Raw genomic sequence first — 56,348 nt, forward strand, 5'->3', positions numbered from 1 at the left:
CAAGGGCCCGATGGGGACCGCTCAGGACATGCTCGACCTCCTCGACGGCGATGCGGCCAAGCTCGAGCAGCTCGAAGCGAAGGTTGCGGAGCACCTCGGATTCGCTCACGTGTTGACCAGCGTCGGCCAGGTGTACCCGCGTTCCCTCGACCACGACGTCATCTCCGCGCTCGTCCAGGTCGGCGCGGGCCCGTCGTCGTTTGCACACACGATCCGCCTGATGGCCGGCCACGAGTTGGTCACCGAAGGCTTCCAGCCCGGCCAGGTCGGCAGCTCGGCGATGCCGCACAAGATGAACACCCGCTCGTGCGAGCGAGTCAACGGACTTCAGGTGATCCTGCGCGGATACGGCTCCATGGCAGCCGAGCTTGCGGGTGCGCAGTGGAACGAGGGCGACGTCTTCTGCTCCGTCGTGCGCCGCGTCGCGCTCCCGGACGCGTTCTTTGCGATCGACGGCATGTTCGAGACCTTCCTGACCGTGCTGATCGAGATGGGCGCGTACCCGGCCGTCATCGAGAAGGAACTGACCAGGTATCTGCCGTTCCTCGCCACGACGCGCGTGCTCATGGCCGCCGTCCGCGCCGGCGTCGGACGCGAGACCGCACACGAGGCGATCAAGGAGAATGCCGTCGCAGTTGCGCTGGCGATGCGTGAAGAGGGCAAGGAGCCCGACTTGCTCGATCGCCTTGCCGCCGACGACCGTTTGCCGCTCGACCGCGTTGCACTCGACGAGGCCCTGGCCGACAAGGCTGCTTTTGTCGGTGCCGCTTCGGCTCAGGTCGATGCCGTTGTCGCCGAGGTGCAGAAACTTGTCGACGCCAACCCCGAAGCTGCGGCGTACGCGCCGTCGCCGATTCTGTAAGGGCTACGCCCCGTGCGCCTTTTCGGTGGTCACCACTACCGAAAAGGCGCACAGGGTCGGAGACCATGGACTGCATCTTCTGTTCCATCATCGCCGGTGAGGCCGAGGCCAGCGTCGTCTACGACGACGCGAATGTCCTTGCCTTCATGGATATTCGGCCGTTCACATCCGGCCATCTCCTGGTCGTGCCGAAGCGCCACGCCAGTGGATTGTCCACGCTCGATCCCGACGACGGTGCCAGGATCTTCGCCGTCGCGCAGAAGATCGCCGCGGCGATGCGTACCGGATCTCTCCCCGTCGACGGAGTGAATCTGCACCTCTCCGACGGAGCTGTTGCGGGGCAGGAAGTCTTCCATGTTCATCTGCATGTCATTCCGCGAAATCGCGGCGACGGCTTCGGCCTGCGCGCCCTACCTCGCACGCCCAATCGGACAATCCTCGACAGCACGGCTGCCGTCATTCGAGGCGCACTGAACTAGAGGTTCACCCGGTGTGGGTGATTCGCGCCGAGGTTTCTCCCAGCACCATCTGGGTATGGCCGACATCGAACTGACGTATTCCTCCGGACTTGTCCCGAGGGACGGAGAGCTTCCCGCTCGCGAAACCATCGCAACGGTCTTCGACGAGCTCGACTTCCAAACAGCAGTGCAGGCGTACTTGTGGGCCATACCCATCGTGTCCTGGGCTCAGTGGATGGACGTGCATACCAACATCTTCGGAGCAACTGCCTCCGATATCGTCGTCTACCGCTCATATCGTGACCGACTAGGCCTGATCACCGCCAACGCGACGACTCCGTACATCTTGAACTTTTTCGATCTCGGTGCAACGGGGCCGTTGGTGATCGAATTGCCGCCAGGGCCGACCGCCGGGGGCATCGCAGATTTCTGGCAACGAGAATTCGCGGTGCTCGGTGAGATGGGCCCCGATGCAGGCAAGGGTGGCAAGACCCTGGTAGTCGGCCCAGGTCAGAGTGTCGAGGACACAGGTGATTACACCGTTGTCCACTCCCCGATGATGCACATCATGTTCGGCTTCCGCACGCTCGATCCCGACCCGGCGCGCTCGGACGCGTTGGTCGACGCCGTCCGGGTGTACCCGTACTCCGATCGTGAGAATCCGACTCCGACGCGTCTGGTCTCACCGGACGGCAAGCCCTGGAGCGGAATTCAGCCGCGAGACCTTCGATACTGGGAACTCCTGCACGACATCGTGCAGGACGAACCTGTCGAAGAGCGCGACCGCTTCCCGATGGCGTGGCTTCGGCAGCTGGGGATTGAGAAGGGCAAGCCCTTCGCCCCGGATGATCGAGTGAGAAAGATCTTGCGACGGGCCGTCGAAGTGGGGGAGGTGTTCGCCCAGGCGAATGCGTTCGTCAAACGCTTCCCCGGTTCGCGCTACTGGCCGGATCGCCAGTGGGACTTGGCGATTGTCCTGGACAACTCAGCTCAGCGAGGGGACAACTACGACGAGTTCTACGAACGCGCGTCGTGGTTCTACGAGGCGGTCACCTTCTCCGAGGCGATGAAGAGTACGACGCCCGGACTCGGGCAGGCATATCTGGGTAGCTACGCCGACGCCGAGGGGCACTGGTTGGACGGAGGAAAGAGTTACACACTCCACGTACCCGCCGATGTCCCGGCAAAGTTGTTCTGGTCCGCGACGGTCTACTCGGTCGACACACGCTGCCTTGTCGACAACCAGCAGGGCCGAGGCGACCGTGGCTCGCGAGATCCCGATCTTGTTGTCAACGAGGACGGTTCGGTGGATCTCTACTACGGACCTACAACTCCGGTAGGGAAGGAACCCAATTGGGTTCAGACCATTGCGGGTCAGCACTGGTTCTCGTACTTCCGCTTCTACGGACCGCTCGAACCATATTTCGATCGGACTTGGAAGCTTGGTGACATCGAGCCGGCCTAGAGCGTGGTCTGTCTCACGGACTGCCGATCAGTTCGACAACGGAGTCCAGAAGGACACTGCGCCAGCACAACCAGTCGTGGCCGCCGTCGAAGATCCGACACGACACTTGCGCTCCTGCGGCCTCCAGCGCCTGTGCGACCGCTGCGCTGTGCCCGACCATGTCGGACTCGTGCTTACCTACTTCGAGGACAACGCGTAAACCGTCCGGTACGCCGTCGCGCTCGATCCGTGCGGCTATGTCTCCACCCGGCGGGCCGTCTTCCCCGCGCTTCAAGCCGGTTGGCCACCAGAACGAACCGGACCCGCTGGCGACCAGCGCGAAGTGTTCGGGGAATTCGAGTGCTGCGAACATCGAAGCCAGGCCGCCGAAGCTCTGCCCCGAGACCACCGTTCGCGTTCGATCAGACGAGAAAGGTGTGACGGCGCGCACCTGCGGAAGCAGTTCGTCGACGACTGCACTCCAGTAGTCGCGGTTGCACGGCAATTCCTGCGAACGGCGTTGATTGTCAACGGAATCGATGGCAAGCAGAACGCAGGATTTCAGTTTGCCGGTCTGGACCGCACGATCGAAGGCGGCGCCTGCCGGCATGACCTCGGCCCAGTGGCGCCCGTCGAGAAGTATCACGAGCGGCCGTTCTTCGAGCGGTGTCAATCCGTCGTCCACGGTCTCGTAGATCCACACCGGCCGCTCGACGTCCAAAGTCGAACTAGCCCAGGTGAGCTGTACCGACTTCCTGAAAACTGGAGCATCCCAACCGAACTGGACCGGCGCCAAGGGCATCTCGGCGACGGAACGCCTTGTGTCCACACCTGCGGAAAGCGGATTGAGTGGGTCGGCAATTCGGTGCTCGAGCAACCCCAACCAGCGTGTGCGGCGGGTCGAGTCTTCCTTGCCTGCTCCCGGATAGTCGAACTCGTCGACTACGGACTTCGGTACCGGGATGATGCTGTAACTGCTACGCCAGGTGTTCGAGACTTCGGCGGTGTAGAACCACACCGGACTGTCGCCGAGTCGCTGCATCACGCTGAGTTGTTCTGCGTGATGGTCGGTCAGCGAATTTGCATCCAGGTAAACGCGCTCGACCTCGGTCTCCTCGGGCTGACGCCAGAGGAACGTAACTCGAACAGTCTGTGTATCAACGCTTTCGATGATCGGCGTTCCTTGTTGCACTATCCGATTCCAGGACGTCTCGATGTCGGGCGAGGCCGCGAGGGTAGCGGACAATTCGGTCACCGCCTGAGTTAGCATGAGCACAGCCTAACCTAATTTGATGGGCTTTTGAATTCGAGGAGTGGTCCGCCAGTGGGCGTCACAATGAAAAAATCACGCACCCTGAAGGTGCTCTCCGCAGTCTTGGTAGCAGGGTTCGCCCTCGCCGGTTGTAGTTCTGCGGATGCCGATTCCGATGCTGACTCAGCTGCATCGCAGGGTAATTGGCCGCGTATCGTGGAAACGCCGAAGGGGCCGGTGGAGATCACGTCGAAGCCGGAGAGGATCGTCTCGACCAGTGTGACGCTGACGGGCACGCTGTTGTCGATCGACGCTCCGGTGGTGGCTACCGCATCGACGGGACCGAACACCGACGTCTCGGATGCGCAGGGGTTGTTCACACAGTGGGGCGACATAGCAGAAGAACGCGGACTTGCAGTGTTGCCGATGGGCGGTGCGAACGCGGAATCCGTTCTGGCGCAGAACCCGGACCTGATCGTCGTCTCGGCAACTGGAGGTGACTCCGTCGTCGATCTGTACGAACAGTTCACGGCCATCGCGCCGACAATCGTGGTGGACTACGGCGGAAGTAGTTGGCAGGAAGTCGCCGCTGTGCTGGGTAAGGCGACAGGTCTCGAAGACAACGCGGCGGCCACGGTCGCGAAGTTCGACAGCGCAGTAGAGGCCGCGAAGGCCAAGATCACACTTCCCCCGCAGCCGACCACTGCGCTGGTCTACTACGAGGACGGCAGCGGCGCCAATATCTGGACGCACGAGTCGGGGCAGGCGAAGTTGCTCACGGCGATGGGTTTCACGGTCGCCGACATTCCCGAGTCCGCGAAGAGCAGTGAATCCATGGGTAAGCGCAAGGACATCATTCAGGTCTCGGCGGAGAACCTCTACGACGGTATCGCGGGCAACACCCTGATCTTGGTCAGTGCCGACGACGGTGCGGTGAAGGCGGTCGAGGCACTTCCACTGTTGGCCCAGCATCCGGCAATTCGTGATCACCACGTCTATGCCGTGGGTCTGGACACCTTCCGTCTCGACTACTACAGCGCAACCAACATGGTGAACCGGTTGGTCGAGCAGTTCAGCTGAGCCATAAGTACTAGGCCTTTCACCTTCAACTAGTGCTTTGGTAGGAGCCGGGAATCGAACATTCCCTTCACGTTCGCCGAATGTGGGACCAAGTGGTGCGCGCATGCCACCATGAACGTCAATCATCGGATGCGGAATGGGGAGTGGATGTTCGACTCGGCTGGTCAGAATGCCCCGGGGCAAGCCCTGGCATCGCGAGGGTGGGGACGTTTCAACCTGAACAACCCGGCCACGGCGGCCGTGATCGTCGGCCTGCTGAGTGTGCCGTGGGTGTTCGGTCTCGCCAGTCTCAAGACTGAACCCGAGACGAGCAATCGAGTGCTGAGCGATCCGGGAACCGTCGTCGGCATCATGGGTTTCCTGACGGTGTTGACCGTTGTGGCGTGTGCGCGCCGGCGGTACCCGATCGCGTACTACCTCCTGACGTTGGCAGGATCCGGCGGATTGATGCTCTTCCTCGGCAGTCGATCGCTGGGGGCCACGCCGCTTTTCTGGTTCGCGATCATGGCAGTGTCCATCCGAGTGACAGGCATGCGCCTGGTCGGACTGCTGGTCCTCGGAATGGCGATGGACGTGATCTTGGCGATGTATCTCACCGAACGGGACGGGCTGACGGTCGCCGAGGTTCAGGTGGGGGAGTTGCCTCACTTGTTCCTCGAACCGGCGGCAAACACCGTCACGAGTTTTCTGGTCGTCGCAGCCATGGGAAAGATCGTCGCGCGCCTGCGAAAACAAGCAGTGGAGAACAGTCAGGCAGTAGCGGATCTGCACCGGGACCGCGAACGCAAGATCGCGAATGCCGTTGTCGCCGAACGGCAGGACATGGCACGTGAACTGCACGATGTCGCTGCCCACCACATGACCGGCATGATCATCCAGGCTCGTGCCGCCGACAAGTTCTTCTCGAGCAATCCCGAACAAGCACAAGCCCTTCTGGGGGGCGTCATCGAGCAGGGTCAGCGGGCCCTCAACAGCTTGCGGCAGATCGTGGGGATACTTCGCCTGGGTGAGGAAGACCCCGATTTCCCGACGCCCATGGTCTCCGACATCGACGAGTTGGTGGACGACTGCAAGCGCACCATCTCGTCGATCTCGTTGGAGAAGGTCGGCCGCTTCGACGACCTGGACAGCGGAGTCCAGTTGACGTGTTACCGCATCGTGCAGGAGGCGTTGTCGAACGTCCTTCGCCATGCGCCGGGTAGCGAGTCCAAGGTGTGTCTGAGTCGAGAAGCCGGTGCGGTGAGGGTACGGGTGGTCAATACTCTCGGGAATGCTCGCCCGGCCTCCGACGGGCAAAACCTCGGAATTGTGGGAATGCGCGAACGCGCGACGCTCATGGGTGGTCAACTGGACGCCGGACCGAATTCGGAAGGTGAGTGGGCTGTGCAGGCACTGGTGCCGGTGAACGGGAGGATCAACGCATGATCGATGTCCTTATTGCAGACGACCAGCAGGTGGTACGGCAGGGGTTCGAGCTGTTTCTCTCCGGTCACCCCGAGATTCGCGTCGTCGGGCATGCCAAGACGGGAGTCGAGGCGTACGAGCAGGTGCGTGCACTGCGTCCGGACGTCGTGCTGATGGATATCCGAATGCCGCACGGCGACGGGTTGACTGCGACTCGGGAGGTCCTTGCCGAGTTTCCCGGGACCCGCGTCATCGTGATCACCACGTTCGATCTCGACGAGTACGTTTTCGAGGCGCTCGACAGCGGTGCCGCAGGGTTCTTGCTCAAAGACGCCGATCCCGAAGAGCTCTCGTCGGCAGTGTTGACCGTGGCCGAAGGTGGTTCGGTGCTCTCGCCGAGATTGACGTCGAGACTGATCGTGGAGTTCGCGAGGCGCAAGCCGGCACCGATGTCCACGGCGCGCTCCGGATCGGATCACGGTCTCAGTGCGCGTGAGATGGATGTGGTGCAGTTGCTGTCACAAGGCTTGGGAAACAACGACATCGCAGATTCCCTCAGCCTCGAACAGAGCACGGTGAAGTCGCACATCAGCAACATCTGCAAGAAGCTGCAGGTGCGTACCCGTGTGCAGATCGTCATCTGGGCGTACCGAAACAACGTGATCGCCGTATCGCGCTGACGCACGGGACGCTGCGGCGCATCCGCCGCGGCACGGGCAGAGAAGTACACGTGCCCCGGGTCCGATCCCTCGTCGAACCCGGGGCATCCGTGCCACTCAGCCCAGCAGTTTGGCTTTGAGCGTCATGACAGTCGCCGGGCTCAGACCCAGGCCCTCGGTCAGGTACCGATCGACCGACCCGTAGGTCTGGTCCAACTGGGCGAGACCGGCATCGAGATAGCTTGCCTCGACACCCAACAGGGGCTCCATGTTGACGGCCATCTGTTCGCCCAGGCTCGCCGCGATGCCCGCGCGCGTGGCCTTCATGCCTTCGGCTGTGTACTCGTTGGTCAGCAAGTAGTCGTTCATGATCACCGAGCGGTCGACACCGGCGATACTCAGCAGCAGAAACGACGTCCAGCCGGTGCGGTCTTTGCCTGCGGTGCAGTGGAAGACCTGTGCACCTTCGGTTTCCGCGAGACCCGTGAGCAACTGCGCGAACCCGGCTCGCTCCGTCGCTCCGGTGACGAAGGCGCGGTTCATGTCCTGCATCATCGATCGTGAGTCCTCGGGGGACTTGATCTTCGCGATCATCTCGGCGATGTTCCCGGACAGGATCGGAATGTTCTCGTACGCAACCCCGTCGGGCAAGACATCGGGCTTACTGGCGATCTCGGGTTCAGTGCGCAGATCGTAAACCTTTGTCAGTCCCAGCTTTTCGAGATTGCTCATGTCATCGCCCTTGGGCGTGATCGCGTTCGCGCGGTAGAAGACTCCCTTGTTCACGGGCAGGCCGAAAGTTCCCGAGTATCCGGCGCCGGTGCCTGCGACGTCGCGGAAATTGTCGATCCCGGTCAGCCGCGGCGCATCTGGGGTCTGCTCGGAACTGCCGAGGTTGCTGGATCCGAAATCCAGCGAGCCGAACAGCGGAGCCGAGGGGCCAGGTTCGGCCTGCGCGATCGAGGCGCCGAAACCGGTGATGAGAAAGCTACTGGTCAACGCAATGGCCGCGGCAGACCGTAGTGAGCAGGTACGGGTGGATCGGGACATGTGTGAGCCCTTCGTCGAGCGGAGAGAGTGGCGAGTCGATGAGGTATCGCGAAGGCAAGGTAGCGAGTTCGCGTGTCCGATTCGAGAGGAATCTTGCTTTGCTCCCTCTCAGTGGGAGGCGTGCTGCTGTGAGCGTGGGCGGCTCGGGAGGCGCAGTTCATTCCTCGGGACCTGTGTTTGTGTAAAGGTCCGGTGCCCTGATATTGGTTAGCCTCACCAAATCAATTCCGGAGCGGTCCGGTGCGTTCAGATGGAGTTCAACATGCGGGTTCAAGGTCTGTCGCGGTTTCGCCGCGCAGTGGTGATCGGCGCAGCAGCTGCGCTGGCGGTCGGCGTCGCCGGCTGCAGCAACTCCGAGGAGGCGTCGTCGTCCGAATCGTCGACGACAGCCGCGAGCTCGCAGACCCGTGTCTTCGAGGCACAGAACGGATCCATCGAGATCCCGAGCGACCCGCAACGGATCGTGGCCTGCGGATACGCAGTTCTGCCGCTGATTCAGGCGGGAGCGAACCTGGCAGCAGTATGCGAGTGGACCCGTGAACTCGGCAACATGGACGACAAGACCAAGGCCGCTTACGAAGCTCTGCCGAAGGTCGCGCCCGACGGCAACGTCTCCCAGCTCAACTACGAGGGAATCGTCGCTGCCGAGCCCGATCTGATCATCATGGGTGTTCCCGCTCGAGTCGAAAGCCAGCTGGACATGGCGCAGCTCGAGGCGGCCGCTCCCGTCGTCTTCCTGGGACCGACGGTTCCTGCTGATTGGCGAGTGCTGGGCGAGCAGTTCGCCGATGCCGCGAATGTCTCCGACACCTACGGCGAGTTCAAGGACGACTACGACGCCAAAACCGCCGAACTGGCCGCGAAGTACAAGGACAAGCTCGGCTCGTTGACCTTCGGCGGCGTGTGCAACGTCTGCAAGCCGGAGGCCGGCACCTTCTCACGCGAGTACGCGTCTTCGTACACGACCAATCTCTTCGACGGACTCGGACTGCAGTTCCCCGGCACCCCCGCAGACCCCGCCGACATCCACGTCGAACAGGTATCCATCGAGAAGATCGGCGAAAATCTCGGAAATGTCGACGTGATCGTCTACGGCCTCAACGCCGACGGCTCGATGTCTCCGCAGTTGCAGGAGCTGGTCAATTCCGAGCTGTGGAAGGAATTGCCCGCAGTGAAGGCCGGCAACGTCGTCCAGGTCCAGCATTCGCTGGCCGCGACCTATCAGACGGCTCTTCTGACGCTGGATTCGATCGACGAGGGCCTGTCGAAGCTGCCCGCAAACCAGTAGTTCATCGACTGTGACGGTGGCCTCTCGCCTGCTGGCGAGGGGCCACCTGCATATCCGGATGAGCAGGGCGGACAGCTCTCCGATCGGCGAGGACGCTTACCTGTCCCGGCTACCGGGGTTCTGTACGAACTGCGAACGCCCGATAGGGTGACCGGGTGCGTCCTACACTTGATTCCTACACTCATCTGGCCGGTGGCAAGGTCCGTGACCTTTACACGATCGACGACGAGCATCTGCTGCTTGTCGCGAGTGATCGGATCTCGGCCTACGACCACGTGCTCAGCACGCCGATCCCGGACAAGGGTCGCGTGCTCACCGCGATGAGCGTGTTCTTCTTCAACGTCCTCGGTGGCACCAACCACCTGGCCGGCGAGCCCGACGACGATCGCATCCCGGAAGAGGTACTCGGCCGCGCTCTCGTCGTGCGCTCCCTCGACATGGTTCCCGTCGAATGCGTCGTTCGTGGCTTCCTCACCGGCTCCGGCTTGGTCGACTACAACAACACCGGCGCAGTGTGCGGCGTCGCGTTGCCCGAGGGCCTCGTCGAGGCGTCGCGTCTGCCCGACCCGATCTTCACCCCGGCGTCCAAGGCGGCTCTCGGGGATCACGACGAGAACATCAGCTTCGATCAGGTAGTGGAGAAGGTCGGCCAGAAGCTGGCAGTGCAGCTTCGCGAGGACACGCTCGACGTCTATGCCCGCGCCTCCAACTTCGCAGCCGATCGCGGAATCATCCTTGCCGACACCAAGCTCGAATTCGGTCTCGACTCCGCTGGAAACCTCGTGCTCGCCGACGAGGTGCTCACCCCCGACTCGTCGCGCTACTGGCCTCTCGAAGGCTACGAAGCGGGCAAGGTGCAGCCCAGTTTCGACAAGCAGTTCGTGCGCGACTGGCTCACGAGCCCCGAATCCGGCTGGGACCGTAGCTCGGACACGACACCGCCGCCGTTGCCGCAGGAGATCGTCGACGCGACCCGGGCACGCTACATCGAGGCGTACGAGCGCATTTCCGGTCTGTCCTTCGACGATTGGGTCGGTCCCAGCGCATGAGCCTGATCCCGCCGGTCGCAAAGAAGGTCCCCACCGAACGTACCCATCACGGACACACGTTCGTCGATGACTACGAGTGGCTGCGGGACAAGGACAACGCCGAGGTAGTCGCATACCTCGAAGCCGAAAACGCGTACACCGACGAGCAGACGGCCGCGCTCGAGCCATTGCGCGAGAAGATCTTCCAGGAGATCAAGTCGCGGACGCAGGAAACCGACATGTCGGTGCCCACTCGCATGGGTAAGTGGTGGTACTACTCGCGCAGCGTGGAAGGCAAGTCGTACACCGTCCAGTGCCGGTGCCCCATCGCCGGTGAAGACGACTGGACTCCGCCCGACCTGACGCCCGGCGTCGAGCTGGCCGACGAGCAGATCCTCATGGACGGCAACGTCGAAGCCGAAGGGCACGAGTTCTTTTCGCTCGGCGCGTTCTCCATCAGCGAGGACGGCACGTTGCTCGCGTACTCGGTGGACATCGTCGGCGACGAGCGGTACACCTTGCGGTTCAAGAACCTCGAGACCGGTGAGATGCTCGCCGACGAGATTCCCGATACCGCGCCTGGCGCCACCTGGGCGATCGACCACAGTCACGTCTTCTACATGACGGTCGACGACTCCTGGCGTCCGGACACGGTGTGGCGTCACAAGCTGGGAACGCCGCAGAGTAAAGATGTTTCGGTGTTCCACGAGCCCGACGAACGGTACTGGGTTTCGGTGGGGTCCACCCGCAGTGAGAAGTACCTGATGATCTGGGTCGGTTCCAAGGTGACCAGCGAAGGCTGGATGCTGGAATCGGCGAACCCGGAAGGCGAATTCCGCGTCATCATCCCACGTCGCGAGGGCGTCGAGTACGGGGCCGAGCACGCCGTGATCGGGGGAGAGGACCGTTTCCTCATTCTCCACAACGACGTCGTCGACGGCATCAAGGCCGAGAACTTCGTGTTGGTGGAAGCTCCCGTGTCGGATCCGACGAACATGACGACGCTGATCGAGCACAGCGCCGACGTTCGGCTGGAAGAAGCCGAAGCCTTTGCCGGACACCTCGTCCTGAGCTACCGACGCGAGGCGCTCACTCGGGTTGCCGTGTGGCCGTTGACGGATGACGGCTACGGCGAACGCCACGAGATCGACTTCGACGAAGAACTCTTCAGCATCGGCATGGGGTCCAACCCGGAATGGGCGCAGCCCACCATCCGGCTCGGCTTCACGTCGTTCATCACTCCCGGGCAGGTGTACGACTACTACGTCGCCAGTGGTGAACTGGCACTGCGCAAGTCGCAGCCTGTTCTCGGTGACTTCGATGCGAGTAACTACGAGCAGCGTCGCGACTGGGCAGTAGCCGACGACGGAACCCGCATTCCGCTCTCGATCGTGAGGCGCGTAGGTGCGCCGGAAGGTCCCGCGCCGCTGCTGTTGTACGGCTACGGTTCCTACGAGGCGAGCATCGACCCGTCGTTCTCGGTTGCCCGCTTGTCGTTGCTCGATCGCGGTGTCGTCTTCGTCGTCGCACACGTGCGCGGCGGCGGCGAGATGGGCCGTCACTGGTACGAAAACGGCAAGACGCTCACCAAGAAGAACACCTTCACCGATTTTGTCTCTTGCGCAAAGCATTTGATCGACACCGGTGTCACGTCGGCCGACCGGATGGTTGCCGACGGCGGTAGTGCAGGTGGATTGCTGATGGGCGCTGTCGCCAACATCGCTCCGGAACTGTTTGCCGGCATTCTCGCCAATGTTCCGTTTGTCGACCCGTTGACGTCGATTCTCGATCCGTCGCTGCCGTTGACGGTCATCGAGTGGGACGAATGGGGAGATCCGCTGCACAACAAGGACGTCTACGACTACATGCGCTCGTACAGCCCGTACGAGAACGTGGAAGCCAAGGACTATCCCGCCATTCTTGCGATCACGAGCATCAACGACACCCGTGTTCTGTACGTGGAGCCGGCCAAGTGGGTCGCAAAACTGCGCGCCACCAAGACCGGTGATGCTCCGCTACTTCTCAAGACCGAGATGAGCGCCGGGCACGGCGGTGTCAGCGGTCGGTACGAGAAGTGGAAAGAGGTCGCGTTCGAGTTCGCCTGGGTTCTCGACACGGTTGGCGCAAACTAGCTTCGGTGTCAATCAGGTTCCGCGTCAATCAGGTTCCGCGTCAATCAGGTTCTGCGGTAACGAACCTGAGGGCGCCCAGCGCGCCCGTACTCGGTCTCCCGGGTGAGCATGCCGTCGTCTGCCAGCTTTTCCAGGTAGCGCCAGGCTGTCACCCGGGACACGCCGACCGATGCTGCCACCTCGGCGGCGGTCACAGGACCTTCCGAATCCCGGACGGACGCTGCGACGAGTCCGAGTGTTTGAGACGCAAAGCCTTTCGGTGCCGCTGCTCGATCGTCGGACGTTCGTAGCGCGGACATCGCGCGGTCGATGTCGTGTTGACTGACCGCAGACTCTCCAGCGGGAAGCGCTGCACGATATTCGAGGTAGCGCTCGAGCTTGTCGCGGAATGCTGCGAAAGTGAACGGCTTGAGAAGATAGAGGACGATCCCGCGAGCCACGGCGCTTCGGACCACCTCCAGATCGCGCGCCGAGGTAACCGCGATGATGTCCGGACTGGGCCGCAAACCGCCCAGGGCGGAAGCCACGTCGAGACCGCTGGCGTCGGGCAACCCGATGTCGAGCAGGACCAGGTCGATGGGCTGGTCGGTGGCGTTGGCCGCCGTAACTGCACGCACGGCGGCGTTCCCGGAATGAACCACGCCGTGGACCACGAATTCCGGCACACGCTCGACGTACGAACGGTGCGCCTGGGCGATCAACGGTTCGTCGTCGACTATCAGCACACGGATCATCGCGGTGCTTCCACCTCGCGCAGCGGGATACGGACAACCAGCATGGAGCCCATCGCCGGCTCGCTGGTGAGCGTGCCGCCGTGCCGTTTCACAACTTGAGAGACCAGTGCGAGACCGAGTCCGCGAGAGCCGGATTTTGTGGAGTAGCCACGGCCCTTGGCCTTTTCGAGTGCTTCGGGTGTCATTCCCGGGCCGCTGTCGGCGACGGCAACAACCATCATCGAATCCTCTTCCATTACCGTCACTTCCACCCACGGAGACTCGCTCGCGCGCGATGCGTCAATAGCATTGTCCACGAGATTGCCGACCAGCGTGACCAACTCGCGTGCATTGAGCGAAGGAACCGGACCGAGCGCGGTGTCTTCGGTGATGGTCAGGTCGACCCCGCGTTCGGCCGCTTCACTCATTTTCCCGAGCAGCAGTGCGGCGAGCGCCGGCTCGTGGACCGCATTCATCAGACGATCTATCAACTGTTGGGACACTCGCAATTCATTGGTGGCGAAGGCCACTGCGTCGTCGTTCCGGCCCAACTCGACCATCGTGATGATCGTGTGAAGACGATTTGCACTCTCGTGGGCTTGCGATCGAAGCGACTCGGCAAAACTGCGTACCGAATCCAATTCCCCGAGTACGTTCTGCAATTCGGTGTGATCGCGAATTGTCAGCACGGTGCCAATTCTGTTGCCCTCCCACTCAACCGGGTGTTGGTTGACCACCAGCACACGCTTGTCGGTGAGGTGCACTTGATCCTTCGCGGGAGAGGCGTCGTCGACTCGCATGGTCTCGGGGATGGACGAAAGTGGCACGGGCCCGTCCGGTAGATCGAGGAGGCGACGCGCTTCGTCGTTGACGATATCCACTCGCGCATCTCTGCTTCGGCCTCGCCCGATCACCACCAGACCCTCACCGATGCTGTGCAGGACGGCGTCGTGGTGTTCGTACATGGTGCGCAGTTCATCCGGCGCCATCCCCAGGGTCTGTCGCCGGATACGCCGACTCACCAGAAGTGAACTCAGGAGGGCGGCAAGAAGACCGCCGCCGGCAACGAACAGGATGACCGGAACACTTTGGGCGAACTGCTTGCTGATCTGCTCGCGGGTGACACCGGCAGAAACCAGACCGACCAGGGTTCCGCCGGAATCGTAAACAGGAGTGACTGCGCGGATCGACGGCCCCAGCGACCCGGCGTACGTCTCTGTGAAGGTCACGCCGGCAAGTGCGCGGTCGATGTTCCCGGTGAAGAGTTGACCGATCAGCTCCGGGCTCGTGTGGGTGAACCGAGTGCGATCAGGCGCCATCACCACGATGAAATCGACGCCGGTTGCCTGTCGGATCTTCTCGGTCTGTGGTTGCAGAATCGCGGTCGGGTCCGGACTCGTCAGGGCTGCCGCCGTCGAATCCGACAGGGCGAGAGTCTGCGCTATCGAGCTCACCTGCCTGCGGATCGCGTCGTCGCTGTCTCGGCGTTCGTCGACAACTGCGAGCGCGGCCCCCACACCGATGACCAGCGCCAACAACGCCAATTGCAGGAGCAGGATCTGCCTGGCGACGCTCATACGTCGGCCGGTCTTTCGTTCGACCATCGAGCGCCTCCTGAACGTAATGAACACAAACTTCCGGGCCCACCTGTTTGCAACAAGAATTCTCCACGACTCGAAGTGATCCCGATCACTTCACAGATATCCGATCCAAAGGACACCCCATGAGCAGCACGGCAACAGGGACAGTAGACGGTTCCCCACAGCCCGAGGGCACCAAGGCAAAGCGCGACAAGACGCATTGGCTCTACATGAGCGTCATCGTCGCGGTCATCGGAGGCATCCTCGTCGGTTGGCTCGCACCCGAGTTCGGTAAGTCCGTCGGTGTACTCGGCACGTTGTTCGTCAGCCTGATCAAGATGATGATCAGCCCGGTCATCTTCTGCACCATCGTGCTCGGCATCGGCTCGGTTCGAGCGGCGGCCAAGGTCGGCAAGGTCGGCGGCCTCGCACTCGCCTACTTCATCGGGATGTCCACCATCGCACTCGCGATCGGCCTGGGCGTCGGCAACCTGCTCAACCCGGGCAGTGGCCTGAACATCACGCCCAATGCGGCCTCCGTGGCCAAGCTTGCAGATCAGGCCCACAGCGCGGGCGGTACCTGGGACTTCATCGCGTCCATCATTCCGACGTCGATGCTGTCCTCCCTCACAGCCGGCAGCGTGCTGCAGACTCTGTTCGTCGCCCTTCTGGTCGGCTTCGCGATCCAGTCGCTCGGCAAGTCGGGTGAACCGATCCTCAAGGCCGTCGGATACATCCAGAAGCTCGTGTTCAAGATCCTGACGATGATCCTCTGGCTCGCCCCGATCGGTGCTTTCGGTGCCATCGCCAGCGTCGTCGGCCAGACCGGTTTGAACGCCGTCGTCCAGCTCGGCACGCTGATGATCGGCTTCTACCTGACCTGCCTGATCTTCGTCTTCGGTGTTCTCGGAACGCTGCTGCGCGCGGTCACCGGATTCAACATCTTCAAGCTGGTCAAGTACTTGGCCCGTGAGTACCTGCTCATCTTCGCCACGTCGTCCTCCGAATCGGCACTGCCGCGTCTGATCGCCAAGATGGAGCACGTAGGCGTCGAGCGCACCACGGTGGGCATCGTCGTTCCCACGGGCTACTCGTTCAATCTCGACGGCACCGCGATCTACCTGACGATGGCCTCGATCTTCATCGCCGACGCCATGGGACAGCCACTCGGTTTCGGTGAACAGCTCTCGCTGCTGGTGTTCATGATCATCGCCTCCAAGGGCGCTGCCGGAGTCAGCGGCGCCGGTCTGGCCACGCTGGCAGGCGGACTGCAGAGCCATCGCCCCGAGCTTCTCGACGGCGTCGGACTCATCGTCGGAATCGACCGCTTCATGTCGGAAGCGCGAGCGATCACCAACTTCTCGGGCAATGCGGTTGCGACTCTCCTGGTCGGCGCCTGGACCAAGACGATCGACAAGGAACGCGTCGTCGAGGTACTCGACGGGAAGATTCCGTTCAACGAAGCCACGATGCTCGACGACGAGGACGAAGAAGAGCAGCACAAGCTCGAAACGGCTCCGACCGGCACCAAACAGTCGTTCGTGAGCCATCACTAGAAACGTCCGCTCTGCTGAACGTTTGACTGCGCTGCAGGCGCGGAACCCGATCTACGATCAGTGATCCTGGTCGTAACGATGAAAGAGACCGCCGCACCAACCGTGCGACGGTCTCTTTCTGTTCGTGGCTAGGTGTACCAGGTCGGTTCGGGAATCTCGCCGGTCAGAAAACGACTACCGACTTCACGGCGCTTGTACGCGAGCGGATCGTGAAGGGTATGCGTCCGGATGTTGCGCCAGTAGATGTCCAGGCCGACGTCGTTGGACGTGGCTCGGGCACCGGTCAGTTCGAAGATCTTGTTGCTGATCTCCAAGGAGACGTCGGCGGCGCGAAGTTTTGCGGCCGCGATGCGTACGGCGAGGTCGCCGCGAGCCTGCTCGGTGAGGTTTTCGCGAGCGTCGTGGAGCACTGCGTCGGCCTCACGGCTGACCTGATCCACGAAGGCCTCCGCTGCCCACAGCTTGGATTGCAAGTCGCCGTAGCCCTCACGGAGGTACCACTCGTCGGTTGCGATTTCGCGGTTGTCACCGCCGTACGGCCATGGACGCGTACGGGTTCGGGTGTACTCGGCGGCAGTGTCCAGTGCGCCACGAGCGATCCCGAGGTAGAAGTTGGCGAACACGATCTCGATCGCCGGGAAGTTCAGGGTGTTGTAGACCAGAGGTTGGAATTCCTTGTCGACAAAGCCTGCCGCACTTGCCCAGTCGACCTCGACGTCGTTGATCTCGACGCTGCCGGAATCGGTGAGGCGCTGCCCGAGATTGTCCCAATCACCGCGGAAGACTATGCCGTCCTGAGCAGTCGGCACGATTGCGAACACATGCGTCGCAGTTCCGTCGATGATTCCTTCGAGCACCGTGAGGTCGGTGACTCGGCCGCCGGTGGAAAACGACTTCACACCGTTGAACACCAGGGTGTCTCCGCGGTCCGCGACGGTGAGGTCGGTGTCTCGAGGGTTGACCGCGCCGCCGAAGAAGAATCGGTTGCTCGTGTACAGCTCCTCGACAGCGGAGATCTGCGGATCGGTTCCGACCAATCTGGCTGCCCATGCCCACAGATAGTGGTATCCGAGCAGTTGTCCGATGGAGCCGTCGGCGCGGGCGATCTCCCGAACCACCTTGTAGGCGGTCTCCCATCGCTGCCCGCCGCCGCCGAACTCGACCGGGCCCAGGAGCGTCACAAGACCACTGTCCTTGAGCAGCTGAACTTCTCGGAACGGTGGTTCGCTGGCTCGGTCGCGGGCGAGTGCGTCGGCGGCAAGGATGTTGCTCACCTCGCGAGCCCGGTCGATCCAGCCCTCGGATGTGTCGGGAACGCCGACGAAGACTTCGGTTTCACTGGTCACGGTCATGCCTGTTCATCCTTTTCGGTCGGTGCGGTCCCGATGGCCCACACGTAAATCGGTTCGGTTCCGTTGATTTCGTAGTCGCCGACAACTTTGGATTTGAAGACGACCGGATTGTGGCTGGCGACGGTGCGGGCGTTGCGCCAGAATCGATCGAGATCGAGGTCGCGGCTGACTCCGGAAGCACCGAGTGCGTCGAAGATCTTGGCCGTGGCCGGCACGACGAGTCCGATCGAGGCGACTTGCCCTCGCCCCGAATCGATTTCGGCTGCGATGTTGGCGGCCTTCTCTTCCTCCGGCGAGCCGGAGAATGCGGCTTCGTAAGCCCATTGGGACGACTGCGCTGCGTGCAGTGCAACGGCCTCGGCTGCAAAGGCAGCAGAGGACACCTCGCCGACAACTTGCTGGATCTGCGAATCCTGCGCGTATCTCGGAGCGTTGCCGTGACTGAAGGTTCGAGTACGAGAGGCAACTCGACGAGAGATCTCGATCGTAGCAGCCTTGGCGATGCCGGCGAGAGTGGCGAGGTGGAACAATTGGTAGAACGCGGTCTGGTATTTGAATCGTGTCGAGAAGTCGAAGATGTTCTCCGGCTGTACAATTGCGTCCTCGTAGACGGACGAACCGGAGCCAGTCGTCTGCTGACCGAACCCGTTCCAATCGTCACTGTGTGTGACACCGGGTTGTCTCGCCTCGACCGCCGCGATCACGAATGCGCCGGTGTCGGTGCGCTGCGAGTACAGGTCGATCCAGTCGGCGAAGATGGAACCCGTGCTGTAGAACTTTGCCCCGTTCGCCAGGAAATGGTCGGCATCGGGTGCGGGCGAGACCTTGGTATTGGCTTCGCCCAATGCAACGTCGCCGATTTCGGTCCATGCGTTGCCGACCAACTGTCCCTCCGCGAAGCGTCGGAGCCAGATGTCACGCTCCGGGTCGGGGTCGGCGACCAGTCGGTCTTCGACAAACGCGAAATGTCCGCGCAGGGCCTGGGTGATATTGGAATCGGCGCTCGACAGCTCGACTAGTAAGCGGATCAATTGCGGGATGCTCGCACCCGATCCACCGTGTGTTGTCGGCACCCGAACGGCGCCGAAGCCTGCATTCTTGAGCGCGTCGATCTGTTGGAAGGGAAGCACGTGATCGCGTTCGCGTTCGACGACGCCTTGTGCGATGTCCGCGAAGATCGGACGGAATTTCTCTGCCAGTGTTTCGTAGTCGACCTCACTTTTGATCGGATCAGCAGACCGGGGTACGGCATTCGGCGTCAGTGCGGTGGTCATGGGAAGAATGCAAGCTGTAAACACCAGGGGCGTCGATCCTTCATCGCGACCTGATTCGAAGTGTTGTCAGTCAGCGCAAATCTCGGTTCGATGGCCTGCCGGGCACTCTTGTCGAAATCGAGTGGTCAGTGGGGTTGCTCGCGAACGTGCTCGACGGTCCATCCGCTCCATTCGACGGTCCCTCCGGCACCACAATCATGTCGGAACGGTAGCCCTGGAGGACCGGAGCGAACGACGACGCGAAAGTCTCTCCCCTCCAACCGAAGATCGACAGTCGTGTGTTCTCCGTCGACACTCTCGCTGATGCTCTCGAGTGCGTCCGTGGCGACGATGTCGGTGGCGCGTCGGACTGCGTGTTCGGCTGCCTGAGCGGCCTGTGACAGTGCCGCCCGGCCGCGCAGGTGCAGCAGCTGCAATTCTCCGGCTTGGTATTTTTCGGCTGCATCGATTGCGGAGTTGCCGTCCAGTCGGCTGAAATAGACTGCGGCAGGCCACGCAATCATGTTGGCCGCGAAACGATCTCCGCCGATGTGACTGCATTCCCACACATCTGCGATCTGTGCCGCGTTCAGTGCCGACACGACCGGGCGGCCGAGTTCCGCGCAGCACGCATCCTTCTTTCCATGTGTGCAGACTGCGAAGAGCGGTTCCGTGCGGGAGCGGCCGAAGTCGGGTTCCGCTCCGGTGGCCATCGATTCGAACGGCAGTACCGACAGGTCCTCGTATCGGTCGACCGCCCCTTCCCGCATCCATTGGCGTGTGCCGTCCGTCCAGGCGAGTACACACGTCGGGGTGAGCACCCGGCGGTTGCGGGTCCGCCGGATCACCACGACACGGATACGGCCCTGCGCTGCGTAGATCTTTTCGGTGAGCGCGACGGGGAGAACGTCGTCAGGGGCGGACGCCGGCCAGGGGCCGGGGTGCTCGATCAATACCCACAGATGTGTCATTCCGGCGCGACCGACCATAGGTTCGCCGGCGGTCGACGACTGCCGTGTACAGGCGTGAGGGCGTCGACTGGTTTGCGGATTGGCGACAAATTCCGGAAAGCACTGCATAGATGCCTTCCCCAGGACACCGTCGCTGTGGCAGGGGAGGGAAGACATGATGAGGCTCCAGTCTCGTAGGTTAGGCTCACCAGACTATTGGATGGTGAATCCTTTGCTCAGCCGTGGTGAATGCGCGTGGCTGTGACGGTCGAAAGCAGTCGGTAACAGGAGTTTGTGAATGAAACGCAGTAACTCGCGGGCGAAGTACGTGCTGGGTGGTTTCGTCCTCGCCGCCATCGTGGCAACGACAACGGCGTGTGGCAGTGACGACAAGAACGATTCCGGCAGTCAGTCTGCCGACACCGTGCACGCGGTCACCCACGCCCGCGGAACTACCGACGTACCGACGGATCCGCAGCGAGTTGTCGTGCTCGAGCCGGTTCAGCTCGACACGTCGGTAGCGCTCGGCGTGATTCCCGTGGGCACCGCGGTACTCAGCGAGACGACCGGCGTTCCGGCGTACCTCGGTGAGAAAGCGGCGGAGATCGAGATGGTCGGAACCGTCGCGGCACCGAACCTCGAGAAGATCGTCGCACTGAGCCCGGACCTGATCATCGGAACGGAATCGCGGCACGGTGATATGTACGAGCAGCTCGCTGCCATCGCGCCGACCGTCTACATGGCAACTCAGACCGATCCGTGGCAGGACAACGTCCAGTTCGTCGCAGAGGCGTTGAACAAGACCGATCAGGCAGGTGAACTGCTCGGTGACTACACGGCACGCTGCGAGGAAGTGGCGAGCAAGCACAGCACCGAGGGCAAGACCGCTCAGCTGATCCGCCCACGCGACGACGTTCTGACGCTGTACGGACCCACGTCGTTTGCCGGAAGCACTCTCGAATGTGCTGGACTCACGATTCCCGCACGCGACTGGGAGAACTCGATCTCCGTCGACCTCTCCCCGGAATTCGTCTCCGGAGCCAACGCCGACCTCATCCTGGTCACCTCCGCGAAACCGGCCGATGCCGGCACGATGCCGAAGGCCGTCGCAGACAACGCCGGATTCTTCCCGAACCCGCATCTGGTGGACATGTCCTACTGGATCACCGGCGTCGGACCGCTCGGCGGCCTCACCGTTCTGGACGACCTCGATCGCATTCTCGGAGCGTCGAATTAGCAGTGCGCGAAGGAGCAGTGCGCGAGAGAGTCGCTAAGTTGGAGCCTATGACAACTCCAGTACAGAACATCGCGATCAACACCCTCGGTGGCGTGCCCACCTCTTTGGGTGAATACGACGGCCGCGCCGTCCTCGTGGTCAACGTCGCGTCCAAGTGTGGACTGACCCCGCAGTACTCGGCGCTCGAGAAGCTGGCCAGCGAGTACGCCGATCGCGGTCTGACCGTGATCGGTATCCCGTGCAACCAGTTCATGGGGCAAGAACCGGGTACCGCCGAAGAGATCGAGACGTTCTGCTCCACTACCTACGGCGTCACGTTCCCGCTTCTCGAGAAGATCGAGGTGAACGGCGAAAACCAGCATCCGCTGTACGCCGAGCTCACCAAGGCGGCCGACGCCGAAGGCGCTGCGGGAGACATTCAGTGGAACTTCGAGAAGTTCCTGATCGGACCGGACGGCACCGTCGTCAACCGCTTCCGTCCGCGGACCGAGCCTGACGCACCCGAGGTTGTCGCCGCGATCGAAGCTGCGCTTCCCAAGAACTAGAGGTTTCCAAGAACCAGTAGGTGCGCTGAAAACTGCCGCCGGATGATCATCCGGCGGCAGTGTGCTGTTCACCCACAGCTGCCACTATCGGAGTATGTCCGCAGAACTGATCGTGTCGGTATCCGGAATCAGAGACGAGACATGTTATCTCGCTGCCGGATTCGCAGACGAGATGGACACTCGAGGTGTCCGCTTGTCGCTCCTGGTGGCGCCGCGACTGAAGGACAAATACCGACTGGCCGACGACGCGGTGACGACGGCTTGGCTGCGTGAGCGTCGCGAGCACGGCGATGCCATCGTTCTGCACGGCTACGACCAGGCCGCGACCAAGCGTCGCCGAGCCGAGTTCGCCACTCTGTCGAAGCACGAAGCGAAACTGCGACTACTCGCTGCGGACCGCGTTCTCGAGCATGCAGGCCTTCGGACCCGGGTGTTCGCACCGCCGCGCTGGGTGGCATCGCCCGGTGCCATGTCGGTGTTGCCGGAGACGGGCTTTCGCACGATGGCAGGCCTCGGGGCAGTACATGATCTGACCCGCGGAACCTTGCAACGGGGAAGGGTTTTCGGGATCGGCGAAGGCTTCAAGGCCGAGCCGTGGTGGTGTCGCGCATTGGTTCTCGGAGCCGGGCGTGCCGCCAAACGTGGGGGACTGGTCAGATTGTCGATCACGGCCAAGCAGTTGGGAAACGAGGGCCCACGTCAGGCCGTCCTCGACGCCGTCGACCTTGCCCTCTTCCACGAAGCCGACTCGCAGGTGTATCGGTGGAACTCCCCGTCTCAGGAGCTCGGCGCTGCCTGAATTCGGCAGTTGGCAACTATTTGATAGCTACGAGAACATGTCGTCTGTCCGGGTTGTCCGAGCGGGCAGACTCTTCGCGTTTCTCTACTTCCTTGCTGGTAGTAGTGCAGAGTGGGTCAAAATCGCATAAAACGGACGATCAATTAGAGCGCTGGGTCAGCCAACTCTCCCACTGCTAGAGTGCGTGCAGTTAATCTGCCGCTAGTAGATGGGATTGGGATCTCGCCATGCGCACGAGAGTGTTCTCCAAGTCGGCCGAGGGTCTTGTCGCCGTGGCTGTGGGCGCAGTCGTCTGTGCTGCGTTCGTTCCGGCGCTCGCGTCTGCCGCTCCGACCGGCGCGGTTCACATGCTGCCGACGGGCAGTGTCGACGGCGGGTCGAGCGGATCGAGCGGATCGAGCGATGGCGTCCGCACCGCAACCGTCGACGATGAAGGTGAGCAACTCACACTGCGCCTTCACAAGATGAACCTGCGGGGATCCGAGTTCTCGATGGCTGTGCAAGACAGCGACGGAGAGCTGACCGACGCGGTGATCCCGGCGCCCCGTTCGTACATCGGCAGCGTGGAAGGGCGTCCGGACGCAATCGTCTCGGCCATCGTCGACTCCGCCGGAACACTGCGCGGGCAGGTGATTTTCGATCGTGGTGTTTCGATAGAGTTCGTCGGATCCGAGGTGGTCGGTCGCAGCACGGCGCCGATCGACGCAAAACCCAAGTGGCCGACCGCCTCTATCGCGTCGGCCTCGGCCGCAAGCGTCGGCAAGACGGTGAAGCAGTTCGTGGTGGGATTGGATCTCAGTGGCGAGTGGTACTCCGCGCACGGCGCAGGCAGTCCCGCCGTCGCTCTGGATCGGGCCGAGGAATCAATGGCCCGAACCGCTGCCATCTGGATCAGAGACGTCGGAATTCGACCGATCCTGGGTCGGGTTGTCCTTCGCGCCGATGCCGCGAGTGACCCGTATTCGAGCAGTTGTGAAAACCTCGACCAGTTGGAAGGTCTGTGGTCCGATCAGGTCGGCACGAGCGTCGACCAGGCGACTGTCGTCTGCGCTTCCGGTGGCGGAAATGCCTACTACTCGAGGTTCGAACTCGATCACAGCTACGCGCAGGTCGGTGCCGAGCCCGATGGCAACTTCAGCCGCGTCCTCCGCCACGAGTTGGGCCACAACTTCTACGCCGACGACTATCACGGCGGCGGCGCCGAGGGATCGACCATCATGAACGGCAACGACCTCTCGCGCTTCGACGGCACCGAATTTGCTGCCATCGTCGATGCCGCCGACGTGGCCTCGGATCGACTCGACGACGTCGGTCGGTACACGGCAAGCCCGATCCCGCCGTACGCCGCACTCGACACCGCGCAGGTCCGCTCAGGTGGCACAGTCACCGTCGACGCCGTCGCGAATGATCATGACAGCAACGGAGATTCGATCAAGGTAACCGGGGTCGAGGCGACGTCACTTCTCGGTGGCACCGTAAAGCTCGAAAACGGCGAAGTGGTGTTCGAGGCCGGAACGAAGACAGGCACCGACAGGATTCTCTACACACTCACCGACGCAGCCGGTGGGACGAGCACCGGCTGGATCATCGTCGATGTGAGTGCGTGAGGACTGAATCAGGCGACTTCGACGCTCGACTCCTCACCGAGAACTCGGAACTCGGTACCGTCGGCAGCCATTTCCGAGTAGCGACCGTAGAAGATGCCTGTGGCTTCGTCGCGGATGATCGCTTGATGGATGGGAACCGCGACGCGCGGCGCTACCGCGCGGAGGTAGTCGATGGCCTCCGAGATCTTGAGCCACGGTGCGGCGGCGGGAAGGGCAAGAACGTCGACCTTCTGTTCGGGGACGTAGAGGGAATCGCCGGGATGCATGAACTGCGCCGGGTTGGTGGCGTCGCCGAGGAGGAACGCGGTGTTGTCGATCATCGGTAGGTCCGGATGGATGATCGCGTGCTCTCCGCCGGTCCCGGTCACCTCGACGTCGCCGATGCTGAACCGGTCGCCCGGCCGGACTCCCGTCCAGCGGCCACCGAGCTTCTCAGCCGTCTGCGGATCGCTGTACAGCACCGCGTCGGGGTTTGCTTCGGCCAGTTCGGGCAGCCGCGCCGGGTCGGCGTGATCGGGGTGTTGATGTGTCACGAGGATGGCGTCGAGGCCGGTGATGCCTTCGAATCCGTGCGAGAAGTTGCCGGGATCGAAGAGGATTTTCGATCCGTTCAACTCCACGAGCACACAGGAATGGCCAAAATGTGTCAGTCGCATGATTTCGAGTATGCGCCGCCCTGGAGTGACTCGCAGGCGGGTTTCGCGGGTGTTGGCCGTCACGCCCCGATCACTCGATGCGAACCATCTCGGGTGCGCCCGGTAAACTGGCCATCACCCGAGCGTTTCACTCCGGGTTCGCGCACTAGTACCGAGGAGCAGCACGTGGCCCGTGTCGTCGTCGAAGTCATGCCCAAGGCCGAGATTCTCGACCCCCAGGGACAGGCAATTGTCGGGGCACTGTCTCGCCTGGGCTTTGCAGGAGTATCCGATGTCCGTCAGGGCAAGCGGTTCGAGTTGGAGATCGACGGCAGTGTCGAAGACGCCGAACTCGAGAAGATCGCCGAAGGCCTGCTGGCCAACACGGTGATCGAGGATTGGACCGTCAGGCGAGTCGAGGCATGAGCGCACGTATCGGGGTTATCACGTTCCCGGGCACGCTCGACGACATCGATGCTGCTCGGGCCATCAACCTGGCCGGCGGTGAAGCTGTCGAACTCTGGCACGGCGACGCAGACCTCAAGGGTGTCGACGCGGTTGTCGTTCCCGGCGGATTCTCCTACGGCGACTACCTTCGTTGCGGCGCGATCGCACGTTTTGCTCCCGCGATGGGCAAGGTTGTCGAAGCAGCCAAGGGCGGCATGCCGGTCCTGGGCATCTGCAACGGTTTCCAGATCCTCTGCGAAGCGGGTTTGCTCCCCGGTGCCCTGACCCGTAACCAGGGTCTGCACTTCATCTGCCGCGACGAGTGGTTGACGGTCGAAGCCAACAACACGGCTTGGTCCTCGCGTTACGAGGCCGGCGCCCAGATCCTCATCCCGCTCAAGTCGGGTGAAGGTCGCTTCCAGGCTTCCGAAAATGTTCTCGACGAACTCGAGGGTGAAGGCCGCGTCGTCTTCCGCTACTCGGAGGAGAACCCCAACGGTTCGCAGCGTCGTATCGCCGGTATCTCTTCGGGCAACGGCCGCGTCGTCGGTTTGATGCCGCACCCCGAGCACGCCACCGAGGCTCTCACCGGACCGAGTGACGACGGACTCGGCTTGTTTTACTCGGCACTCGACGCGATCGTCACTGCCTGATCGCCTGCTGATTTTCACCACTGAACGCCGACCGGAAATCCGGTCGGCGTTCAGTCGTTTGTGGGGGCGTCCGGGTTCTCGGGTTACTGGTTGTAGGAACTGAGGAAGTTGCCGAGACGCTCGAGGGCGGTCGCGAGGTCGTCGGTGTTCGGCAGAGTCACCAGTCGGAAGTGGTCGGGTTCGATCCAGTTGAACGCGCGGCCGTGACTGACCAGAATCTTTTCCGATTCCAGTAGATCGAGAACGAACCTCTCGTCGTCGACGATGCCGAACTTGTCGACGTCGAGCTTCGGGAACAGGTACAGCGCGCCGTCGGCCTGCTGACAGCTGATCCCGTCGATGCTGTTGAGCGTGCTGTGCGCGAGATCGCGCTGTGCTGTCAGTCTGCCCTGCGGGAGCAGGAGGTCCTCGATGGACTGGCGTCCGCCGAGTGCGGTCTGGATCGCGTGCTGCGCCGGCACATTGGCACACATTCGCATGTTGGCCAGCAGTTTGATGCCTTCGATGAAACTCGACGCCCGCTCGAGTGGTCCGGTGATGGCCAGCCATCCGGCTCGGAACCCGCAGACGCGGTAGGCCTTGGACAGCCCCGAGTACGTCAGACACAAAACGTCTCGCCCGGTCATCGACGCAAGGTTTGTCATGGATCGGCCGTCGTAGACGATCTTCTCGTAGATCTCGTCGGCGAAGAGCATCAGGTCATGCTTGCGGGCAATGTCGACGAAGCGTTGCAGCACCTCCGTCGAGTAGACGGCGCCCGTCGGATTGTTGGGATTGATGACGACAATCCCTCGGGTGCGCGGAGAGATTCGGGCTTCCAGATCGTCGAAGTCCGGTGCCCAGCCCTGGCTTTCATCGGTGAGGTAGTGAACCGGCGTGCCGCCGGCAAGTGAAACCGAAGCCGTCCACAAGGGGTAGTCGGGAGCGGGAATCAGGATCTCGTCCTCGGGATTGCAGAGCGCCTGCATCGTCAGCGTGATCAGTTCGGAGACGCCGTTTCCGAGATAGATCTCGTCGACGGTGACGTCGGTGATACCCCGCGTCTGGTAGTACTGGACCACCGCGGTGCGCGCCGAATACAGTCCGCGAGAATCGCAATATCCCTGGGCGGTAGGGAGATTGCGGATCATGGCCATCATGATTTCGTCCGGTGCTTCGAATCCGAAGGGGGCCGGATTACCGACGTTGAGTCGCAGGATCGTGTGTCCCTGATCCTCGAGTTCTTCGGTCTTGTCGAGAATTCGCCCTCTGATGTCGTACCTGACATTCTCGAGCTTGCGGGCCTGATCGATGGGTGTGTTCACGCGGTTACGTACCTCTCCGGTTCGGGTGGGCGAGTTGTGTTTCAGATGAGAAGGGCGCCTCAGGGTTCGGTCTGGAAACGGACATTGATTCGCGATAGCGCTAGCGGCGAGAGGAGAGTAGCGCTACTATGATTCGACATGTCCAATGATAGCAGTTCAAGGATTGTCGCAGCCTTGCGCGAATGGATCGCGACGGCACCTCCAGGCGCGAAGCTTCCGTCCACTCGGTCGCTCGTGAGCCTGCACGGGGCGAGCCCGGTCACCGTGCAGAAGGCGCTGCGAACGCTGGTATCTCAGGGGGTTGTGGAGGCTCGTCCCGGTGTGGGGACCTTCGTACGCGCCGCACGCGTCGTGCGACCCAACGACTACGGGTGGCAGACAGCGGCGCTCGGATCGCCGAACTATCGTCTGCAGCTGCCTATTGCGCTGCAGTCCACCTCCAACGACGTGATCGCGCTGCATTCCGGCTATCCGGCCCGAGAGCTGTTGCCCGAAGGTCTGGTTCGTGCAGCCTTCACCAGGGCGACGCGAACCGACGCCGTGTTCAATCGGCCCCTCGCCGCCGGGCTTCCGGAACTGCAGTCCTGGTTTGCCTCCGAATTGGGTTCCGCAACTCCCGCCGGGATCACTCCGCCGGGGCCGAACGACGTGGTTGTACTTCCCGGCAGTCAGGGTGGGCTTGCGACGTCCTTCCGCGCGTTGGTGGGGGAGGGGCGTCCGTTGCTCATGGAATCGCCGACCTACTGGGGTGCGATCCTGGCTGCCGCCCAGGCCGGAGTCACGGTCATTCCGATCTCCAGTGGTGCCAACGGTCCTGATCCCGACGAGCTTTCGCGTGCATTCGAACAGACCGGTGCCCGGGCGTTCTACGCACAACCGAGCTTCGCGAGCCCGACGGGAGCGCTGTGGTCGCCGTCGTTGGCTGACAAGGTTCTCGACACCGTCCGTCGGCACGGCGCATTCCTCATCGAGGACAGTTCGGCGCTCGACTTCGGAATCACCGCAGATCCCAGCCCCATCGCTGCACGAGACGACAGCGGTCACGTCGTCTACCTTCGTGCGCTGACCAAGAGCGTGTCCCCATCGGTGCGAGTTGCCGGATTGATCGCTCGGGGTCCGGCGTACGAGCGGATTTTGGCTGATACACAGGCAGATTCGATGTACGTCAGCGGGATGCTGCAAGCGGTAGCGCTCGACGTCGTGACCCAACCGGCCTGGCGAACGCACTTGCGCAGGCTTCGTCACCAACTCGAGGCCAGACGCGACCTCCTCGTCTCGAGTCTGCGCGAGCACGCGCCGGACGCTCACCTCGATGCCGTACCGAAAGGCGGACTCAACCTCTGGCTTCGGCTCCCGGACACCACGAACGTCGAACGCGTGGTGCAGGACTGCCGGTCGGCCAACGTCATCGTCGGGGCCGGTGACGATTGGTTCCCGGCAGAACCGACTGGAAAGTTCTTGCGGCTCAACTACGCCGGACCGAACCCGGGTGAGTTCCCCGACGCCGCCCGCATTATCGGCAGAGCAATCACGCAACATATGTAGAACTTCACCTCGCTGATGGTTGACCTGAACTTCCGTTGAGGTTTTATCGTCGTGTGCATGAACAAACAAGCGATGCAGCCACCGGCCAACCAGCCGATCGGATTCTGGACCGCGCGAGCCGGTGAAGCGATTCGCACGCGCACGCGCGGAGCACTCGAAGCGATCGGCGTCACCCAGCCGGGGTGGTGGGTCCTGCACCAACTTTCGCTGCACCCTGAAGGGGTGGAGCGTGCTGTCCTCTTGCGGACGATCGGTCCGAACGAATCCACCGACGTGATCGATGACGCCGTCGACTCTGCCCTCGAACTGGGGTGGGCGCGCGAAGACGGGTCTGTCCTTCGCCCGACTGATGCGGGCTCCGAGCAGTTCGATCGCGCCGCGCGGGTACAGCAGATGCTGCAGGAAGAGCGGATGCAGGGAATCACCGAAGAGGAGTTTGTCACCACCATCACTGTGCTGCAGCGAACCATCAAGAACGTGGGCGGCGACGCCTGGCACTGGTAGCAGACATTATCTGGGCCCGCTGCCGGGTAGAGCGGCTTCGATCAATTCGACGGCACGGGACACACCGCCCGCCGCTGCGAGTTCTTCTGCCAACTCCGCGCTGCGTCGGCGGAACTCGTCGGCGCTCACCAGAGTCAGCGCCTCACGAAGCTCTACTGCCGTGACGGTAGCGCTGTCGACGCGTACTGCGACACCGGCGTCGACGAGCGAGTCGGCGTTGCCGAACTGATCGACGGCTTGCGGCACTGCGATCATGGGTGTCCCGGTCACCAGTCCCTCGCTGGATCCGCCCATACCCGCGTGGGTCACGAACGCGTCGGCCTGCTGCAGAATCGCGAACTGCGGTACCCAACGGTGTATTTCGACGTTGTCGGGCAATGGTCCGAGATCTGAGATCTGCACCTGCTTTCCGATCTGAAGGACGACGTGCCAGCCGTCCATCTGGCCGAAAGCCTCGACGCAGGTGCGGTAGAAATCCGGATGATCGGTGAATGCTGAACCCAGCGAGATCAACAAGAGCTTGCGTTCGGGATCCGGGTTCACCCAAGGTTGACTGCTCGGTTCGAGTGCGGGGCCGACGAACGTGTAGACGTCGCAGTTCACGCGATCGGCGTTGGGCTGCATCGATTCTGCGATCAGCACGATTGCACGGGGTGGGCGTCCGGTGAACTCACGTGGATCGACCTCGACGCCTTCGGCGCGGAAGAACCGGGTCTCCCGATCGAGCAGGTCGACGCCTCTCGGATCGGAACGAATTTCGTCGTACATCGGTGCGGCGTCGGCTTCGTAACCGTCCCAGGCAACGTACGTCGGCGACAACTGGATGATGGGAACGCCCCACTGCTGAGCCAGTATTCGTGCCGGAATGCCGGCGATGTCGTAGAGAAAGAGGTCAGGGCGATCGTCTTCGTAGATTCGGCGTAGCTGCGGCAGCATCGACTCGTAATCGTCCTGGAAAATCGTCAACTGATCGATCAGATCCCCGTCCCAGCTCTTCTCGGGTTCGGCGCCGTCGGGAGAAGGGACGAGGCTGGGCAGCGTGGAGACGTACGGTGCGAATTCGGCCCCGGTCGCCTCGATGATCTCACGCATCGACTCGTCGTTGGCATAGGTGACGCGGTGACCGGCGGCGACGAGACGCGCGATGATCGCCAGGCTCGGATTGACGTGGCCCGGTGCCGGAATGCTCACCATGGCGATATGTCTGCGGGTCATCGATCACTCCTGCCGTCTGACTGTTCTGGAACAACTCCGGATACCGGACCGAGACTATCCACCAGGATGGGTAACGGCATCTGATTTTTGCCGGGGAAGTACCGTGCGCACTCGAGTAGGACTACGCATCCGAGTGCCGGGATGGGCGAGCAGACTTCGAAGCATGAGCACACCGACAACACCCTCGAAGACCACTGCAGCCTTCTATCTTCAGGCCGGAATAGCCTTTGCCGTCAGTTTTGTCGGCACCCTCCTCGGAATTGCGTATCTTCCGATCGATGCGTGGCAACGCGGATTTCTCGGAATGTCCTTGCTGTTCTTGGTCACCAGTACGTTCACGTTGGCCAAGGTGATTCGTGATCAGCAGGAGGCATCCACAGTCAGGGTTCGAGTGGACGAGGCTCGACTCGAGAAGCTGATCGCCGAGCACGATCCGTTCAAAGCGGCAGCCTGAAACCTGTCGGCAAGGTGAGGATCAGCGTGCTGCCGAGAGGTTGCTCGTTTCGGAGCGCCGACAGATCGCCGCCGTGTGCGAGCGCGAGGCTGCGCGCAATCGTGAGCCCCAAACCGGAACCGTCGGATCGATCACCGCGATGGAAACGGTCGAAGACTGATTCGAGTTGGTCTGCGGGAATTCCGTCACCGGTGTCGGTGACGGACACCGAGAGGTGGTCACCTTCCCGTGCGAGTGTCACCGTCACCGAACCTCCGCTCGGAGTGTGCCGCAACGCGTTTTCGAGCAGATTGGCGAGGATCTGTTCGATTCGTTGGCGATCGACCTCGGCCGTGATCGGTTGAGGAGACAGAGCGGTCGTCAATTCGACTCCACGCTCGGCGAAACGTGGCGCCGCTGCTGCCGTTGCGCTGCAAACGATGTCGTCGATCTTCTCGTCTCGGCGATCGAGTTCGAGAGCGTGTTCGTCGGCCGCGGAGACGTCCGCCAGATCGCAAGAGAGCCGACGCAGTCTTTCGAGTTGATCGCGCATGACCAACCATGAAGAGTTGTCCGTGGGGAGGACGCCATCCTCGATGCCGTCGACGTACGCAGCCAAAGTCGATACCGGAGTGCGTAATTCGTGGGCAAGATCGGCAAGCAGGCGTTTGCGGACCCGATCCGAATGATCAAGGCGTGCCGCCATGTCGGCAAAGGCAGTTTCGAGACGCGTGAAATCGGCATCTACGTCGGACCTGCCGATAGTCACGTCGAAGTTCCCGTCTGCGACGCTTTGAGCCGCCTCCGCCAGCGTTGAGATCGGGGCCGTGATGCGTCGGACGATGTAGACCGCGGCGATGCTTGCGCCCACCAGTGCGACCGCGATCCCGCACAACAGTGCAATGGTCATGGTCTGAGCGAATGCCTCTTCGGTGTGGGTACGGACATTCGAGTCTTCGATGCCGGCCATCATGAGGTGGTTGTGAAAGAGCGGGGCAGCGACGGCAATGGCGACTGCGGCGATGGCGAGGCAGGAGACGAACAGGACGACAAGCTGCGCCAGCAGCAGTTTTCCGCGTAGCCCGAGTTTCTTCATGACGACCTCGTTCATGACGACCTCAGGGAGTATCCGACGCCCCTGACGGTTCTGATGAACCGAGGATCGGTCGCGTCGTCGCCGAGTTTGCGGCGTAATGCACGCACATGGACGTCGACGATGTGCTGGTCCCCGAACCAGGACGAGCCCCACACCGAGGTGATGATCTCGGCCCGACTCCAGGCAGCGTCGGGTCGGGATGCAAGCGCGGACAACAGGGTGAACTCGGTGGGAGTGAGATCGACAGGGTGGTTGTCGACATGCACGGTGCGGGCGAGGACGTCGATGTCGAGACCGGGAGGCGTCGGCAGCACTTTTGGCAGCAAACTCGACGCGCGTGGCCGTCTGAGCAGTGCTTTCACTCGCGCAACCAGTTCGCGGGGGCCGAAGGGTTTGACCACGTAGTCGTCTGCGCCGGCCGCCAGACCCGTCACCTTGTCCGACTCGTCACCGCGGGCGGACAGCATCAGGATGTACGCATCAGAGAAGGTACGGATTCGTCGGCAGACTTCCATGCCGTCGAAGCCCGGGAGCATTAGATCGAGCACTATCAGCGCGGGCTCGAATTCGCGCACCGAACGTACTGCGCTCGGCCCGTCGTGGGCGAGGCGCACGGTGAATCCTTCGCGTGTCAGATAGTTGGCGACAACCTTGGCGAGGGCAGTCTCGTCGTCGACGACAAGAACGCGCCCCGGTTCCTCGCCAGGTCGTAGTTCGGCGCTCATCAGACCGAGGTTAGTCGACTGCGTGTCTGCATTGCTGGCGCGTGGTGGTTTCCACTCGACTGTGAAGATTCGATGAAGGAAGCCTGTTCGAGCCGGTTATCGGGCTTCGCGGTGGATTTTCGCCGGTAACGTGGCAACTGTGCATGTGCAGCACTCTTGTCAAATCAATTGTGGTGCAGTGCATATCGAACAGAATCAATTCTCGGGAGTGAAAACATGTCTTTGACGGTCAGGAAGAGCGCCGCGCGGTTCGTTCCGGTTGTGGCAGCGGCAGCACTGTTGATTGCCGGATGCTCGGACAACTCCGGGGAGAGCAACAACCATTCTTCCGAAACAACCAGTGTTGCAGCACAGTCGGAGATTCCTTCGGGTGTCAATGCTGCCGACATCGAGTTTCTCGAAGGGATGTACCCGCATCACGCGCAGGCATTGGACATGGCCAGAATGGTCGACGGTCGAACCGACAATGCCGAACTTCTCTCTCTTGCAGCGCAGATAGAGGCAGCGCAAGGCCCGGAGATGGCTCAGATGACCGAATTGTTGACGGAGTGGGGACGCCCCGAGCCTTCGTCGAGTTCGATGGAGGGCATGGATGAGTCGGCGCACGCGGGACACGGCGTCGGGATGGCCGAGATGCCGGGAATGATGTCGGCCGACGACATGACCGCCCTCACCGATGCCAGTGGCGCGGAGTTCGACAAGTTGTGGCTGACGATGATGATCGAGCACCACAAGGGTGCCATCACCATGTCCCAGACCGAACTCGACAACGGGCTCGACCCGTCGGCGGAGAAGATGGCAGAAGCGATCATTGCCGGTCAGCAGGCGGAAATCACTCAGATGGAAGCGATGTTGAAGGGGAGTTGAACAGGAGGCCTTGGCCGCGTGACCTTGCTCGGGTGGCTACCTGGGCATACGTTCGAGGCTGATGGCTTGACCGGTGCTGTGCTGCAATCACACGCGAGGGGATGACCGCCACATGGATCACAGTCAGATGGACCATGGCCAGATGGACCATGGGGCACACGGTGGTCACGGGGATCACGTCGCACAGTTCCGGACGTTGTTTGCAGTCATGCTGGTCATCGCGGTTCCGGTCGTTGCGGCAGACGCGATGTTCGCTGATCTGGTCGGGTACACACTGCCGGAAAACTCTCTGGTGGAATGGATCTCACCGGTACTCGGCACGGTGATGTACTTCTGGGGTGGCAAGCCGTTCCTCGCCGGCGCTGTTGCCGAAATCCGTTCTCGGCAGCCGGGAATGATGCTGTTGATCGCGCTCGCGATCACCGTGGCCTTCTTCGCGTCATGGTCTGCGAGTCTGCACTGGGTGGATCACACTCTCGATTTCTGGTGGGAGCTCGCGCTTCTGATCGTGATCATGTTGTTGGGCCACTGGATCGAGATGCGTTCGCTCAGTCAGACATCGAGCGCCTTGGATTCACTTGCCGCTTTGCTGCCCGACGAGGCAGAACGGGTGGTGGGGGAATCGGTGGAAACCGTGCCCACCGCAGCTCTGGCGACCGGCGACCTGGTGATAGTTCGTCCCGGCGCCCGTGTTCCCTCGGACGGAACGGTGGTCGAGGGAAGCGCCGACATGGACGAATCCATGATCACGGGCGAGTCGAAGACCGTCCGCCGGACTGTCGGAGATCAGGTGGTGGCCGGCACGGTAGCCACCGACTCGGCACTTCGGCTTCGAGTCACCGCCGTGGGAGAAGACACCGCGCTCGCCGGTATCCGGCGCCTGGTCGAACAAGCCCAGAACTCGTCGAGTCGCGCGCAGGTGTTGGCGGACAAGGCCGCTGCTCTGCTGTTCTGGTACGCACTGGGCGCGGCAGTGCTGACCGCGATCGCCTGGAGTATCTGGGGCACCCCGGAGAGCGCAGTCACCCGGACGATCACCGTTCTGGTGATCGCCTGCCCGCACGCGCTCGGGTTGGCGATTCCACTGGTCGTCTCGATCGCGACGGAACGGGCGGCTCGGGCTGGGATCTTGATCACCGACCGCATGGCCCTCGAGGCGATGCGTAACGTAGACACCGTTCTCTTCGACAAGACCGGCACTCTCACCAAGGGGGAGCCCGCAGTGGTCGGTGTACGCGGTGTCGACGGGTATTCCGATGACGACGTTCTCAGCGCAGCGGCTGCCGTCGAGTTCGACAGCGAACATCCACTCGGGCGCGCCGTCGTCGCGGCGGCGCGGGAGTTGTCGCTCGAATTCACTTCGGGTTCCGACTTTCAGGCGCACAACGGGATCGGGGTTGCTGCGGACGTCGCCGGTGCACGCGTCGGTGTCGGCGGACCGGGGATGCTGCGATCGGTCGGGGCCACCGCGATCCCGGGGACCGAAGAGTGGCTCAGTGACGGGTCGACCGTCCTGCATGTAGTGCGTGACGAGAAGGTAATCGGCGCATTGGCATTGGCCGACGAGATTCGCCCGGAATCAGCATTGGCCGTCGACGCCCTCCATGCTCGCGGTGTGCGGGTGGCCATGGTCACCGGAGACGCGGAGGCCGTGGCCCATTCGGTGGCTCGCAGGCTCGGGATCGACGAAGTTTTCGCCGAAGTGCTTCCGCAGGACAAGGGAGCGCAGGTATCTCGGCTTCAGGCTGCGGGCCACCGCGTGGCGATGGTCGGTGACGGGGTCAACGATGCGCCGGCACTCGCCCAGGCGGATGTGGGCATCGCGATCGGTGCCGGAACCGACGTGGCGATCGCGTCGGCGGGAGTTGTTCTGGCCAGCGATGATCCGCGTTCGGTGAGCTCGGTCATCGAGCTTTCCCGCGCCACCTACCGGAAGATGGTTCAGAACCTTTGGTGGGCAGCGGGATACAACGCGATCTCGGTTCCCCTCGCTGCGGGAGTACTGGCGCCCGTCGGGTTCGTGCTGCCGATGGAGGTCGGAGCAATCCTGATGTCGGTATCCACTGTGGTCGTTGCCGCGAATGCCCAGTTGTTGAGGCGCTTGGACTTGCGGCAACCACCGGTGACCGCGCTGGAGTCGAGAGTGCTCACATCGCAGTAGCGAGAGGTTCAAGGCGGACTACTGTCGGCTCAGGAACGGAATGAGCGCACGCAGTACAGCATCGGAGTCTGCGACTGCGCTTGCGTGGTCAGCCCCTTCGATCACAGTCAAGGCACTGTCCGGGATCAGCGACGCGAGATGCTCGGTATCCGGCAGGCGCTCGCGATCTCTCGATCCGACGAACAACAACGCCGGTGTGGTGATCCGTTGCAGCACGGCGTCGTCGATGCCGTGCTCCTTCTCTGCGCGGCGCATGTAGGCAGCGAGCGCGAGGGCATCATTGATTCGGAAGGCAGTCGCAGTCTGAGGATCCACCGGTTTGCCGCGCCTCACGCCCCAACCGGTCAGAAATCCCTCGATACCGCCGCTTTCGAGTACGTCGATGCAGCCCGGGAAGAACAATGCGTCGAACGCGCCCGTCATCGGTCGGCTGCTACCGCCCCCGACGGTCAGCGATCGCACCCGTTCGGAGTGCTCGACTGTCAGCGACATCACCGAGCGTCCGCCGAACGAGTATCCGAGGACGTGTGCCGGTTCGAACGGAGACTCCGTGTCGAGGATCTCCAGGAGATCGCCGACCACCAGATCCATTGCATACGAATCGGAGTCGTGTGGTTTGTCACTGCGTCCGTGACCCCGCATGTCGACGAGGATCAGACGATACTGCTCCTGAAGTGCCTTGACGTACCCGAAGCCACGCCAGATGGAGCGCGACAACGCTGTGCCGTGCACCATCAACAGGGGTGGGCCATCGCCCACGATCTGATAGGTGATCCGCGCACCGTCCACCGGATTTCTCACGTCGTGCAACACCCGTCCAGTATGGGTGCCAGTTGCTACGCACGTGAACTCGAGTAGTCGTCCGGACCCATTCGACGGATGGCGTGGGCTCTCACGAACAGTCGGGCCGTCAACTCGGCCTCCCTCAGAGCTACTGGTCACTGCCCGGCTGGGCAGTACCCACTGTTCCAAGCAATGCATCGGTGGAGGGGTCTGCAGTGCTGACGCCTGCGGCTATGCCCCGAATCAGAGCCTCGAAATCAGCGGCGACGATGGTGACCTCCTCGAACTCCGGCTCTCCTCCACGGACAACCTGACCGTCGGGTGCGAGCGCCAAGTACTCGTACCCATTGCGCACCGACAGCAGGACCGGGAGGTGAGTGGACCAGAAGGCGTTGATCGCCGCGCGCTCCGCCGGCCCGGAAGCGACCGCCAGGCTCTCGTGCCGGAACGCATTCCAGGGAAACGCCTCATCGCTGACGCCAACGCCACCGGCATAGTTCTCCGCCGAGAGAAACCACACCTGGTCGTCGGAACTGGCAAGTACGGAGAACGAACTCGCCCACACTACGAGTTGGTCACAACCGCCGACCAGTGGTTGCGGAACTGGGGCAGAGGCCGATCGAGTGGGTTCTTCGCGAACCCAACCTGCGAGCGACAGCGCGGCGGTTGCGTCGAGGTGAAGGCACATCGCCCCACGGTAGGCCAGACCGTCGAGCGCCGACAGCGTCAACCGTCGGCCTACTCGGGATCGATGTCTCGAATACCAGTCTCGTCCATGCTGATCCATCGCGTTATGCCGATGCCGCGAAGGAACGGCAGATCGTGACTCACCACCACCATGGCGCCGCGAAAATCGGAAAGTGCCTGCGTGAGGTGGGCGAGACTCGGTAGGTCCAGGTTGTTGGTCGGCTCGTCGAGAAGAAGCAGCTGGGGCGCGGGTTCGGCCAGCAGGATCGTGGCTAACGCCGCACGCAATCGTTCACCGCCGGAGAGTGCGGATGCCGATACGTCGGAATCCGTTCCCCGGAAAAGGAACCGTGCCAACTGCCCGCGAATTTCCTCGGCTGTCGCGTGTGGCGCGGCCAACGCGACGTTGTCCGCCACCGAGAGGTCCTCGTCGAACACGTCGAGACGTTGGGGGAGCGCACGAGAGGCTACGAACGGAGTCGACGCGGCGAGTGCATCGAGCAACGTCGTCTTGCCGATTCCGTTGCGTCCCACTATCGCAATCCGCTCCGGTCCGGTGATCTGGAGCGATACCACTTGGCCGCTCTGCAACGTCACCTCGTCGAGCCGCGCAACCTGCTGCCCCGGATGAACCTCTGTAGCAGGCAGATCCAGACGAATCTCGCGATCGTCTCGAAGGAGTTCCTCTGCCTCCGACAGGACAGACTTGGCCTCGTCCACCTTCCCGATATGGTTGAGGGCCAGCTTTCCCGCTGAAACTTGGGCCTGACGTTTTCGTGTCTGCGCGATGATCGGCGGCATCCGCTTGTTCTCGAACATCTTCTGCCCATAGCGCTTACGCCGGTCCAGTTTCGTTCGAGCGTCGATCAGCTCGCGGCTCTGCTTTGCCAGATCGGCCTTGGCGTCGCGAACGGTGGCGAGTGCGTTTTCCTGCTCAGCGGTCACGACCTCCTGGTAGTGCGAGTAGTTGCCGCCGAACACGCGTAGATCCCCCCGACGTAGTTCGATCGTGTACTCCGCGGTGTCGAGCAGTTCCCGGTCGTGGCTGACGATCAGCACGGTTCCCGGAAACTGTTGGACTGCAGCATGAACTCGTGATCGAGCGTCGCGATCCAGGTTGTTGGTCGGCTCGTCCAGGAGAAGTACCTGTGGATTCTTCAGCAGCGTTGCGGTCAAGCCGAGTAAGACGGTCTCTCCGCCGGAGAGGGTGCCGACAGTTCGGCTCAATGCTGCGGTATCCGGAACCACCTTCTCGAGGCCGAGTCGATACAAGGTGGAGAGGGCGCTCTCCTCGATATCCCAGTTGTTGTCCACGAGCGCAAAGTCGGATTCGGAGCCGTCGCCGGTTTCGATGCGGTGCAATGCGTTTCGGAGTTCGTGGATACCGAGGATGTCATCCACCCGAACGCTCGGATCGAGTGTGATGTCCTGACGGAGGTAGCCGACCTCGCCGGAAGCGGTCACGGATCCGGATTCCGGTGAGAGCTCTCCCGCGATCAACCGCAGCAGAGTCGACTTTCCCGATCCGTTGAGTCCCACGAGACCGACACGGCCACTGGGGAATACAAAATTGGTGTGGGAAAAGACTGATTCGCCGTCCGGCCAGATGAAGGTGAGATCCGAGAGCGACAGAGAAAGATGGGATTGGGTCATGAGTACTCCAGAGGGTGCTTGGACTGTGCGCCCGGCTCAGCAAGTGCTGATGGGTGCGAGTGCCTTCGCGTGATGAACCTCTAGAGGAGCAACGGCCCGTTTCCTGTTCTGTCGGGAATGATTCGTGTTCCAGGTTAGAACACTCGAACGGTCCCGTGCAATCGAATTATTCTGTGCTGTCGGTCTCGTCGGTGTTCGGTGCTCAGATTTTCGGGCCGTCAGATTTTCGGACCCTCGGATCGGAGGTCGTCGACCTTCGACATCGCTTCGCGGAGTTCGGTGAGCCATTGTTCGCTGTGCTTGCCCGCCAACCGGACTGTCCACATGAGAGCGTCCGCTCGGGAGCGAGCAACTCCCGCGTCCACCAAGGTGTCGAGAACCTTGCGTTCGGGCTGACGTAGTCGTGTCATCACCGGAACTGCGAGATGTGTGAACAGGACGGTCTTTTCGTCCAGACGTACACCCCAGGCGACCTTGCGCCCGTAGCGAGCCTCGGCCTCGTCGGCGATGCGCATCCGGTCGGCGCGCGTGGTTTCGCGAAAGCGTGAGATCCTTCCGTCCGCGGCGGCCTCGCCACCGTCGACTGCCGGGAGTTCACCGATCACGACGATTTCTTCGCGGTCGACCTGGACGTCGGCCGTTCCGGTGAACCAGTCATCTGGAAGTCGACCGGCAAACCAGTCGGACGCATCACTCGCGTCGGGAACCGACGCCTGTTGCCAACCTCCGGGACGGCCGAACCTGCGGTCGCCGGAGTTTTGTGAGTTCTTCATGGCGTTCTCCTCGGAGAGCTGGTGGAGTGTGGCGTGCATTTATTGCACTGATTACATGATTACACCGATAGTCGAACTGGCGCCACAAATTCGGGCATGATCGGAGTCGTGCGCCTTTCACACGCTCGTCAGAGCTTCCGAACTTTCCGTCGTCCCGTGGCTGCCGTGGCTCTGGGGGTATTGGCCGCAGGATCGGTAGTTGCCTGCAGTTCTGGCCCTGACCAGCCGAAATCAGTGGCAGAGGAGTTCGCCTCCGCGCTCACGTCCGATGACGTGCAAGCGGCGGCAGCCCTGACCACCGATCCGGCGGCGGCGTCGACTGCGATTTCGGCTCTGATCGACGGGCTGGGCAAGGACGAGGGAACATTCACCGTCTCCGACGCCACCGAGTCCGGTGATTCTGCGGGGAAGTTCACACTCGATGCGGCGTGGAAGTTCGGTGAAGGTCAGGACTGGAACTACTCGACGCAGGGAAACGCGTCGAAAAGCGGGGACAACTGGCTGATTCAGTGGGACCCGGCGCTGTTGGCTCCGGATCTGACCTCCTCGACGACCTTGCGCTACACACCCACCACCGGTGCTCCGCCGTCGGTGCTGGACGCGGCGGGCCAGCCGATCATGGAGCAGCAGGTGGTGACGCTGGTCAATCTCGATTCCGGCGCGGTGCCCCCGGTGGACACGGCAGCCGTGGCGGCCCTTCTCTCGCCCGTCGCACCGACGATCACGGCGGCATCGCTGAGCGGCGATCTTGCGTCGGCAAGTGGGAAGCCGGTCACCGCAATCACTTTGCGGGCCGAGGATCTTGCACCGATCGAGGAGCGGTTGGCGGCGATTCCCGGAGTGAGCTTGGCGCCGCAGGCTCGGTTGCTCTCGGTGGACAAAACTCTGGCGTCGCCGACTTTCAGTGGGTTGTCCGATCTGTGGCAGGAGGGGCAGGACAAGTCCGCGGGCTGGGCGGTACAGCAGGTGAAGCAGAACGGAACCGTCACCACCGTCGCCGGCCAAGACGGGCCGGTTGCTCCGAACATCGCCACAACGATCGACCGACCGATGCAACTCGCGGCCGAGAATGCGCTTGCCGGGGTGACACAACAGGCGGCGATCGTTGCGCTGCAGCCGTCGACCGGAGCGGTGTTGGCGGTGGCCCAGAACGCCCCCGCCGACGCACAGGGCCCGATCGCTCTGACCGGCCTGTACCCACCGGGTTCGACGTTCAAGACCGTGACGACGTCCGCGGCCCTGCAAGCCGGTGTCGCTACACCGGACACCGTTCTGCCGTGCCCGGGTACCGAGAACATCGAGGGCCGTCAGATTCCCAACGACGACGAGTTCGACCTCGGATCGGTTCCGCTGCACACCGCGTTCGCGAAGTCGTGCAACACCACAATGGCGAGGATGGCCGTCGGTCTGCCCGCCGATGCTTTGCACAAGGCGGCGCTGCAGTTCGGGCTCGGCGTCGACTACGTCACCCCCGGACTCACGACGGTGACGGGCAACGTCCCTGACGCGAACACCCCCGCCGAACGCGTCGAGTCCGCGATCGGACAGGGCACGGTGACCGCCACGCCCTTCGGGATGGCTCTCGTGGCGGCCTCGATCGCCAACGGAACGACACCCGCGCCGATGTTGGTCAAGGGACAGCCCGGCGTGGCAGATCAGACCGTTGCACCGGCTCCCGCGGAGGTGACCGAACAGTTGCGGGTGATGATGCGCGAGACCGTCACAGGCGGTACGGCGACGTCGTTGCAGGACATTCCGGGGCTTCTCGGCAAGACCGGCACGGCCGAAACCGAGGGTGGCCCGGCACATGGGTGGTTTGTCGGAATCAAGGGAGACCTCGCATTTGCGGTATTCATCGCGGGTGCGGACAGCTCTTCGCCTGCAGTGCAGGTAGCGGGCACTTTTCTGCGCTGAAACCTGTTTTCCGTTGCAGTTGGATCACACCGTCGTAGCTCAACCGTGACACGTTCGTAGGCATCCCGTGCTTGTTACTCGTGTGACAGAAGTAAAGAGTTACATGCATGGGGCCCGGAGGACAGCACAACCGTCGTGGAAAATATGTCGTTGCGTCGATAACTGCTGTCGTTCTGACAGTGGCGCTCGCGTCGTGTGTCATCGGTGGGGAGAAGAAATCCGACGCCGCCTCGGTGGTGGAGGACTTCGTCACCGCCCTCAACAACCACGACGCCGAAGCTGCCGCGGCGCTCACGTCGTACCCCAACGCGGCGCGGCCGTCGATCCAGCAGATGTTCGACGGACTGGCCGCCAAGTCCACCGACTTCGACGTCGCTCAGGTCATGGATCTGGGTAGCGACTCCGGACTCTTCACACTCGACGCGTCCTGGAACTTCGGCGAAGGCAAGGACTGGAGCTACCAGTCGCAGGGTGAGGTTCGTGATCTGTCGGTCGGCTGGCGTGTGTCCTGGGACCCGTCGGTCCTCGTCCCCGACCTCGGCAACGGTCGCACCGTTTCGTACACCCGCACGGACGCAGCGCCGCCGAAGGTAGTCGACAGCACCGGCACCCTGCTCATGAACGAGCAGACCATCAATGCGATCACTCTCGACCCGGCCACCATGCCGGACCCCGTCGACACCACTCGTCGCCTCGCCACGGTGCTCGAACCTGTCGCACCGTTGGTCACTTCGGAGTCGATGTTGGCCGACCTCGCCGCAAACCCCGGCAAGCCCGTCACCGCCGTACTGCTCCGCGATCCCGACTACGCCTACCTGGAAAGCGATTTTGCGATCCCCGGCGTCGTCGTGGTCAAGACACCCAAGCTGATCGCCTCCGACCGTCGAATCAACTCGCCGTTGCTGGACCCACTGCGGACCGTGTGGCAGGCCAATCGCGACGCCACCGCCGGCTGGGCGGTCAATCTGGTCGAGCCCAACGGATTCCCGATCAAGCAAGCCGGCTTCCAAGGACCTCCCGGCCCCGACGTCGCCGCGACCCTCGACTCGCACGCTCAACTCGCCGCGATCGAAGCTGTCGTCAGTGCAGGTACTCCTGCGGCCATCGTCGCGATCCGCCCGTCGGACGGCGCCATTCTGGCTGCAGCACAGAACAATCAGGCCATCGAACAGGGCCCGATCGCCTTCACCGGGTTGCGCCCGGCCGGCGGTGCCCTCGATCTGGTCCGTCTCGCATCGTCGATGCAGAACGGCGTCGACCCCGGCGCCGTGTCACCCGAGCAGTTGGCCGACACCGGGCAGCAACTCGGACTCGGCAACGGCTTCCACATTCAGGGACTCGAACAGCAGACAGCAGTGCTTGCCGCGAACCGCCCCGGCGTGGACCAGGCGATGAACAACGTCATGGCCAACAAGACGTCCAACGACGCGAACACACCGACGGTAACTCCGTTCGGAATGGCGATGCTCGCGGCATCGATCGCCCGCGGCAGTGCCCCGATGCCGATGATGGTCTTCGGACAACCGGCTACCGCCGACGTCACGCCGACGGCATTGCCCGGCGACGTCAACAATCGTCTGCGTGACGCCATGCGAGGCGCCGGCGGACTGGCTGGGTACCCGGACATGATGGCGGCCGGTGCAGCGAGCGGTGACGATCGCTGGTTCTACGGATCACGCGGAGACTTCGCATTCGCAGTGTTCGTCGCAGACGCCGACGGCGGCGATCGAGCAATGCAGATGACGGACAAGCTCTTCCAGGAACTCGGCAAGCCTGCCGACAAGTAGTACCGGGCACCGCGAGTAGATTCCTGGTTCGTGAACCTGCTCGATTTCCTTTTCCTCGTCGTAGCGGGATTCTTCAGCGGTCTAGTCGGTTTTGTCACCGGTCTTGCATCGATCGTTTCGTATCCGGCGCTGCTGAGCGTCGGGCTCTCACCGGTCAGCGCGAACATGACCAATACCGTCGCGTTGGTGGCCGTCGGCGTCGGAGCGTTGGCGAACTCGTCCCGTGAAGTTGCCGATACCGGTCCGAAACTTGTTCGCTGGTCTCTCTATTCGGCGGCCGGTGGCATCATCGGTGCCCTCATCCTGTGGCTGGCACCGGAAGGCTCGTTCGAATCCGTTGTGCCGGCGATGGTCGTGTTCGCCTCGCTCGCGCTGCTGCTGCAACCGAAGATTCGTGAGTTGTCCGGCGGCGGTGACCGCCCCGGAATCTACTCCGCAGCACTGTTCGCCGTCGCGGTATACGGCGGCTATTTCGGTGCCGGTGCCGGCGTCATCTTCCTGGCTGCGACGCTCATCCTCACTTCCGAAACGGTGTGGCGTGCAACGATCCTGAAGAGTTTCTTTCTCGGCATCGCCAATCTTGTGGCTGCACTCATCTTCGCCTTCTCCGGACAGGTGCATTGGGTGGCCGCGTTGGCGATGGCGCTCGGCGCGTTGGCCGGAGGTTGGTGTGGCCCGCCCGTCGTCAAGAAAATCCCGCCATCGGTACTGCGTGTGGCAGTAGCGATAGCGGGATTCGTGTTGGCTCTGTGGTTGTGGGTGAAGTGAGCCCGTCTACTTCACGCCCTGCATCAGCTTCTTGATCCACGGCGAGGCAAGAGCAAGAATCACTCCGATTCCGATCGACGAGAAACCGATGATCAGGAAGAACGGGCGACTGTCGTCGATGTCGAAGTAACCGGCCAAGGTTCCTGCCATCGAAGAACCCAATGCAACGGACAAGAAGAACAACGCCACCATCTGAGTGTGGAAATGCTCGGGCGCGAGTTTGGTTGCAAGGGAAAGGCCGACGGGGGACAGGAAGAGTTCCGCGAAGGTGAAGAGCAGAAGCACACCGGCCAGGCCGAGGAGCGGTGCACTGTTCGGTCCGCCCCCGGTGATCGGGATGAACGCCAGGAACGCCAGACCCATCGTGCCGGTACCGAGCGCGAACTTGATCGGCGACGACGGCTGACGGTCACCGAGTTTGGTCCACATCGCTGCGAACACACCGGCAAAGATGATGATGAACACCGGATTGATCGACTGCACCCACGTCGGCGGGAAGTCCCAACCGAAGAGATTGCGGTCCAGGAGCTTGTCTGAGATCACCGGCACTGTGGTGAACTGCTGCTGAAACAGCGACCAGAAGGCCGCGCTCGCGATGAACATCGGGATGAATGCAAAGACTCGACTGCGTTCGACCTTGGTGACCTTCTTGCTGGTGAGCATGAGGAGGAAGTAACCGACCGACGCGACGATCGTGAGTCCGACAACGACGTCGGACATGTTGTCCGCCGTGATCAAGCCGGTGACGGAGGCGACCGCGACGACGACGATCGCGGCAATGCCGATCCCGATGTAGAGTGCGCGCTTGTCGGCGGGCAACGGGTTGCCGGGTTCGGCACCGATTCCGTGAAGATGCTTGCGGCCCAGCGTGTACTGGATCAGGCCGAGCGCCATGCCGACGGCAGCGAGAGCAAAACCGGCGTGGAATCCCCAGGCGTCCTGGACGGCTCCGGTGAGCAGCGGACCGACAAGACCGCCGATGTTGATGCCCATGTAGAAGATGGAGAATCCGGCGTCGCGGCGAACATCCTGTTCGGAATAGAGATCTCCGACCAGAGAGGTCGCATTGGCCTTCAAGCCGCCGCTGCCGAAGGCGACCATGACGAGGCCGACGCCGACACCCCACATGCCGGGAAGAACCGACAGTGCGATGTGGCCGGCCATCACCAGCGAAGCACTGTAGAAGAGCGTGCGCTCGGAGCCGAGCAGTCGGTCGGCCACCCACGCCCCGAGAATCGTCGACAGGTAGACGGTGCCGCCGTACGCGCCGACGATGCTGGTCGCTGCCGCCTGGCTGATGCCGAGGCCGCCGTCGCTGACGCTGTAGTACAGGTAGTAGATGAGGATGCCTTGCATCCCGTAGAAGGAGAATCTCTCCCACATCTCGACGCCGAACAGGTTCGCCAGCGCAAAGGGTTGGCCGAAGAACCCCCGGTCTTCCTTCTCGCTACGTTCGACGGGCTCCGTAGTGTTGCTCATCCGAAAAGTGTCCTACGTGCTCGGGCATTTCGGGTGGTTCCGAGCCGTGGAGTTTGGTTACGACTTGGTGCGGATTCTCACTACCAGCGGAGCGAGTGCGCGCCAACCGAGAAGGAACGCGCCGAGGACCAGCGTCGCGACGACGATGAAGCTGAACTGGGTGCCCTGGCCACTCAACACTCGCAGGATCATCCCGATGACGACGGCGCCGAGCCAAACGACAACGCCGGTGGGAACAAGGAGAACGGCGTTGAACTTGTCGCGGTAGAGCGCGAACGTGGCAGCCCATCCGATCACCAGGCCGGTCAGGAAGGGCCAGGATGTCTTCGCCAGACCGGCGAGCGCATTGGCTTCTTCGTGGGTACGGCGCCCTATCGCGCAGAAGATTATGACAAGAATGGCGTCGATCAGCAGGAATGGTGCGTACTTCTTCACGCTCACACCATACGACTGTGCGCCTTTATTAACCGCGGGCGGTTAATAAAGGCGCACAGTGCTGTTAGGCCTGGAGGCCGGCTTCGATCTCGAGGGTGATCGTGATCTTGTCGCCGACAACTGCTCCGCCGCCTTCGAGGGGCATCTCGATGGAGATGTCGAAGTCCTTGCGGTTGATGACGGTGGTGGCTTCGAATCCTGCGACGGGGCCCTGGCCCATGCCCGGGTTGACGCCGTTGAACTCGAGGTTCAGCTCGACCTCGCGGGTGACGCCGTGGAGCGTGAAGTCGCCGGCGAGGACGAAGTCGCTGCCCTTGGAGCGCACTGCGGTGGACTTGAAGGTGGCCTTCGGGAACTTCTCGACGTCGAAGAAGTCAGCGGACTTGATGTGGCCGTCGCGCTGCTCGTTCTTGGTGTTGATGGAGTCCACGGAGATCTCGGCCTCGACGGCGGGGGTTCCGTCTTCGGCAACGGTGATCGTTCCGGAGAACTCGTCGAACGTTCCACGAACCTTGGAAACCATGAGGTGGCGAACCGAGAATCCGACAGTGGAGTGGACGGTGTCGATGACCCAGGTTCCGGCGGTCAATGTGGGCAAGGTTGCGGTGGTCATGGAAGCTCCTGAATAAGTAGTTGAATGTTCAAGTTCTTGTAGCTTCAACTATGGACCCCAGGAAATCCTTCCGCAAGATCATGTGAGCTGCATCACAGTGTTTGTGCTTGTGGCATAGACGGCGTGAAGCGCCGACGCTGTCACCGACTGATGCACCGCAATGCCCCAGCGCCCTTCGCCGTTCACCACGCATTCTGCGATGGTGACTGCCGAATTCGCACTACCGGAAGACTCCGGTTTGCGGGGCAGTGAATGCTGGGTGAGCGAGACGACCTCGACCGCCGAGCCCTGTTCGGTCAGGATTTTACTCAAGGCCTCGACCGGCCCGGACGCACTGGCTACAGCGGTGACCTCGCGTCCGTCGCGATCGATGGCGACGAACAACTGATCACCGTCGGCGGTGTGTTCCAGTGAGTACCGACGCACTCCTCCGTTGTACCCGTACTCGCGCAGCAGCAGTTTCCACAGCTGGTCGGCGGTCATTTCGGTGCCCGAGTCGTCGGTCTCGAGCTGCACCCGCGAGGCGAAGTCGATTTGCAGGCGCCGGGGGAGTTCGACCCCGTACTCGGTCTGCAACAGATAAGCGATTCCGCCTTTGCCCGACTGGCTGTTCACACGAATCACCGCCTGGTAATCGCGGCCGACGTCGGCGGGGTCGATCGGCAGATAGGGGACTGCCCACGGCGCCGATCCCGGATCGACGCCGGCAGCCTCCGCACTCTCGTAGTGATGGGCGAAGCCCTTCTTGATCGCATCCTGGTGGGTTCCGGAAAATGCCGTGTACACGAGATCTCCGCCGTACGGGTGGCGCTCGTGGACGGGAATTCGGTTGCAGTACTCCACCGTTCGACGGATCTTGTCGATGTCGGAGAAGTCGATTTCCGGATCGACGCCCTGTGCATGCAGATTCAGCCCCAGCGTGACCAGGTCGACGTTGCCCGTGCGCTCGCCGTTGCCGAACAGGCATCCCTCGACGCGCTGCGCGCCGGCCAGTACTGCCAGTTCGGCACATGCAACCCCGGTGCCGCGGTCGTTGTGCGGGTGGACCGAGAGAATCACCGAATCGCGTCGGGCCAGGTTCTGGTGCATGTATTCGATCTGGTCGGCATAGATGTTGGGGGTGGCGATTTCGACTGTGGCAGGCAGGTTGTGGATGACCGGGCGATCGGGACTGGCGTCCCAGAGTTCGGTGAGGCTGTTGCAGACCTGCAGGATGTAATCGGGTTCGGTGAGGTTGAAGACCTCGGGGGAGAACTCGAATCGCCACCCGTCGTGGCCTTCGCCGCCACGGGCCACGTCCTGCGCCGCGCGGAAAATCATGTCGTGCAACTCTTCTCGCTCTTTGCCGAGAACCACGTTTCGCCACGTCGGCGCAGTCGCGGTGTACATGTGGACGACCGCGTTCGGCAGTCCCTCGATCGACTGGTACGTCCGTTCGATCAAATCCGTACGCGCGGCGGTGAATACGACGACGGTGACGTCGTCGGGAACGAGATCGAACCGCACCAGGTCGCGAACGAAATCGAAATCGGTCTGGCTCGCAGAGGGATAGCCGACCTCGATTTCCTTGTAGCCGATCGCCACCATCAGTTCGAACATTCGGCGCTTGCGTTCGGGGTCCATCGGTTCTGCGAGGGCTTGATTGCCGTCACGCAGATCGACGGGCACCCACAGGGGCGCCACGGTGGTGCGATTGGACGGCCACGTTCGGTCGAAAATCGGAATGTCGACGCGATCCCACGCGGCGCGATAGCGCTCGGACGGCATGGGTGACGGCTTCTGGTTGTTCCAGCGGTTGGCTCGGGTAGTACTCATCTTCGGTTTCTCCTGCGGTCGAGTCGAGAGACCGGCATGGCGAAACCCCGCGGAGGGGTGCCGGTCTTTCAGGCCCCGCCGCGGCAGTCGAGAAGGAGTGCTCCTGTAGCCATGCGGGCTACACTAGAACGAAATCACTTATCAGACAACCTGAGGAGTTCACGTGTCCCCGATCGTCGAGCGTCGGCTGCTCACCGACCAGGCCGCGGAGTTGCTACGCGCGCGGATCGTGAGCGGTGAATGGGAAGTCGGCGCCAAACTTCCAGGTGAAACCACTCTTGCTGCGCAGTTGGGTATCGGGCGGTCCACTATCAGGGAAGCAGTGCGGACTCTCGCGGGCCTCGGCATGCTCGAATCGCGGCAGGGCGCCGGGGTCTTCCTACGGAGTACGACGCCTCCGGATCAGTGGCCCCGAGTGCTCGAAGCCGAGGCGATCCTTCACGTCGTCGAGGTGCGCAACGCGGTCGAGATCGAAGCAGCTCGCCTCGCCGCGCAGCGGCGCGATGCCGTTGACGTCGCGGCTCTGCGGCAAGCGCTCGACGGTAGAACTGCCGCCGCGCACTCTGGCGACGCAGCGTTTGTCGACGCCGACATCGCCGTCCACCGAGCAGTGGTGGACGCGGCACACAATCCCGTGCTGTCGGAACTCTTCGAGACCTTTGTACCGCGTCTGCGGGCTGCGTTGATCGAGTTGATCGCGGTTCTGGACCTGCATCCCCACAGCCAGCCCGATGCGGACGAGCATCGAATGTTGGTGGACGCCATCGAAGCCGGCGACGCGGAGGCAGCCGTACGGATCAGCCGGGCACACCTCGACGACATGGCGGCAGCGTTGCGACGCTAGACGCCGGGTTGTTCTCGGCGTTCGAACTCGAGGTCCATCTCGAGATCCTCGTGGTGGGTTGCACGGAATGACACGAGGAAGACGAGCCATCCCACCAGAGCGACAAGTACGAAACTGATTATCCGATAAACGAATACCGCTGCTGCGGCTTGCGCCCAGGTAGAGCCCGCCATGGTCAGTGCTGTGATGAGCACGGGCTCGACATAGCCGAGACCGCCCGGCATGAGGGGAATACTGCCCACCGCTTTCGCCGCTGTGAACGCGATCAGCAGGCCGGCGAAGGACGGATCGGCTCCTACTGCCCAACAAGCGAAACCGAGACAGAGGACGTCGGCAACTCGGTGAACTGCCGACCATCCGAAGGCAACCGCAGTGTCGGTCCGACTGAGTTCAACCGAGTCCAGTTGCTTGAGAATTTCGGACCAACGGTGCATACCGCGCCCGGTCGGGTTTTTGCGGGAACGATTGTACAGCGCCAGAACTCGGTGCCCGATGCGTTCGATGCTGCCGGGATTCTGGGCTACGTATCGCAACGCCAGAAACAGTGCCGCCATGCCGACGAGCGAAATCGTCAGCGTCACCGGGCTGACTTTGGTGCCGAACGCCACTGCGCCAGTGGCACCGAGGAGTGCCAGAGTCGCGGCGGCGATGACACCGCACATTGCCAACTGCCAGGACGCGACTACAGGCGTCGCCCCCCACTTTCGAGTCTGCTTGTACGTGAACGCTGTCGAGAAGACCTGGCCGGCAGGCAACGTCAACGCCATCGCCGTGCTGGCGTAGATGACCGAGAGGTTCTTGAGGTGACCGGCGACAACATCTGCCGCGTTGAGAAGGCGCTGCTGAACGGACGCGTAACCGCTGAGGGACACCGCCTGGGCGGCTACACAGGCAGCCACCCAACCCCAATGGATTTCGGTGAGAGCTTGCCAGTACTCGTTGAGACGAGGCCACAGGATGATTCCCTCGACGATCAGAAGAGCGATCAGAGCCACCCCGAGCAGCCACTTCAACCACCAGAAGCGCCCTCTGGCCCGACTGGTCTCGGCCACGGGCGAGCGTGGTCGTCTCAGTCGCCGTGGGGTGTTTCCAGGCTGAGCCATCGACTCACCCTAACCAATTTGATCCGGATCGACCTCTGGATACTTTTCGGGCCACGCCAGATGCGTCAGTCGTCGGCGCCCACGCAGTTGGACTTGCTCGCCGAGTTCCCACTCGGCCTGTTCCTCTTCGTCGGCGAAGTACAACGCGCTCGTCGACGCCAGCACCCGGCTGGGCCGAAGTTTCGCGAGCTCGGTGAGCCGTGACGCCTCGTTGACCGGATCACCGATCACGGTGTACTCGAAACGTTCGGCAGCACCGATGTTGCCGGCGACCGCGAGCCCCGCGCTCACACCGATTCCGACGTCGAGGCCGGTGATGTCGTTGAGCTTGAACCGCAGCTCGCGAGCCGCAGCGAGGGCTGCCGTCGGAGCGTCGGGTCGATCGAGTGGTGCACCGAAGATGGCGAGTGCCGCATCACCCATGAACTTGTTGACAAAACCATGGTGACGATCGATGACGTCGACGACCACACGGAAGAACTCGTTGAGCAGTTCGACCACTTCACCCGGCGGGCGCTCGGCCGCGGCACCGGTGGATCCGACCATGTCGACGAACAGAACTGCCACGAATCGAGTTTCTCCGCCCAGCTCGGTACCGAACTTCAACGCGCGCCGGGCCACATCCTCGCCGACGTGCTGACCGAACAGCTCACGCAGCAGACGACGCTCGTCGGACTCTTTCATCATGCGGTTGAAGCCGACCTGCAGCCGGCCGATCTCACTGCCGTCGAACACCTCGACGCGTACGTCGGTGGCGCCGCGCTGCACCCGCTCGATGGCGCGTCGCAGTTGGCGGATCGGATCGGAGATCTGGGTAGCCGTCAGCATCGACAGCGCAAAGGCCTGCACGATCGCCATGATCGAGATGAGCAGGATCGCCCACGCGAGCGAGTCGGGGGAGAACTCGAGATCGGTCGTGAGCTGCGTCGAGCACAGCAAGATGATGCCTGCGACGGGCATCAGCGTGCCGAGACCCCAGGTCATCGCCAGCCGGGTTCCGACGCCAGGCGCCATGGTCCGATCGAATTCGCCCTCGCTCAAGGCCTGGGCGGCGACCGGACGCAAAATGCGCTCACCGAGCATGTAGGTGAACCCGAAGGTCGTGGTCGCGGCCATGCAGACCGTCACGATCACGGCGATCGCGAGTCCGGGCATCTCGGTGATGGTCAGGAACACGAAGATGATGCCGCCCAGAATCCACAGCACCAGGTGGACGATGGCCTGGCGAAGCGGCGCGTGCAGTGCCGCCATCTGCTCGGACCTCGTGGGTGGACCCCCGCGCAGCCGCCAGCGAATGACCGACTTCAACATCATCGCCGCCGCCGTGAGGCTGACGGCGCCGGCGAATGCCAGGTACACGCCGAAGATCGCGAAGTTGCGGACCCGGTCGGCAACTATCGCGTCGGACTCCTGGATCGGCACGCCGTACCGGACGAAGGCAAAGACCAGTACCGCGCCGATCAGATTGGCTGCGAGCATGGAGAGCATATAGAGGGGCCACCGGCTGCGGATGGTCACCGCTATTGCTCTGTATGAGGCCCGCACAGGGTTCAATTTAGCTGGCAGAGGTCGAAGTGTTGGTACGCGCGTCCGATTATTCGTCCGCTCACCTGTGTCGGCCGGGCCGGTTAGGCTCGCGATGTGAACGCAAACAGGGGGCGTGCGGAGCGAGCATCGAGGATGAACAAACCCATCTCCGCCGACGCTCGGGTGGTGCATCCCGGCGTGCGCATCGCTGCGGAATGGTCGTGGCGCCTCATTGTGATCTTCGCCGGACTGTTGGTTCTCGGGTACGTCGTACTCCGCCTCGAAACCGTGCTCATCCCGGTGGGGCTGGCTCTGCTGGCATCAGCTCTGCTGATCCCGATTGTCGATCGGCTACAGGTGTGGGGTGTTCCCCGCTCGGCAGCCGTCATCGTCGTTCTGCTTGCCTCGATCGGGCTGGTCGCGGGAATCATGACGTTTGTCGTCGAGCAGTTCATCGACGGGTTGCCCCAGCTCACCGACCAGTTCACGGCCAGCGTCACGCAAATTCAGAACTGGCTCACCAGCGGTCCGCTGCACTTCAGCGAGGATCAGATCCGCCAGGCAGGTGATTCGGTCGTCAAGTCGGTGCAATCCAATCGTGAGTCCCTGACCAGCGGCGCTTTGACCACGGCGACAGTCATCGGCGAGATCTTCACCGGGGCATTGCTGACGCTGTTCACTCTCATCTTCTTCCTCTACGGCGGCGATCAGATCTGGCAGTTCGTCACCCGGATAGTTCCCACCGACGCGCGTCGTCGCGTACGGATCGCCGGTTCTGCAGGTTTCGGGTCGCTGATCGGCTACGTGCGCGCCACGGTCGCGGTTGCCGCCGCCGACGCGATCGGTATCGGTGCCGGCCTGGCGATCCTCGGGGTGCCGCTCGCCCTGCCGCTGGCGTCGTTGGTGTTCATCGGCGCGTTCATTCCGATCGTCGGTGCATTTCTGACCGGTTTTCTCGCGGTGCTTGTCGCTCTGGTCACGAAGGGTTTCCTGACGGCGCTGATTGTCCTCGGCATCATCATCGGCGTCATGCAGCTCGAAGCGCACGTGATGCAACCGCTGTTGTTGGGTCGCGCTGTTCGCCTGCATCCGCTGGCAGTCGTTCTCGCCATTACAACGGGCATCGTTCTCGCTGGAATCGTCGGCGGGCTCTTGGCTGTTCCGATCGTCGCGGTCCTGAATACCGCTATTCGTTCCCTCCTCGCCGACGACCCGGACATCGCGTACGCCGAACTGCACGTCGAAGATCCGGAAACCCCACTGTTCCCCGCCGAACCCGACGAGCCGCGCGCCGAGCCTCGCATCGTGAACCCCACTCCTCCCGATGACTGAGCCCACCCGCCGTCGTCGGCTGCACTATCAGCCGACCGTTCGCGAGGCGTCGGGCGTCGACACCGACCCTGATGCCCCGCTGTGGCGGGCGGCGCAGGCATTTCGGCTCGTCACGCTGGTGTACGCGATCAGCTACCAGTTCGCCTCGGCCTCCGACTACACCAACTCTCGGCTCAGCTGGTTCTTCGTCGCTCTGATGGCCGTGTGGACCGGGGTGTCGGCACTGTTGCTCGGGACATCCGGTGCTTTGTTCGGGAAGAAGCTGCCGCGGTATCAGGTGGTGATCGCCGATCAGGTGGTCGTCATCTTGCTGATGGCGTCGACGAGGCTGGTCTCCGACCACGAGTGGTATCAGAATCACCAGACGCTGCCCACCACGCTGTGGGCCACCAACGCGGTCATCTCCGCGGCAATTCTCGGCGGGCCGTGGCTCGGTATGGCGTCCGGAGTTGTCATCTCGGCGGCCAGCGCGATCATCCGCGACCAGGTCAACCTGGACCTCTGGCGCGATGCGACGGCTCCCGTGCTCGTATCGGTCGGCCTGGCGTTGGGCTTGGCCACCACCACCGCTCGGCGCTCGCATCGACAACTCGAGCAAGCCGTCCGTCTGGCGGCGGCCACCGAAGAGCGCGAGCGTTTGGCACGCGAAGTACACGACGGCGTTCTGCAGGTGCTGGCGATGGTGCGCAGGCGAGGTGCGGCACTCGGCGGCGAGGCAGCTGAACTGGCTGCTCTGGCCGGTGAGCAGGAGGTCGCCTTGAGAATGCTGATCTCCGAGCAGGTTTCGGGCGCCGCGGCAGACGTCGGCGGACAGACAGTGGATCTGTGTCCGCTGTTGACCACGCAGGCAAGCACGTCGGTGTCGGTGTCGACGCCCGCGCACCCCGTGGTGATCGAGCGTGATCGAGCCATCGAACTGGCAGCCATCGTCGACAATGCTCTGTCCAATGTCGGGCTGCACGCCGGGCCCGCGGCGAAGGCATACGTATTGCTCGAAGATTTGCCGGACGAGGTGATCGTCAGCATCCGCGACGACGGCGTCGGAATCCCCGAGGGTCGCTTGGCGCAGGCCGAAGCCGAAGGCCGCATGGGAGTATCGAAGTCCATTCTCGGCCGAGTGCAGGTGCTCGGCGGCACTGCAGTCCTGCAAACCGGGCCGGGGGAGGGCACCGAATGGGAGATCAACGTTCCGAAGGGGAAAAGTGAGCGTGGCTGACGAACATGGCGAGAATCCGGTGACGGTGATGGTCGTCGACGATCACCCGATGTGGCGCGACGGTGTCTCCCGGGACCTCGAAGCTGCCGGCTTCACCGTGAGCGCCACGGCGGAGGGTGTCGAGAGTGCGCGCCGCCGGGCCGCCGCCGTGCAACCGGCGGTGGTTCTGATGGACATGAACCTGCCGGACGGAAACGGTGCCGACGCCACCACCGCAGTTCTCGAGGTTTCGCCGAAGAGCAAGGTACTGGTGCTTTCGGCCTCTGCCGAACGTGACGACGTCCTCGACGCGGTCAAAGCCGGAGCGTCGGGTTACCTGGTCAAGAGTGCTTCGGTGGCGGAACTGCTCGAGGCCGTGCGAGCGACTTTCGACGGACAAGCCGTCTTCACCCCCGGCCTCGCCGGATTGGTGCTCGGTGAGTACCGCCGGATGTCGACGGCACCGGCCGACGATCGCGCACCCGAGCTGCCTCGGCTCACCGACCGTGAGACCGAAGTGCTCCGTCTTGTCGCCAAGGGGCTGAGCGCAAAACAGATCGCCACGAGGCTCTCGCTCAGCCACCGGACCGTCGAAAACCATGTGCAGGCAACGCTTCGGAAGCTTCAGTTGGCCAATCGCGTCGAGCTCACGCGATACGCGATAGAACAAGGTCTCGAATAACGTTTATCCTGGAAATCATGGAGGCCAGGAATCTACGCGTATCCGATGCCGAACGAGAGCATGTCGGCGAGCTGCTGCAGAAAGCTGTCGGTCAAGGGATGCTCTCGCTCGGTGAGTTCACCGAGCGCATGGACACTGCCTTGGCCGCAAAGACACGAGGTGAGCTCAACTCGGTTCTCGCCGATCTTCCGGGCATCACACTGATCTCCGACTACGACCCACCCGCGTATCCCAATGCGGGTCAGCCGATGTACCAAGGCCAGCCCTACCCGGCGCCGACGTACCAACCCCAACCGCCGCCGGTTCACCCGAGCCCGCCTTACCGCGCTCCCGTCGGGGCTCCGGTTGTAGGTACTTACGGAGCGGCAAATGCTGCCGTGATCCGTGGACGAATGGCGACGGTGACGCGGAACGGTGCCTGGATCGTTCCACCAGCTGTCGTGGTCGACACCAGAATGTCCAGTGTGACTATCGATTTCACGCGTGCGGTGATGCAGACGCAGGTCGTGAACATCTCGATCGACGACTACGCCAGCTCGATTTCACTGATCGTTCCCGAAGAGGCGACGGTGGACATGAACGGTGTCGAGGCAGTCGGGGGAAGCGCGTCGAACAAGGTTCGTTCCGGCCCACAGATGGGCCCGCTGCATCTGGTGGTGCACGGCAAGGTGCGATTCGGCAGTGTCACCGCGAAGCATCCCTTCGGTACCACGATCCGAAAGATGTTCGGCTCCTGACCTTTCAGTGATACGCGCGGGTCAACATCTCGGCGACGCACACGGGCTTGTCACCGTGTTCTCGTTCGAACGTCTGCGTCACCGTGATCTGGACACCGCCGTTGATCGGTTCGACTTTGCTCAACGTCGCGCGCATGCGGACACGAGAGCCGACCGGAAGCGGAGCGGGCAACCTGACCTTGTCGAATCCGCAGTTGAGAGCAAACGCAAAACCTTCGAGCGAGAACATTGCGTACGAGAACTTGGGGCCGAGTGAGAGCGTGTAGTTGCCGTGCGCGATGGTTCCGCCGAACGGCGACTCCTTCGCGCGATCCACATCGACGTGAATCCACTGATCGTCGCCGGTGACCCGGGCGAACTCGTCGATGGACTCCTGGGTGACATCGT

52 protein-coding genes (2 of these 52 running past the window's edge) are annotated in these 56,348 nt (G+C 62.6%); 29 read left to right on the plus strand and 23 right to left on the minus strand.

The genetic code is table 11. The features are described 5' to 3' along the window. From purB to AC1Q61_RS09800, 3 genes are all read left to right on the plus strand, one after another. Positions 1-862 carry the 3' portion of an adenylosuccinate lyase gene (gene purB / locus AC1Q61_RS09790; RefSeq protein ID WP_003945775.1) on the plus strand. It extends 560 nt beyond the left edge of the window, so 862 of the gene's 1,422 nt are visible here — the last part of the coding sequence; the start codon falls outside the window, past its left edge; the stop codon is at positions 860-862. Positions 863-927: 65 nt separating this feature from the next. Then, positions 928-1,341, plus strand: coding sequence for an HIT family protein (locus tag AC1Q61_RS09795; protein ID WP_042920316.1), 414 nt, complete (start codon positions 928-930; stop codon positions 1,339-1,341). Between the two features lie 55 nt (positions 1,342-1,396). Continuing rightward, the gene (locus AC1Q61_RS09800; RefSeq protein ID WP_076948615.1) at positions 1,397-2,785 is read left to right on the plus strand and encodes a DUF1254 domain-containing protein; all 1,389 of its coding nucleotides are present in this window, start codon (positions 1,397-1,399) and stop codon (positions 2,783-2,785) included. Positions 2,786-2,798: 13 nt separating this feature from the next. Here AC1Q61_RS09800 and fes read toward each other — a convergent pair whose 3' ends face one another. Continuing rightward, positions 2,799-4,034 (minus strand): enterochelin esterase, encoded by a 1,236-nt coding sequence (gene fes / locus AC1Q61_RS09805; protein ID WP_003945472.1) that lies wholly within the window; start codon positions 4,032-4,034, stop codon positions 2,799-2,801. 66 nt (positions 4,035-4,100) lie between these two features. Here fes and fepB point away from each other — a divergent pair, with 66 nt between their 5' ends. The 3 genes from fepB to AC1Q61_RS09820 all read left to right on the plus strand — a co-directional run bounded on the left by fepB (position 4,101) and on the right by AC1Q61_RS09820 (position 7,180). Then, complete coding sequence (gene fepB / locus AC1Q61_RS09810) at positions 4,101-5,096, plus strand: Fe2+-enterobactin ABC transporter substrate-binding protein (RefSeq protein WP_042920315.1); 996 nt, start codon at positions 4,101-4,103, stop codon at positions 5,094-5,096. A gap of 111 nt (positions 5,097-5,207) precedes the next feature. Next, positions 5,208-6,521, plus strand: a complete 1,314-nt coding sequence (locus tag AC1Q61_RS09815) for a sensor histidine kinase (RefSeq protein WP_003945842.1) — start codon at positions 5,208-5,210, stop codon at positions 6,519-6,521. Further along, complete coding sequence (locus tag AC1Q61_RS09820; protein WP_003945911.1) at positions 6,518-7,180, plus strand: response regulator transcription factor; 663 nt, start codon at positions 6,518-6,520, stop codon at positions 7,178-7,180. Before AC1Q61_RS09815 ends, AC1Q61_RS09820 begins: the two co-directional genes overlap by 4 nt. Before the next feature lie 96 nt (positions 7,181-7,276). Here AC1Q61_RS09820 and AC1Q61_RS09825 read toward each other — a convergent pair whose 3' ends face one another. Then, a complete protein-coding gene (locus AC1Q61_RS09825) occupies positions 7,277-8,209 on the minus strand; it encodes a tyrosine-protein phosphatase (RefSeq protein WP_007734429.1) in 933 nt (310 codons plus the stop codon). Between the two features lie 250 nt (positions 8,210-8,459). Here AC1Q61_RS09825 and AC1Q61_RS09830 point away from each other — a divergent pair, with 250 nt between their 5' ends. The 3 genes from AC1Q61_RS09830 (at position 8,460) to AC1Q61_RS09840 (ending at position 12,657) form a co-directional block, all read left to right on the plus strand. Then, positions 8,460-9,497 carry an ABC transporter substrate-binding protein gene (locus tag AC1Q61_RS09830; protein ID WP_128637852.1) on the plus strand — a complete coding sequence of 346 codons (1,038 nt, stop codon included), beginning with the start codon at positions 8,460-8,462 and terminating at the stop codon, positions 9,495-9,497. A 155-nt stretch (positions 9,498-9,652) separates the two neighbouring features. Next, positions 9,653-10,546, plus strand: a complete 894-nt coding sequence (locus tag AC1Q61_RS09835) for a phosphoribosylaminoimidazolesuccinocarboxamide synthase (protein WP_003945463.1) — start codon at positions 9,653-9,655, stop codon at positions 10,544-10,546. Then, complete coding sequence (locus tag AC1Q61_RS09840) at positions 10,543-12,657, plus strand: S9 family peptidase (protein WP_215515663.1); 2,115 nt, start codon at positions 10,543-10,545, stop codon at positions 12,655-12,657. The genes AC1Q61_RS09835 and AC1Q61_RS09840 overlap by 4 nt, the downstream gene beginning before the upstream one ends. A 44-nt stretch (positions 12,658-12,701) precedes the next feature. On the opposite strand, the gene AC1Q61_RS09845 is transcribed toward AC1Q61_RS09840, so the two are convergent. Both AC1Q61_RS09845 and AC1Q61_RS09850 read right to left on the minus strand, forming a co-directional pair. Continuing rightward, positions 12,702-13,391: a response regulator gene (locus AC1Q61_RS09845; protein ID WP_003945570.1), complete on the minus strand. Its 690-nt coding sequence runs from the start codon at positions 13,389-13,391 to the stop codon at positions 12,702-12,704. Next, on the minus strand, positions 13,388-14,974 hold the full coding sequence (locus tag AC1Q61_RS09850) for a sensor histidine kinase (protein ID WP_042920313.1): 1,587 nt from the start codon (positions 14,972-14,974) through the stop codon (positions 13,388-13,390). The genes AC1Q61_RS09845 and AC1Q61_RS09850 overlap by 4 nt, the downstream gene beginning before the upstream one ends. Before the next feature lie 119 nt (positions 14,975-15,093). On the opposite strand from AC1Q61_RS09850, the gene AC1Q61_RS09855 reads away from it, so the two are divergent. Then, positions 15,094-16,506, plus strand: a complete 1,413-nt coding sequence (locus AC1Q61_RS09855; protein WP_007734438.1) for a C4-dicarboxylate transporter DctA — start codon at positions 15,094-15,096, stop codon at positions 16,504-16,506. A 128-nt stretch (positions 16,507-16,634) separates the two neighbouring features. Here AC1Q61_RS09855 and AC1Q61_RS09860 read toward each other — a convergent pair whose 3' ends face one another. The 3 genes from AC1Q61_RS09860 to AC1Q61_RS09870 form a co-directional block, all read right to left on the minus strand. Next, entirely contained in the window at positions 16,635-17,858 is a 1,224-nt protein-coding gene (locus AC1Q61_RS09860; RefSeq protein WP_492650834.1) for an acyl-CoA dehydrogenase family protein, read from the minus strand. After that, positions 17,855-19,132 carry an acyl-CoA dehydrogenase family protein gene (locus tag AC1Q61_RS09865; protein ID WP_042920311.1) on the minus strand — a complete coding sequence of 426 codons (1,278 nt, stop codon included), beginning with the start codon at positions 19,130-19,132 and terminating at the stop codon, positions 17,855-17,857. The genes AC1Q61_RS09860 and AC1Q61_RS09865 overlap by 4 nt, the downstream gene beginning before the upstream one ends. Positions 19,133-19,257: 125 nt before the next feature. Beyond that, positions 19,258-20,238, minus strand: coding sequence for a sucrase ferredoxin (locus AC1Q61_RS09870; RefSeq protein ID WP_492650835.1), 981 nt, complete (start codon positions 20,236-20,238; stop codon positions 19,258-19,260). Between the two features lie 121 nt (positions 20,239-20,359). Between AC1Q61_RS09870 and AC1Q61_RS09875 the strand changes: the two genes are divergently transcribed. From AC1Q61_RS09875 to AC1Q61_RS09890, 4 genes are all read left to right on the plus strand, one after another. Next, the gene (locus tag AC1Q61_RS09875; protein ID WP_042920307.1) at positions 20,360-21,298 is read left to right on the plus strand and encodes an ABC transporter substrate-binding protein; all 939 of its coding nucleotides are present in this window, start codon (positions 20,360-20,362) and stop codon (positions 21,296-21,298) included. A 47-nt stretch (positions 21,299-21,345) separates the two neighbouring features. Then, entirely contained in the window at positions 21,346-21,843 is a 498-nt protein-coding gene (locus tag AC1Q61_RS09880; RefSeq protein WP_003945816.1) for a glutathione peroxidase, read from the plus strand. Between the two features lie 94 nt (positions 21,844-21,937). After that, positions 21,938-22,642 carry a DUF2334 domain-containing protein gene (locus AC1Q61_RS09885; RefSeq protein ID WP_007734443.1) on the plus strand — a complete coding sequence of 235 codons (705 nt, stop codon included), beginning with the start codon at positions 21,938-21,940 and terminating at the stop codon, positions 22,640-22,642. Between the two features lie 227 nt (positions 22,643-22,869). Beyond that, entirely contained in the window at positions 22,870-24,249 is a 1,380-nt protein-coding gene (locus AC1Q61_RS09890; RefSeq protein ID WP_492650836.1) for an Ig-like domain-containing protein, read from the plus strand. Positions 24,250-24,257: 8 nt separating this feature from the next. On the opposite strand, the gene AC1Q61_RS09895 is transcribed toward AC1Q61_RS09890, so the two are convergent. Beyond that, the gene (locus tag AC1Q61_RS09895; protein WP_029254557.1) at positions 24,258-24,905 is read right to left on the minus strand and encodes an MBL fold metallo-hydrolase; all 648 of its coding nucleotides are present in this window, start codon (positions 24,903-24,905) and stop codon (positions 24,258-24,260) included. A gap of 165 nt (positions 24,906-25,070) precedes the next feature. Between AC1Q61_RS09895 and purS the strand changes: the two genes are divergently transcribed. Together purS and purQ are read left to right on the plus strand one after the other, a co-directional pair. Continuing rightward, complete coding sequence (gene purS / locus AC1Q61_RS09900) at positions 25,071-25,310, plus strand: phosphoribosylformylglycinamidine synthase subunit PurS (protein WP_003945817.1); 240 nt, start codon at positions 25,071-25,073, stop codon at positions 25,308-25,310. After that, positions 25,307-25,984 (plus strand): phosphoribosylformylglycinamidine synthase subunit PurQ, encoded by a 678-nt coding sequence (purQ, locus tag AC1Q61_RS09905; RefSeq protein ID WP_492650837.1) that lies wholly within the window; start codon positions 25,307-25,309, stop codon positions 25,982-25,984. Before purS ends, purQ begins: the two co-directional genes overlap by 4 nt. A gap of 83 nt (positions 25,985-26,067) precedes the next feature. Here purQ and AC1Q61_RS09910 read toward each other — a convergent pair whose 3' ends face one another. Continuing rightward, on the minus strand, positions 26,068-27,288 hold the full coding sequence (locus AC1Q61_RS09910; protein WP_020968561.1) for a pyridoxal phosphate-dependent aminotransferase: 1,221 nt from the start codon (positions 27,286-27,288) through the stop codon (positions 26,068-26,070). A gap of 138 nt (positions 27,289-27,426) precedes the next feature. Between AC1Q61_RS09910 and AC1Q61_RS09915 the strand changes: the two genes are divergently transcribed. Then, a complete protein-coding gene (locus AC1Q61_RS09915; RefSeq protein WP_492650838.1) occupies positions 27,427-28,833 on the plus strand; it encodes an aminotransferase-like domain-containing protein in 1,407 nt (468 codons plus the stop codon). A 57-nt stretch (positions 28,834-28,890) separates the two neighbouring features. Next, positions 28,891-29,337 (plus strand): MarR family winged helix-turn-helix transcriptional regulator, encoded by a 447-nt coding sequence (locus tag AC1Q61_RS09920; RefSeq protein WP_007734451.1) that lies wholly within the window; start codon positions 28,891-28,893, stop codon positions 29,335-29,337. A gap of 6 nt (positions 29,338-29,343) precedes the next feature. Here the strand turns inward: AC1Q61_RS09920 and AC1Q61_RS09925 are convergent, their stop codons facing one another. Continuing rightward, a complete protein-coding gene (locus tag AC1Q61_RS09925) occupies positions 29,344-30,552 on the minus strand; it encodes a macrolide family glycosyltransferase (RefSeq protein WP_042920301.1) in 1,209 nt (402 codons plus the stop codon). Positions 30,553-30,715: 163 nt separating this feature from the next. Here AC1Q61_RS09925 and AC1Q61_RS09930 point away from each other — a divergent pair, with 163 nt between their 5' ends. Beyond that, positions 30,716-31,006 carry a YiaA/YiaB family inner membrane protein gene (locus AC1Q61_RS09930; protein ID WP_003945505.1) on the plus strand — a complete coding sequence of 97 codons (291 nt, stop codon included), beginning with the start codon at positions 30,716-30,718 and terminating at the stop codon, positions 31,004-31,006. Here AC1Q61_RS09930 and AC1Q61_RS09935 read toward each other — a convergent pair. Together AC1Q61_RS09935 and AC1Q61_RS09940 are read right to left on the minus strand one after the other, a co-directional pair. Continuing rightward, positions 30,990-32,096, minus strand: a complete 1,107-nt coding sequence (locus tag AC1Q61_RS09935) for an ATP-binding protein (RefSeq protein ID WP_128637851.1) — start codon at positions 32,094-32,096, stop codon at positions 30,990-30,992. The genes AC1Q61_RS09930 and AC1Q61_RS09935 overlap by 17 nt on opposite strands. After that, on the minus strand, positions 32,093-32,806 hold the full coding sequence (locus tag AC1Q61_RS09940) for a response regulator (RefSeq protein ID WP_215515666.1): 714 nt from the start codon (positions 32,804-32,806) through the stop codon (positions 32,093-32,095). The genes AC1Q61_RS09935 and AC1Q61_RS09940 overlap by 4 nt, the downstream gene beginning before the upstream one ends. A gap of 216 nt (positions 32,807-33,022) precedes the next feature. On the opposite strand from AC1Q61_RS09940, the gene AC1Q61_RS09945 reads away from it, so the two are divergent. Continuing rightward, a complete protein-coding gene (locus tag AC1Q61_RS09945; RefSeq protein WP_042920299.1) occupies positions 33,023-33,673 on the plus strand; it encodes a DUF305 domain-containing protein in 651 nt (216 codons plus the stop codon). 142 nt (positions 33,674-33,815) lie between these two features. Beyond that, entirely contained in the window at positions 33,816-35,834 is a 2,019-nt protein-coding gene (locus tag AC1Q61_RS09950; RefSeq protein ID WP_492654884.1) for a heavy metal translocating P-type ATPase, read from the plus strand. 18 nt (positions 35,835-35,852) lie between these two features. Here AC1Q61_RS09950 and AC1Q61_RS09955 read toward each other — a convergent pair whose 3' ends face one another. The 4 genes from AC1Q61_RS09955 to abmR form a co-directional block, all read right to left on the minus strand. After that, on the minus strand, positions 35,853-36,623 hold the full coding sequence (locus AC1Q61_RS09955; RefSeq protein ID WP_003945805.1) for an alpha/beta fold hydrolase: 771 nt from the start codon (positions 36,621-36,623) through the stop codon (positions 35,853-35,855). A 142-nt stretch (positions 36,624-36,765) separates the two neighbouring features. Next, complete coding sequence (locus AC1Q61_RS09960; protein ID WP_228232461.1) at positions 36,766-37,347, minus strand: hypothetical protein; 582 nt, start codon at positions 37,345-37,347, stop codon at positions 36,766-36,768. An 8-nt stretch (positions 37,348-37,355) separates the two neighbouring features. After that, complete coding sequence (locus tag AC1Q61_RS09965) at positions 37,356-38,957, minus strand: ABC-F family ATP-binding cassette domain-containing protein (RefSeq protein ID WP_054188007.1); 1,602 nt, start codon at positions 38,955-38,957, stop codon at positions 37,356-37,358. A gap of 218 nt (positions 38,958-39,175) precedes the next feature. Next, a complete protein-coding gene (gene abmR / locus AC1Q61_RS09970) occupies positions 39,176-39,730 on the minus strand; it encodes an ATP-binding transcription factor AbmR (RefSeq protein WP_003945732.1) in 555 nt (184 codons plus the stop codon). A 96-nt stretch (positions 39,731-39,826) separates the two neighbouring features. Between abmR and AC1Q61_RS09975 the strand changes: the two genes are divergently transcribed. From AC1Q61_RS09975 to AC1Q61_RS09985, 3 genes are all read left to right on the plus strand, one after another. After that, the gene (locus AC1Q61_RS09975; RefSeq protein WP_215515667.1) at positions 39,827-41,644 is read left to right on the plus strand and encodes a penicillin-binding transpeptidase domain-containing protein; all 1,818 of its coding nucleotides are present in this window, start codon (positions 39,827-39,829) and stop codon (positions 41,642-41,644) included. A gap of 107 nt (positions 41,645-41,751) precedes the next feature. Further along, complete coding sequence (locus AC1Q61_RS09980) at positions 41,752-43,431, plus strand: NTF2-like N-terminal transpeptidase domain-containing protein (protein WP_042920293.1); 1,680 nt, start codon at positions 41,752-41,754, stop codon at positions 43,429-43,431. A 30-nt stretch (positions 43,432-43,461) separates the two neighbouring features. Beyond that, complete coding sequence (locus AC1Q61_RS09985; protein ID WP_003945554.1) at positions 43,462-44,199, plus strand: sulfite exporter TauE/SafE family protein; 738 nt, start codon at positions 43,462-43,464, stop codon at positions 44,197-44,199. A gap of 6 nt (positions 44,200-44,205) precedes the next feature. On the opposite strand, the gene AC1Q61_RS09990 is transcribed toward AC1Q61_RS09985, so the two are convergent. The 4 genes from AC1Q61_RS09990 to AC1Q61_RS10005 all read right to left on the minus strand — a co-directional run bounded on the left by AC1Q61_RS09990 (position 44,206) and on the right by AC1Q61_RS10005 (position 48,541). Continuing rightward, the gene (locus AC1Q61_RS09990; RefSeq protein WP_003945468.1) at positions 44,206-45,678 is read right to left on the minus strand and encodes a peptide MFS transporter; all 1,473 of its coding nucleotides are present in this window, start codon (positions 45,676-45,678) and stop codon (positions 44,206-44,208) included. 57 nt (positions 45,679-45,735) lie between these two features. Then, entirely contained in the window at positions 45,736-46,113 is a 378-nt protein-coding gene (locus AC1Q61_RS09995; RefSeq protein ID WP_042920346.1) for a DUF3054 domain-containing protein, read from the minus strand. Positions 46,114-46,177: 64 nt separating this feature from the next. Beyond that, positions 46,178-46,726 (minus strand): YceI family protein, encoded by a 549-nt coding sequence (locus tag AC1Q61_RS10000; RefSeq protein WP_019747097.1) that lies wholly within the window; start codon positions 46,724-46,726, stop codon positions 46,178-46,180. Positions 46,727-46,804: 78 nt separating this feature from the next. Continuing rightward, a complete protein-coding gene (locus tag AC1Q61_RS10005) occupies positions 46,805-48,541 on the minus strand; it encodes a 2-isopropylmalate synthase (RefSeq protein WP_492650839.1) in 1,737 nt (578 codons plus the stop codon). Between the two features lie 163 nt (positions 48,542-48,704). Here AC1Q61_RS10005 and AC1Q61_RS10010 point away from each other — a divergent pair, with 163 nt between their 5' ends. Next, positions 48,705-49,385 (plus strand): FadR/GntR family transcriptional regulator, encoded by a 681-nt coding sequence (locus AC1Q61_RS10010; RefSeq protein WP_007734477.1) that lies wholly within the window; start codon positions 48,705-48,707, stop codon positions 49,383-49,385. Here AC1Q61_RS10010 and AC1Q61_RS10015 read toward each other — a convergent pair. Both AC1Q61_RS10015 and AC1Q61_RS10020 read right to left on the minus strand, forming a co-directional pair. Beyond that, entirely contained in the window at positions 49,382-50,488 is a 1,107-nt protein-coding gene (locus AC1Q61_RS10015; protein WP_042920288.1) for a lysylphosphatidylglycerol synthase transmembrane domain-containing protein, read from the minus strand. The two genes, AC1Q61_RS10010 and AC1Q61_RS10015, sit on opposite strands and share 4 nt — an antisense overlap. Positions 50,489-50,497: 9 nt before the next feature. Next, positions 50,498-51,976 (minus strand): adenylate/guanylate cyclase domain-containing protein, encoded by a 1,479-nt coding sequence (locus tag AC1Q61_RS10020; RefSeq protein WP_003945952.1) that lies wholly within the window; start codon positions 51,974-51,976, stop codon positions 50,498-50,500. A gap of 192 nt (positions 51,977-52,168) precedes the next feature. Between AC1Q61_RS10020 and AC1Q61_RS10025 the strand changes: the two genes are divergently transcribed. Genes AC1Q61_RS10025 through AC1Q61_RS10040 form a run of 4 tightly spaced genes read left to right on the plus strand, consistent with a single transcriptional unit; the run spans position 52,169 to position 55,961 of the window. After that, entirely contained in the window at positions 52,169-53,347 is a 1,179-nt protein-coding gene (locus tag AC1Q61_RS10025) for an AI-2E family transporter (RefSeq protein ID WP_136471503.1), read from the plus strand. After that, the gene (macS, locus tag AC1Q61_RS10030) at positions 53,340-54,563 is read left to right on the plus strand and encodes a MacS family sensor histidine kinase (RefSeq protein WP_007734482.1); all 1,224 of its coding nucleotides are present in this window, start codon (positions 53,340-53,342) and stop codon (positions 54,561-54,563) included. The genes AC1Q61_RS10025 and macS overlap by 8 nt, the downstream gene beginning before the upstream one ends. Positions 54,564-54,591: 28 nt before the next feature. Further along, a complete protein-coding gene (locus AC1Q61_RS10035; RefSeq protein ID WP_047269712.1) occupies positions 54,592-55,224 on the plus strand; it encodes a response regulator in 633 nt (210 codons plus the stop codon). 17 nt (positions 55,225-55,241) lie between these two features. Further along, positions 55,242-55,961, plus strand: a complete 720-nt coding sequence (locus tag AC1Q61_RS10040) for a DUF1707 SHOCT-like domain-containing protein (protein ID WP_007734485.1) — start codon at positions 55,242-55,244, stop codon at positions 55,959-55,961. A 4-nt stretch (positions 55,962-55,965) separates the two neighbouring features. Here the strand turns inward: AC1Q61_RS10040 and AC1Q61_RS10045 are convergent, their stop codons facing one another. Then, on the minus strand, positions 55,966-56,348 hold the 3' portion of the coding sequence (locus AC1Q61_RS10045) for a MaoC family dehydratase (protein ID WP_003945664.1). It continues 70 nt past the right edge of the window; only the last 383 of its 453 coding nucleotides appear in the window; its start codon lies beyond the right edge, outside the window; its stop codon occupies positions 55,966-55,968.

Source organism: Rhodococcus sp. MPR-R1B, from assembly GCF_058793255.1.

What these genes read in the sequence shown, in the direction of transcription:
- AC1Q61_RS09870 (WP_492650835.1), bottom strand. Translation starts at nt 20,238, where the DNA reads ATGTCTTCCCTCCCCTGCCACAGCGACGGTGTCCTGGGGAAGGCATCT.
- AC1Q61_RS09945 (WP_042920299.1), top strand. Translation starts at nt 33,023, where the DNA reads ATGTCTTTGACGGTCAGGAAGAGCGCCGCGCGGTTCGTTCCGGTTGTG.
- macS (WP_007734482.1), top strand. Translation starts at nt 53,340, where the DNA reads ATGACTGAGCCCACCCGCCGTCGTCGGCTGCACTATCAGCCGACCGTT.
- fepB (WP_042920315.1), top strand. Translation starts at nt 4,101, where the DNA reads ATGAAAAAATCACGCACCCTGAAGGTGCTCTCCGCAGTCTTGGTAGCA.
- AC1Q61_RS09830 (WP_128637852.1), top strand. Translation starts at nt 8,460, where the DNA reads ATGGAGTTCAACATGCGGGTTCAAGGTCTGTCGCGGTTTCGCCGCGCA.
- AC1Q61_RS09930 (WP_003945505.1), top strand. Translation starts at nt 30,716, where the DNA reads ATGAGCACACCGACAACACCCTCGAAGACCACTGCAGCCTTCTATCTT.
- AC1Q61_RS09885 (WP_007734443.1), top strand. Translation starts at nt 21,938, where the DNA reads ATGTCCGCAGAACTGATCGTGTCGGTATCCGGAATCAGAGACGAGACA.
- AC1Q61_RS09975 (WP_215515667.1), top strand. Translation starts at nt 39,827, where the DNA reads ATGATCGGAGTCGTGCGCCTTTCACACGCTCGTCAGAGCTTCCGAACT.
- AC1Q61_RS09800 (WP_076948615.1), top strand. Translation starts at nt 1,397, where the DNA reads ATGGCCGACATCGAACTGACGTATTCCTCCGGACTTGTCCCGAGGGAC.
- AC1Q61_RS10005 (WP_492650839.1), bottom strand. Translation starts at nt 48,541, where the DNA reads ATGAGTACTACCCGAGCCAACCGCTGGAACAACCAGAAGCCGTCACCC.
- AC1Q61_RS09845 (WP_003945570.1), bottom strand. Translation starts at nt 13,391, where the DNA reads ATGATCCGTGTGCTGATAGTCGACGACGAACCGTTGATCGCCCAGGCG.
- AC1Q61_RS10000 (WP_019747097.1), bottom strand. Translation starts at nt 46,726, where the DNA reads ATGACCACCGCAACCTTGCCCACATTGACCGCCGGAACCTGGGTCATC.
- AC1Q61_RS10015 (WP_042920288.1), bottom strand. Translation starts at nt 50,488, where the DNA reads ATGGCTCAGCCTGGAAACACCCCACGGCGACTGAGACGACCACGCTCG.
- purQ (WP_492650837.1), top strand. Translation starts at nt 25,307, where the DNA reads ATGAGCGCACGTATCGGGGTTATCACGTTCCCGGGCACGCTCGACGAC.
- AC1Q61_RS09820 (WP_003945911.1), top strand. Translation starts at nt 6,518, where the DNA reads ATGATCGATGTCCTTATTGCAGACGACCAGCAGGTGGTACGGCAGGGG.
- AC1Q61_RS09880 (WP_003945816.1), top strand. Translation starts at nt 21,346, where the DNA reads ATGACAACTCCAGTACAGAACATCGCGATCAACACCCTCGGTGGCGTG.
- AC1Q61_RS10020 (WP_003945952.1), bottom strand. Translation starts at nt 51,976, where the DNA reads ATGCTCTCCATGCTCGCAGCCAATCTGATCGGCGCGGTACTGGTCTTT.
- AC1Q61_RS09865 (WP_042920311.1), bottom strand. Translation starts at nt 19,132, where the DNA reads ATGACCACCGCACTGACGCCGAATGCCGTACCCCGGTCTGCTGATCCG.
- AC1Q61_RS09795 (WP_042920316.1), top strand. Translation starts at nt 928, where the DNA reads ATGGACTGCATCTTCTGTTCCATCATCGCCGGTGAGGCCGAGGCCAGC.
- AC1Q61_RS09895 (WP_029254557.1), bottom strand. Translation starts at nt 24,905, where the DNA reads ATGCGACTGACACATTTTGGCCATTCCTGTGTGCTCGTGGAGTTGAAC.
- AC1Q61_RS09875 (WP_042920307.1), top strand. Translation starts at nt 20,360, where the DNA reads ATGAAACGCAGTAACTCGCGGGCGAAGTACGTGCTGGGTGGTTTCGTC.
- AC1Q61_RS09965 (WP_054188007.1), bottom strand. Translation starts at nt 38,957, where the DNA reads ATGACCCAATCCCATCTTTCTCTGTCGCTCTCGGATCTCACCTTCATC.
- AC1Q61_RS09920 (WP_007734451.1), top strand. Translation starts at nt 28,891, where the DNA reads ATGAACAAACAAGCGATGCAGCCACCGGCCAACCAGCCGATCGGATTC.
- AC1Q61_RS09950 (WP_492654884.1), top strand. Translation starts at nt 33,816, where the DNA reads ATGGACCATGGGGCACACGGTGGTCACGGGGATCACGTCGCACAGTTC.
- AC1Q61_RS10035 (WP_047269712.1), top strand. Translation starts at nt 54,592, where the DNA reads ATGGTCGTCGACGATCACCCGATGTGGCGCGACGGTGTCTCCCGGGAC.
- fes (WP_003945472.1), bottom strand. Translation starts at nt 4,034, where the DNA reads ATGCTAACTCAGGCGGTGACCGAATTGTCCGCTACCCTCGCGGCCTCG.
- AC1Q61_RS09980 (WP_042920293.1), top strand. Translation starts at nt 41,752, where the DNA reads ATGGGGCCCGGAGGACAGCACAACCGTCGTGGAAAATATGTCGTTGCG.
- abmR (WP_003945732.1), bottom strand. Translation starts at nt 39,730, where the DNA reads ATGAAGAACTCACAAAACTCCGGCGACCGCAGGTTCGGCCGTCCCGGA.
- AC1Q61_RS10025 (WP_136471503.1), top strand. Translation starts at nt 52,169, where the DNA reads ATGAACAAACCCATCTCCGCCGACGCTCGGGTGGTGCATCCCGGCGTG.
- AC1Q61_RS09860 (WP_492650834.1), bottom strand. Translation starts at nt 17,858, where the DNA reads ATGACCGTGACCAGTGAAACCGAAGTCTTCGTCGGCGTTCCCGACACA.
- AC1Q61_RS09940 (WP_215515666.1), bottom strand. Translation starts at nt 32,806, where the DNA reads ATGAGCGCCGAACTACGACCTGGCGAGGAACCGGGGCGCGTTCTTGTC.
- AC1Q61_RS09855 (WP_007734438.1), top strand. Translation starts at nt 15,094, where the DNA reads ATGAGCAGCACGGCAACAGGGACAGTAGACGGTTCCCCACAGCCCGAG.
- AC1Q61_RS09935 (WP_128637851.1), bottom strand. Translation starts at nt 32,096, where the DNA reads ATGAACGAGGTCGTCATGAAGAAACTCGGGCTACGCGGAAAACTGCTG.
- AC1Q61_RS09840 (WP_215515663.1), top strand. Translation starts at nt 10,543, where the DNA reads ATGAGCCTGATCCCGCCGGTCGCAAAGAAGGTCCCCACCGAACGTACC.
- AC1Q61_RS09815 (WP_003945842.1), top strand. Translation starts at nt 5,208, where the DNA reads ATGAACGTCAATCATCGGATGCGGAATGGGGAGTGGATGTTCGACTCG.
- AC1Q61_RS09990 (WP_003945468.1), bottom strand. Translation starts at nt 45,678, where the DNA reads ATGAGCAACACTACGGAGCCCGTCGAACGTAGCGAGAAGGAAGACCGG.
- AC1Q61_RS09890 (WP_492650836.1), top strand. Translation starts at nt 22,870, where the DNA reads ATGCGCACGAGAGTGTTCTCCAAGTCGGCCGAGGGTCTTGTCGCCGTG.
- AC1Q61_RS09925 (WP_042920301.1), bottom strand. Translation starts at nt 30,552, where the DNA reads ATGACCCGCAGACATATCGCCATGGTGAGCATTCCGGCACCGGGCCAC.
- AC1Q61_RS09915 (WP_492650838.1), top strand. Translation starts at nt 27,427, where the DNA reads ATGTCCAATGATAGCAGTTCAAGGATTGTCGCAGCCTTGCGCGAATGG.
- AC1Q61_RS10040 (WP_007734485.1), top strand. Translation starts at nt 55,242, where the DNA reads ATGGAGGCCAGGAATCTACGCGTATCCGATGCCGAACGAGAGCATGTC.
- AC1Q61_RS09825 (WP_007734429.1), bottom strand. Translation starts at nt 8,209, where the DNA reads ATGTCCCGATCCACCCGTACCTGCTCACTACGGTCTGCCGCGGCCATT.
- AC1Q61_RS09850 (WP_042920313.1), bottom strand. Translation starts at nt 14,974, where the DNA reads ATGGTCGAACGAAAGACCGGCCGACGTATGAGCGTCGCCAGGCAGATC.